The following is a 57,671-nucleotide window of genomic DNA, read 5'->3' as shown; positions in this document are numbered from 1 at the left end:
ATTCACTAATAATTATGCATCCTTCTATGGTAGGTCATGGAAAATTCGTTGCAACTAATGGTATAATAATATACGATAGCACATATATTAACGATTTACCAAATGAGATAAAGAGAATAACACGTAGGGTTATCAACGTGCCAGCAAGTAAACATGCTATCGAAAAATATGGAAATGCTATGGTATCTAATATGATCTTGCTTGGTGCGTTTGTGAAAAGTACCGCTATAGTGGATTTTGAAGTACTTTTTGAAGCAGTCAAAAAAGAAGTTAGTCCAAAATACTTTGACATGAATGTGGAGGCGATCAAATTTGGAGCCTCGCTCACGGATAAAGTTTTTAAGCCGCGAATTTCAAGAAAGAGAAAGAGAACAATTGGGTTCGAGTAATATTGTAGAATCTTTTTCTCACGCAATTGAAGGAATCGTAGAATCCATACTCACGGAAAGAAATCTTAGAATACATTTCTTAATAGGTCTCATCGTTCTTGTTACTACACTCTTCCTCCCTGTAAAAAGGGAGGATTTGTTGTGGATTATTTTTGCTGTATTCTTCGTAATCTGGTCTGAATTAGTGAACACTATAATAGAACATTTAATGAATTTATACAGCAAAGATTTTCACCCTGTTATAAAAATAATCAAGGATGTAAGTGCTGGAGTTGTTCTTTGGGCAACCATATTTTCCGTAACTGTTGGAATAATAGTGTTTGGAGAGCTTTTATTTAATTGGAGCTTGGAAGTTGGAAAAATTTTTGCTATAATATCTTTGATATCCTTTCCGTTACTAAGTTTCAAGGTGGTGAGAAATTGGAGGAGAAAAAGATAAAAGTAATGATAGTTGATGATTCTCCCTTTATGAGAATGATATTAAAAGACATCATCGATCAGCAGACAGACATGCAAGTAGTTGCTACAGCAAGAGATGGAATGGAGGCTGTCGAGCTATGTTTGAAATATAAACCAGATATAGTTACTATGGATGTTGAAATGCCAAAATTAAATGGTATAGAAGCGCTCAAAGAAATAATGAAACGCTCTCCAACAAGGATAATAATGGTAAGTAGTCTTACCGAGGAAGGTGCCGAAATAACACTTCTAGCCCTTGAGCTTGGTGCTGTAGATTTTATTACAAAACCTTCAGGTAGTGTTTCAATGGATTTTAGAAAAATGGGACCTGAACTTGTTCAAAAAATTCGTGATGCTATGAAAATAGAAATAACTCGCGTATTACTTAACAAAAGACCTGCATCTGGATTAAAGATAAGGTCTATAGTTTCAAGTAAAATAGTTGTTATTGGCTCGTCCACAGGTGGCCCAAGATCTCTTGACCTTGTTATACCTCCTCTTCCAAAAGATTTTCCTGTACCAATATTGATTGTTCAGCACATGCCAGCTGGTTTCACAAGATCACTCGCTCAAAGACTTGACAGAATATCAAATCTTTCTGTGAAAGAAGCGGAGGAAGGTGACGAGTTAAAACCAGGGTGGGTATATGTCGCACCAGGTGATTATCACATGGGAATAAAGTATCAAGATAGAAAAAGTATAATATACCTTGATAAAAAGACGCAAAAGATTAACAATGTAAGACCTTCAGTCGATTATACACTCGATAAAGTTGCTGAAGTATACAAGGAGAAAACAGTGGCGGTCATACTAACAGGAATGGGAAGGGATGGTGCAAAAGGGGCCTTTAAAGTCAAATTCTTCAAAGGTACTGTTATCGCTGAAAGTCCGGAAACGTGTGTGGTGTACGGGATGCCTAAAGCTGTTGTTGATGAAGGTTACGCTGATTTTGTGTTACCTGCCGACAAAATCCCTGAAAAACTAATTGAAATTATTTGACGTTAAAGGTACTTCATTAGCCAATTCGCAACTTTTTTATTTTTGTTTACACATCTTTCGTTAAATTTAAGATTTCGACAATAATATGTTCTACATTTTCTTACAGTAATCTAAAAAATTTATCAAAAATCTATCATATCAGAAGACTATCATAGGAGGTGTTCAGATGGTGAGTTTCAAGAAACTTCTTACTTTTGTTTTCGTAACGCTAACTATTGTAAGCGCCTTTTCAAGTACTTACAAAGATGTTCCGGCTAACCATTGGGCTTACGATGCTATTCAGGAATTGACGAGACTTGGAGTTTTAAGTGGCATGCCAGATGGGACATTTCAAGGTAACCAAGCTGTTACAAGGTACCAACTTGCGGTTTCTTTATACAGGCTTCTTTCAGTTTTAAGTGACCGGATTTCGAGCGTTGAGAAAAAAATTCCGACTTCTCCAACTACTCAAAAAACGACAACGCAAGTCCCAACCGATGTGGATTCTCAATTAAAAAATCTATCTGACCAGATACTTTCTGTAGCAAACACAAATAAAACACTCACTTCAAGAATTGATTCCCTAACTCAGAGAATGGATTCAAACGAAAGAAGTTTGGCCACCGTGTCTCAAGACTTGAACAGCGTCAAATCGAGGGTTTCTGATTTGCAATCACTTTACGATGCTTTGGTACAAAAGGTAACAGAACTAAGGGGACTGGTTGCTGTTACTCCCACTGGACAAAGTATAAATGCATTAGCTCAGGATTTGGCCGTGGTAAAACAAGATATTGGAAGCATGAAAAACGACATAAATAGTCTGAGAACTACATCAAAAACTTTATCGGATAACCTTTCAGCATTAACAGCAAGGGCGGATTCGCTGAGCTCGAGACTATCAAATTTTGAAGGAAATATTGCTAATTTGAATTCCAAACTTTCAAGTATGGAAAATACAATGAACGGGCTTTCAAATAACTATATCGTAATCTCCGATCGAATAAAAGCTTTAGAAGATAGGACAAAAAACCTGGCTCCAACACCTGTGGATATTTCATCAATTGATAATAAAATTAAGAATATTGATGAAAACATAACAAAAATAAACGAAAGAATCAATTCATTAACAACTCAGTTAACTAACGCCTCGACAAACATTTCTAACGTTCAAAAGACAACAAGTGAGCTCGAAAAAAATATAAATTCTTTGAAAACTGAAACAAGCAAGAGTATTTCAGAATTATCCACTAGACTATCAAATGTTGAAAAAGGCATAGATTCTTTGAAAGCAGAAACTACGAAGAATATTTCAGAAGCAACCAGCAAAGTATCAAACGTTGAAAAAAGTATGGATGCTTTGAAAACAGAAGTCGGAAAAGGCATTTCAGAAGTATCAGGCAGAATATCAAACGTTGAAAAAACAGTTAGTGAAACACAAAAGGATTTAAATACATTAAAGGTAGAAGTTGACAACAAGGTATCAAATCTAAGCAAAAGTATCTCAGATGTTACAAAAAGTATCTCAGATGTTACAAATAAACTAAATAATCTTGAGAAAAACAGCAACGAGCTTATGAAGAGCGTTGATTCTTTAAAGTTAACAGATTCTGAGCTTGACAAAAAAATATCTGGTTTGAGTAAGAAGATAGATACAATAACCACCGATTATGCAACGAGAGGAGAAATAGAGGCTCTTAAGGGTGATTTGAAAGTTGAGATGATCCAACTGTCACAAAATACCCAGCAAATAAGTCAACAAATTGACTCCAAATTAAAAGACTTAGAAAGTAACATTTCAAAGAAGATAGCTACACTCGATACTTCTAAGGCAAACGTCTCAGATGTTGACAAAATCAACCAAAAAATCTCAGGTTTGAATTCACAAATCTCTCAACAATCTTCTGAAATTTCAACTTTGAAAAATGAAATTGTGAATACAAAAAGTGATCTTGCGCGCGTGTCTGAAAATGTTTCTCAAGCAAACGATAGTGTTCAGAGATTGAAAGAGGAGAATGAAAAATTGAAAAAGGAATTAGAAGCCGTAAAATCAAAGAATACTGATGTATTTGCACTTATATTCAGCTTATTAGGCATTGTGCTTGGCGGAGTAGCTCTATACTTTGTATTTAACAAATAAAATAGTTCATTAAAACCTGTGGGTTAAAGGCTGGTCGTAAGGCCAGCTTTTTTATTTGTACATACAAAAATTGGAGGTGTTTTTAAATGAGTTTTTTTATGCCTACAAAGGTTATCTACAAGGAAGAAGCTGTGTTAAAGCACAGAGAAATATTCCAAGATTTAGATGAACCTATTCTTATTATAACTGGAAAAAGTTCAAAGAAAAACGGTAGTCTTGATGATTTGTTAGATGTGCTTGAAAGAAAGAGAATTTATTTATACGATGACACACCAGAAAATCCATCTTTAGACATCATTAAACCATTAGCGGAAAAGTTTGGAGATGCTGAGGTTGTGATAGGACTTGGCGGAGGAAGTCCTATGGATACAGCCAAAGCTGTGGCGGTATTAATTGAAAATCCGAATTTGGAACCCGAAGATTTGTATTCAAATGAAAAATACAAACGTGCAAAACCAATAATATGTATCCCAACCACGGCTGGAACAGGTAGTGAGGTTACACAATATTCTGTATTGACCTTTAACGGTAGAAAAAAAGGATTTTCCCACGAATGTATTTTTCCAAAATATGCTTTCGTAGATTATCGATACACCTTAACTCTTGGAAAAGAAATCACATTATCTACAGGTCTTGATGCACTTTCACATGCTTTAGAAGGTTTTCTCTCCCTGAAGTCTACACCATTTAGTGACCTGCTTGCTTTAGAGGCAATGAAAATAATAAAAGATTGTTTCCCAAAATTGTTGGACGATCCTGAGAACGTTTTCTATCGTGAAAGAATGATGTTTGCATCAACTGTAGCAGGAATGGTCATATCCCAAACTGGTACCACGATAGCGCATGCACTTGGTTATAACTTAACAACTGAGAAATCAGTCAGACATGGACTTGCTACAGCTGTATTTTTGCCATTTGAATTAAGACAAGCAAGAAAAGTGGCAAAGGAAAAAGTTGAAACTGTGCTCAAGATTTTCGAAGGATCTTTAGAAGATTATTATTGGCTACTTGGAATCAATTTGGACATCAATATCAGTGAAGAAGAAATAGAACGTTGGGTAAAAATAGTATCCATAAGCTCCCACATAAACTCAACTCCAGGAAGTTATTCTTCTGAAAATCTGAAAGAGGCTTACGAGGAGATAAAAGATAAGTATTGCAAAATTCCTTGATAATTCTTAAGAATTCAAAATCTCATTTTAAGAAACTAGTTGTATAATTTCGGTGTAACTCTAAACCTATAAATGGGAGGGAGAGGAAGATGAAAAAGGGACTTGCAACATTATGCGGGCTTTTGCTTGTTTACTCAGCTTTTGCTTTGAACGTTATATTTCTTGTCGGTGATGGGATGTCAACAAACCAGTTGTTTTTAGCAAGCATACTCGAAGGTAGGATACTAAATATTATGACATTACCTTACACAGGCCTTACAACCACCTACAGTGCAGATGCATGGGTTACAGATTCCGCACCAGCTGGAACTGCTTTATTTGCTGGTTTTAAAGCTTTAAACAGAGCTATTGGTGTTCTTCCAAACAACGAAGTTGTTTATTCAGCTTTTGAAATGGCTAAGAGAGCTGGATACAAGATAGGATTAGCAGTTACTTGTCAAGTTACACACGCTACTCCTGCTGCAGTGTATGCCCACGTTGCCAACAGAAATGACGAGGTTACGATAGCCAAGCAACTGATCGACGGGGATGTCGTTGATGTTGTGCTTGGTGGTGGATGGCAGTGGTTTTTACCCGAAAGCAAAGGCGGTGTTAGAAAAGACGGTATTGATCTTATAGAGATTGCAAAATCCAAAGGTTACACTTATATAACAACGCCAAGAGAACTTGAAAATTTAAGCACTGCCAGTAGAAAAGTACTTGGATTATTTGCTAAAAACTACCTTGAACCAGTGTCGGAAAGACCAGCAAGTCAACCAACGCTTGACGTTATGACTAAGAAAGCAATTGAAATTCTTTCCGCAAGTGGTCAACCATTCATGCTTATGATTGAAGGATCACAAATAGACTGGGAATGCCATGCAAATGACTTTTACGGTACGTGGAAAGAGGTTGTGGAGTTTGACAATGCAGTAAAAGTAGCTCTTGATTTTGCGAAAAGAGATGGTAACACACTTGTTATAGTAGTTGGTGATCACGAAACAGGTGGGCTTTCGTTATCTGCTGGTGGATATACCATTAACGTAGAACAGGCAAGAAAAGCAAAAGGTACAACAGCAATGTTCTTAAAGCAATACGATATAAACAACAAGGATGCGTTCATCAAAGGTATAAAAGAATGGTACGATATTACAATGAGTGATGCAGAATATGAAACACTTAGAAAGGTACCAACTAACAATTTGAGAAGAGAACTTGCAAGATATGTCAGTTTCAAAGTAGGTTTCGGTTGGACAACTTACGATCATACAGCACAACCTGTACCAGTTTATGCATTTGGACCTGGGGCTCATTTGTTTACTGGTGTAATGGATAACACAGACATAGCAAAGACTCTTATGAGGATTACAGGTGTCTCCTCGGTAACATTTCCAACTGTCAGTTCAAAGTAAATGATTTCTTATACTTCTTTTTAAATGAGACAAGCCCACACTTAAAAAGTGTGGGCGATTTTTTACCAAAAAGCAGTAAATTTATATGTGAGAGAATTTAGTGAAGTCCCTTAGCTTAACAATTTCAGAATACTTGCGATTGAATATTTACATATGTATAGTTTTTTCTACAATCCCCTCAACTGCACCAAGTAGTGTTTCGCTTAAGGTTGGGTGAGGGTGTATTGAATTTTCCAATTGATGTGCCGTTAATTTATTCTTGACCGCAATAACACCTTCCATTATTAATTCTGTTGCAAAGGGAGAAACTATTGTCATGCCTAAAACTATGTCTGTTTCTTTGTCGGCAATCACTTTAGCAAATCCAATATTCTCAATCATTGTCCTTGCTCTTCCGTTAGCAGACAAGGGAAACTTTGAAATTTTGACTTTTGTTTTATCGGTATCTTTTTCCTTTAAGCCAACTGATGCAATTTCCGGATTTGTAAATACTACGGAAGGAACTGCGGAGTAATCCATATATGCTTCAAATCCTGCAATATTTTTTGCTGCTATTACCCCTTCATACGAAGCAACGTGGGCTAACATTACATGTCCTCTGATATCGCCTATTGCATACACACTATCTAAATTTGTTTTCATTCTACTATCAGTTTTGATACCCTTTTCAATTTCCAATCCCAAGTTTCTTACATCTTCTGGTATATTTGGTTTTCTACCGACTGCCAGTAAAACTTTCTCAATTTCGTAATAAACTTCACTCCCATCAGAAAGTTCAACAGTCACTTTGTAACCGTTGTCATTCTTAGAAAGTGCAATAACTTTACTTTTTTCCCTCATTTCGACTGATCTTCTTGCAAGGGACTTTTTTAATTCCTCTGCTACATCTTCGTCTTCGTACGGTAATATATGTTCTGCAAGCTCAACGATTATTACCTTAGTACCTAAGGAACTAAAAAATGTTGCAAATTCAACCCCAATAACTCCTCCCCCAACTATTAGTATGCTTTTTGGCAATCTATCCATTTTAAAAACATCATTACTCGTCCATATCCCTTCTACTTGATCGAAAGGAGAAAAAACTATGGGAACTGAACCATGTGCAAGTACAAGATTTTTACATTCTATCTGTTGATTTGTCTCTTTAATCTTAATTTTGTTTTTATCAATAATCTCACCGGTTCCCTTGATAACATCGATATTATTTTTTTTCATCAAGTATTCTATACCTTTTCTTGACATCATAACACTTTTTTGAGCATGTGCCATGATTTTTGATAGTTCAAAACCTTCAATGGAGAGTTTCAATCCAAATTTATCACTTTTTTCCTTCACTTCATCGAGCAAATGTGCAACTGTCAATAAAGCTTTTGTTGGTATACAGCCCCAGTTTGTACAGGTTCCACCGAGATTCTCTTTTTCGATGAGAACAACTCTCTTACCATAGTGAGCCAACTTGATTGCACAAACATATCCCCCTGGTCCTCCACCTATAATAGCAGCATCGTACATATAAATTTCACCTCCGTATTTTTTCATACAATTATAGTTTAATACATAAACTTCTCATTGGATAGTTTGTAGTTTTTTCGTTTTTCAACATGATATTTAACTTTCACGTGCTGTATGGTAAAATTTTATGATATCACACAATACTGAATTTTTTGAAAGGAGTATGTATTAATATGCGTGAAGAAATAGACGTACACATTGTTGGCGCGGGGCTTGCGGGTAGTGAAGCAGCCTGGCAAATTGTAAAAAGAGGTTACAAGGTTATCATACACGATATGAAGAAAATTAAAAAATCTCCTGTACACAGCAGTGAAAATTTTGCAGAGCTTGTTTGTAGTAACTCACTCAAGTCTGTTGAGCTAACAAACGCCGAGGGATTATTGAAAGCAGAGATGGAAATATTCGGTAGTTTAATACTTGAATGCGCTAAAAGGAATCGAGTACCTGCCGGAAAGGCTTTGGCAGTTGACAGAGAGAAATTTTCAGAATGTGTCACACAGATGTTAATGTCAACAGAACTCGTTGACATAGTGTGGGAAGAAGTAAAAGAACCATATTCAAATGGTATATGGATTATTGCAACAGGTCCAACTACGGAGGGGAAACTCGCAGAATGGATAATCAATCAAACGGGTGGTTTTTTTAATTTCTTTGACGCAGTCGCTCCGATAGTAAGTGCAGATAGTATAGATATGAACGTATGCTACATTGCAGACAGATATGGTATTGGAACAGGAGACTATATAAATTGCCCAATGAATAAAGAAGAGTATGAAAGATTTTGGAATGAACTGGTGAACGCAGAAGTCATCGAAATGAAAGACTTCGACAGAAAATTATTATTTGAACGGTGCCAACCTATAGAAGAGATAGCCAAAAGTGGTAAAGATGCAATGAGATATGGACCTCTCAGACCTGTTGGACTTACTGATCCTAGGAGTGGTAGAGAGCCTTATGCAGTTGTTCAATTACGTAAGGAAAATGTTGAAGGAACAATGTATAACGTTGTAGGGTTTCAAACACGTTTAAAATGGAAAGAACAAGAACGAATATTGAGACTTGTACCAGGGTTACAGAACGTAGAAATATTGCGCTATGGTGTGATGCACAGAAACAGTTATATTAACTCACCAAAAGTGTTAGATGAATTTCTTAGACTTAAATCAAATCTAGAAATCTTCTTCGCTGGTCAAATCACGGGCGTAGAAGGATACGTGGAATCCGCAATGACTGGTATGTACGTTGGAATAAATATAGCAAGATTATTGAGTGGAAAAGACATGGTGAAATTTCCAGAAAAAACTATGTGCGGCGCACTCTTAAAGTACATTACCAACGCAAGGGAGTTAAAACCAATGTATGCTAACTTTGGACTACTGGAAGGTGCTAAAGATCGTGAAAATAAAGCATTAAGAGCTATTGAAAACATGAAAGTATTCTATCAGGAGGTAATCAATTAAATGCAAAAAAACGCTAGTTTAGATCTTCTACTCGGGGATTATAAGAAAGCTATCGTGAGACTCTCCATACCCAATATGATTTCAATGCTCGTTCAGACAATTTATAATCTTGTAGACGCAATCTGGGTTGCTGGACTTGGAACTGTTGATCTTGCTGCTATGGGTTTCTTTTTCCCGATATTTATGATCGTGATGTCCATAGCTACTGGAATTACAATCGGTACGAGCTCAGCCATATCAAGAAAAATAGGTGCCAAAGATTACAATAGTGCAAGATCAATTGCGGAACACTCACTTTTGTTAGCTTTAATAATTGGCATCTTTACTATGGTTTTTGGTATTCTTTCACTTAAAACAGTACTTATTGGTATTGGTGCAACTGGCCAAGCTTTAGAAAAGGCTTATGAATATGGTTTTATCATTTACATTTTTACTTTACCACTTATGTTTAACAACACAGCCATCGGCATTCTCAGAGGTGAAGGTGATTCAAAGCGCCCAATGTATGCTGTTATATCCAGCTCAATTTTGAATATTGTGCTTGATCCAATATTTATTTACACTTTTAAACTTGGTATATCTGGTGCGGCATGGGCAACAGGTGTATCGATACTGTTTGCTTTTTTCATACTATCATATTTACTCTTTGTTTCAAAAAATACATTTCTGAGAATTTCTTTTAAGAACTTTTCGTACAATTCTCTTTTTATCAAGGACACTTTTTTTGTCGGGTTTCCAACAGCACTTGCTCAAATAACAATGTCTGTTGCGATATATGTTTTGAATATTTTTGTCGCAAAAGTTGGAGGAAATACAGGAATTGCAACTTTTACAGCTGCCTGGCGAATAATAAACCTTGGAACGTTAACGATAATAGGAATTTCTTCAGCGGTTACTTCTGTTACTGGTGTTGCTTATGGAGCAAAGGATATAGCAAGGCTCAAAAATTCATTGACCTACGCAATAAGATTCGGCGAAATATTTGGAATTTCTATAATGGTACTTATTTTTGTCTTCGCAAGGCCGTTGGCTTTCTTATTTTCTTACACAAAATCGTCAACAAGTTTACTTGAAAATATTGCTCAAGCATTAAGAATCTTGTGTTTGTTTTTACCTGGTACACCATTTGGTATGTTGACTTCCGGGATGTTTCAAGGAATTGGACAAGGCTTTAAAAGTCTTGCCACAACTATATTAAGAACCATGGTTTTTCAAATTTTCTGGACGTGGATATTTGTAGATGTTTTCAAAATAGGATTAAGCGGCGTTTGGTGGGGTATAGTCGTTGGTAACGCGACTGCATCCATGGTTACATACAGCTGGGGAAAAATAACGATAGAGAAACTTAAAATAAAATTTGAAAACTCAAAGTCTTAACTTTAAGGTGAGTTATAAATGTTTTACTGCATGGGAACGAATTTTACATAACTTAACTTTTCTATTTTTAACTCATCGTTGATTTTTGTTATTTTAGTAAGTATTTGCACAAATTCATCACCTATTGGAATAATCATAATACCTAAGTTTTTTAATTGTTGAGTAAGTTTTTCAGGAATTCTTTTCGCATAACAAGTAACCGTTATTTTGTCAAACGGAGCATACTCTATTAGACCTTCTTTGCCATCACCCGTAATTACTGTAACGTTTTTAATTTCTAATTTTTTTAATCTCTCCAACGCGCTTTGTGCTAACTGCGGTATTCGTTCTATTGTGTAGATCCATCCAGATTCACCTACAAGCACGCTCATCACTGCGGCATTGTAACCGCTTCCTGTTCCAATTTCAAGAACTTTGTCCCCAACTTTTAACTGAAGATATTCGCACATCATACCAATCATATGGGGGGCAGATATAGTCTGACCATAACCAATTGGCAAAGGTGTATCGATATATGCGCTATCAACGTATTCTTCCGGTACAAATAATTTTCTGTCCACAATATTCATAGCTTCTATAACCTTTTTTGAAACACCGTAATACTCAAGATGCTCATACACAATTGCCACCTCCAAGAAGTGGCTTATTTTCTGTAAATGAGGTAGGCAGTGTAACCTATGTACGTTAAAAACAGAAGTGTACCTTCGACACGGCTAAGTTTCAAGTCTTTCGAAAGCAATACTAACACGCTTGTTATAACTATAAGTAATGTAACATCTATGTTTAATACAGTTGGATAACTTATCGGGTTTATGGTTGCAGAAATTCCAAGTATGAAGAATATATTGAATATATTAGAACCAATAACATTTCCAAGCGCTATCTCATTGTTTCCTTTAGCAACAGCAGCTAAAGATGTAGCAAGTTCGGGAATTGATGTACCTGCAGCAACTATAGTTAATCCTATTAACTTATCAGATACACCAAAAAGTTTTGCTATATCTACGGCACCATTGACTATCCACCTACCACCTAATACCAAACCAGCAAGACCACCTATTACATACAAGGTAGCAGTAAACAAGCTAATTTGCTTTTCCTTTGTTTTTTCAAGTTCTTCAAACATCTCTCTGTCTTTTTTTGCCATTTCGAATATGTAAGACATAAATATTGCAAAAAACAATAACAATACCACACCATCCCCACGGGTAATTATAGATGGTTGTTTGTTACCAAGAGCGAGTACTGATATTGCTGCTATCAAACTTAAAGGTATTTCTTTTCTTAAAGTTGAGTACTGAACTGTTATACTTTTAACCACAGCTGAAAGTCCTGTGACTACCAGTATATTAAAGATATTGCTACCTATTATATTCCCAAGACTTATATCTGAATTTCCTTTAATTGAAGATACTATGTTTACAGCTAATTCTGGTGACGAAGTACCAAACGATACAATAGTTAACCCTATAACAAGATCTGACACTTTCAGCTTTTTAGCTATTGCTGCTGAACCTTCCACTACCTTGTCTGAACCTAAGGTAACAAACAAAAAACCAACTACAAGCAGCAAGATCGATAGGACCAATTCCTTTCACCTCTTTTACTCAAAATATCATTTAAGTGGCAACAGGATTTATTATACCACCAAAACAAGTCTGGTTCCAGTAGTCGATGATTGCACGTTGTTGATTAATATTTGCTTTTGTGGTAAAATATCAATAAAGAAAGTTTGTAATCATTTCGAGGAGATTTTATGCTATTTTATGCTAACCGTTGCTCATAAATATTTCAAAATTTTAACCAACTTTTCGTAGCAAATGTAATATTTATATTGTACAATTTTTCACGAGGAAAGTAAAAGGGATTGAAAAGTTTTATCAGCACACAACATTAAAGGAGGGAGTAAGATGAAGATAGCGATTAACGGTTTTGGAAGGATAGGAAGGCTTGTTTTGAGAGAACTCATTCGCCGTAACAGTAACATTGAGGTTGTAGCCATTAATGATTTAGACAAAGCAGAAACATTAGCTCATCTTTTCAAGTACGATTCTGTTCACAGAGTATTTGATGGTGAAGTGAGGGTAACAGAAAGTTCAATAATTGTCAATGGTAAGGAAATCAAAGTTTTTGCCGAAAAGGATCCCGCAAATCTTCCTTGGAAAGATCTTGGTGTTGATGTAGTTGTAGAATCTACAGGTAAATTTACAGAGAAAGATGGAGCAATGAAACACATTCAAGCTGGTGCAAAGAAAGTGATTATAACCGCTCCGGCTAAGGGAGAAGACATTACCGTCGTTATTGGCTGTAACGAAGATCAACTTAAACCTGAACACCAAATAATTTCTTGTGCTTCTTGTACTACAAACTCAATCGCTTCAATTGTCAAAGTACTCAACGATAATTTTGGCATCGTCACTGGTTACCTTGTAACTGTACACAGTTACACAAACGACCAAAGAGTTCTCGACCTTCCACATAAAGACCTCAGAAGAGCAAGAGCTGCAGCCATGAATATCATACCAACAACAACAGGCGCTGCGAAGGCAGTTGCACTGGTTGTGCCAGAAGTCAAAGGTAAGCTTGATGGTATGGCATTGAGGGTCCCAACTCCAGATGGTTCCATTTCTGTTTTAAGCGTCCAAGTCGAAAAAGCAACAACAGCTGAGGAAGTCAACGCAAAGGTTAAAGAAGCAACAGAAGGAAGACTCAAGGGAATTATTAAGTACAATGAAGATCAAATAGTTAGCATGGATATAGTTGGTACAACATACGCTGGAATTTACGACGCAACGCTTACAAAAGTTATGAATGGAACATTTGTAACAGTTTATAGTTGGTACGATAATGAATACGGTTACACATGTAGAGTTGTTGATACAATCGAACTTGTTGAGAAGATGCTTTAATCTTAAGAAACCGAAGGGGGGGATATTTTCCCCCCTTTATTTGAAGTGCGTTACTTCTTTACATATTAAATTATTTGGGAGGTGTAAAAAATGGAAAAGCTTACAATCCGTGATGTTGATCTCAAAGGTAAAAGAGTAATCATGCGTGTTGACTTCAACGTTCCAGTAAAAGACGGTGTTGTTACAGACGATACGAGAATTGTTGAAGCGATTCCAACAATTAAATACGTACTTGATCAAGGTGCAAAAGTAATCCTCCTTTCCCACCTTGGTAGACCTAAAGGTGGTCCAGATCCGAAATACACAGTCAAACCTGCTGCTGAAAGACTTGCTCAATTACTTGGTAAGGAAGTAAAATTTGTTCCAGCATTGTATGGAGAAGAAGTCGAGAAGGCTGTATCAGAATTAAAAGAAGGCGAAGTTCTTATGCTTGAAAACACAAGATTTGATCCAGGGGAAGAAAAAAATGATCTTGAACTTGCCAAAAAATGGGCAGCACTCGCGGATATTCACGTGAACGATGCATTCGGTACTGCTCACAGAGCACATTCAAGTAATGTTGGTATTGCTCAATATATACCAAGTGTAGCAGGCTTTTTGATGGAAAAGGAAATCAAGTTTCTTGCAAAAGCGACCCTTAACCCCGATAAACCTTATGTTGTTGTACTCGGCGGAGCAAAGGTTTCTGATAAGATTGGAGTTATAACTAACTTACTCAACAAGGCAGATAGAATAATCATCGGTGGAGCTATGATGTTTACGTTCTGGAAAGCCCTTGGGAAGCAAACAGGAAATTCTCTTGTTGAAGAAGACAAAATAGAGCTGGCAAGACAGCTCTTAGAACAAGCAAAAGAAAAAGGAGTGGAACTAGTTATACCAACGGACGCTGTTTGCGCACAAAAGATGGAAGCAGGTGTTGAGAAAAAGGTCTTTACTTGTGAAGAGGGAATACCAGAAGGTTGGGCTGGTTACGACATAGGTCCTGCAAGTACAGAACTTATTAAATCAAAACTTGCTGACGCTAAGACTGTTGTTTGGAATGGACCACTTGGAGTTTTCGAAATTGAGGATTTCGCTGTGGGAACAAAGGCAGTTGCTGAATTCATCGGTTCATTAACGGATAAAGGTGTTACAACGGTTGTTGGTGGTGGAGACAGTGCAGCAGCAGTAAGTCAATTTGGGCTTGAAAAGAAGTTCAGTCATGTTTCAACAGGTGGTGGAGCTTCTCTTGAATTCCTTGAAGGAAAAGAACTACCCGGTATTGCATCGATAGCAGATAAAAAAAAATAATTGGTAGGAGATACATCTTAGCTGGAAATTGGAAGATGAACAAAACACCATATGAGTCTCAGCAATTTGCAAATATCTTAGTAAACGCACTTGCAGGTATTGGAACTTTTGATATATACATTGCTCCAACATTTACTGCGCTTGATAGAGTTAGGGAAGTAATTAATTCAAGTAACGTAAAACTTGCGGCACAAAATATGTACTACGAAGATAGTGGAGCATACACTGGAGAGATATCTGCTAAGATGCTTAAAGAATTGAATGTATCGGCTGTTATAATTGGACACAGTGAAAGAAGAAAGATATTCGGTGAAACGGATGAGTTGATTAATAAAAAGATAAAAAAGGCAATCTCCGAAGGTTTGACACCGATATTTTGTATAGGAGAAACATTAGAAGAAAGGCAAAAAGGTTTAACTTTCTGTGTTATTGAAAAACAGGTCAAGGAAGGTCTTTATGGGCTAAAAAAGGAAGATGCACTCAAAGTTGTTATTGCATACGAACCTGTGTGGGCAATTGGAACAGGAGTTGTAGCAACACCACAACAAGCACAAGAAGCACATGAATTTGTAAGAAAGTTGCTTGCTCAGATCTACGATACTCAAACTGCTGAAAACATCACAATACTCTATGGAGGTAGTGTAACACCAGAAAATTGGTTTGGATTGTTTGTGAAAAAAGACATCGACGGCGCACTTGTAGGTGGGGCAAGTTTGAAAGAAAGTTTTATCGAATTGGCAATGATTATGAAAAGAGTAATACAATAAGGATCAAAAAGCCCTGGTATTCGCCGGGGCTTTTTAGCTTTTTATTTGAGAATGTAATCTGTAAACTCTTTTTCTTTTCTCTCATTCCAAGTAAACTCGTCAATGTGTTCTTCAATGTTCTCTATCAATGCATGATAATTGGCATATGCTTCTAAGATTCTGTGAACAGAATCTTGAACATCCGAAGGTTTTATGATAACCCCAACTTTACATCTTTCAACAATCTTTCTCATCGAAACAAAATCATATCGAACTACAACAGGTGTTCTTGCCGCCAAAGAATCGTAAAATTTATGAGGAAGTGAGTACAAGTCGTTTCTATAATCATTTGTCCCAATCGTTGAGTACGAAACTAAGGAAAAAGTGGCTCTTGATAATTCTTTTATCATCTCCTTATATGGTAGAAACTTAGTTGCTTTGTGAGGTAAATCTTCAAAAAGCTTATCATCCATACCTATAACGTGAAAAGAAAAACCATTATCTTTCAGCTTTGTAAGTATACTTTTTTCTTCCTGTAGTTTCCTTGCAACTTTTCCGACAAATACAATTTCTTTACTCTCAATCTTAGCTTTTAGATCAATTTGCAAGTCTATTCTCTCGGCATAATTTGGTATGACAAGAAAATCTTTGGTTATACCCAAGTCTTCTGGGATCTCCTTGCTAACAAAGATTAATTTATCAGCCAGCTGCATCTGCTCTTTAAAGATATTAACCATAAGCTGTTCCTTTACCTTCCCAAAAAATCCTCCAAGGTTACTCAAAAAATTTTGTGGATGATACTCGTGAACATCAAACACAACTTTTTTTCCACGCGATTTTGCCCATTTGAAAGGTAACAAAGGTTTACTCGGCAAAAAATGATGTAGATAAAGTATATCGAAATTTGTTGAAAAAATAAGCTTAATTATTTGATCATCTAACTTTCGTCTTTGGAAAAACTTCTTAACCTGACTTATTCCAGTTTGTTCTTTCCACCTTATAGGATAGTAGAAAACGTTATCAATTTCACTCGGTTTTTCATAATCTTCCGTAATATATTGATACACTACCTTTGTGTACTTTGAAAGTGCTTGGACAGTTCTAAAAACCCTCTTGTCATATTTTGAGTGCATATAACCAACGATTAATACTGTTTTCATAACCTTTTTACTCCTTTGCTATTGATTATCTTTTTAACATTCTTTATAATGTACAACACCTCTATCTTGTAAATCATTACCAAAACAGATATAATGACCAGATTGAAACAAAATAACAATAGGCTTTTGGAGAGGAAAGTATTGATAATTGCCGATAAATAAAGCAAGACTATTCCAAAGAAAACTTTGAGCTTATCGTAAAGAACATAAAAGAGTTTTTGTGAAACAGTGAACTCAACTAAGAATATGAGAAAATACGAAACACCGGAGGCGATAGCAGCACCTCTTGCTCCAAGAACTGGAATCAGTAATATATTTAATATAACATTTGAAACTGCACCGAATGTATCACTTACTATAAACCAATATGTTTTATTTTTAAAATCTATTCCTCTTGCCACAACAATTGCCATAGACATAATAGCTGGGTATGTCAATAAAAAAGGTGATATGCTTGCAGCGTTACGGTACTGCTTTGCAAATAGCAAAAAAATCACATCTTTGAACGACATTAACAACACAGACAACGATACTACCAAGAATGATACATAATTAAATATCCTTGAAATCCTCTCTCTGATACCTTCTCCTTCCTTTTCGTATTTTTCATACACATAGGGATACCACATAGTATTAAAACCGGATGTAAAAATTCCCATTGCAGCCACCAATTTGTTCGCTGCAGCATAGAGTCCAAGTTGTGAGAAATCTTTATAAAATCTTATCATTATCTTGTCTGTTCCAGAGACAATCCACCAAACAATAGCAGTGAATAAAAAGGGATATCCGTACATAAACACTTTCTTTGTAATTTCTAAATCTATCTTTATTTTTTTAAGTAAATCCTTAAGCAGAAATATACCTACTACAGAAACTGTGATGTAAGAGATCAATTGAGAGATAACAAGTGCATAAAAACTCTTGTTGATAAACAGAGAATAAATTATCGCTACTGCCAAATTTACGATCTGCGTCAAAATACTCAAAAAAGAGTACAAAACTCCTTTCTGCTGAACTCTAAGAAGGGTTAAAGTATATTGCTGAATTATACTGAATAAAAGTGAAAATAACATAGCTAAAACAAAAGTAACCGGATAACCGGTTTGAAAAACGCTACCAATTTTTTCCTTCAAAGCAAACAATACCGGAGTAACGACGAGAATCCCAAAAAATGGTATTAGAATTGAGCTGTAAAAAAGTGTGCTCTTTTCATCATATTTGTAATAGAAACGCATCAACGAATTCAAAGTGCCACACTGTACGATGAGTGAGACAAGAGAATAAATTGTATAAAATAGTGAAGCTTTTCCAAATTCCCCTGGTGGTATCAAATAAGAGGTAATCGGTGTTGAGAAAAAGCTGATAACCAAACTAACCCAAGTACCAACGGAAAAAGCAAGGTAATTCTTAAACACCCCATTTTTCATAGCTTCACTCCGTATCTTAGCCCGCTCTTATATCGAAGTTTATGTTTAAAAACCTTCTTATTGAGTTAAGCTTCCGTTCAAACCTTTTATCCACACACACTGTAAATTTGCCGTGAGTAGCTTTCTCAATCAAATTTTCGTATAACTTAAACTTTTCCCTTAGCTTAGTAAAAAACAACCGGGCATCTTTTCCTAAGAGAATTGGTATTGACTTGACCTCCTCAGGATCTAAATTTACCAACTCATTGCTTTTGAATCTGTAAGAATTCAAAACTGCATTAAAGTAAGGATCCTGTTTCTTAATTGAGTATTTCTTTAATAGAGATTTGAGCAAGGCATATACTTGAAATTCTTTAAGTGATCTATTGGTAAAAGGCAGTTTATAAAGTTGCACAGGTAGCTTTTTTTGATATGGCAGAGGAATAACGTTGTAATAATTTGAAAGTGTTACTATTGTCCTTGCAACACCGTTGAAAATCTCTAATTTACCAATTTCACTGTGGACATAGTTCTCAGAATGTACCCTGTATTTATACCAAGGCTCAGGATTATACTTTAAATTCAATATCTTTAGTTGATTCTTGTTTTTGTAAAACCAATAAGGCATGTTCCAAATCACATAATTTGTTAAAACGCTTTTATAAAAAGCAAATCGGGTTACAAAAAAGTGGTCCCCTATAAAATTCGACCCCTTAAGAAGTAGCAGTTTTAACGTATCTTGTGTTTTTAATCTTTTTGGTACTTCCAGTAAACCCTTCTCATTCCCTGTTTCGTCAATTTTCACGTAATCTCCATAGCAGCCATCAAGGTTATTCGACAGTATGAAATCTACATTCTTCACAAACGAGTTCTTGTTTACAATCAAATCATCTGAATGAAAAAGACAAACAAAATCTCCTGTTAGGTACCTAGAAGCAGTAAACAGTGCATTTAGTTGCCCTTTGTTTTCTTGTTTAACGTATATTATTTTCCTACTTTTAAACCTCTTGATTACTTCATCTGTGTTGTCAGTTGAACCATCGTTAACTACCACAACCTCAACATCGATACCTTCTTGAACCAATACACTTTCTATAGCTTCTCCAAGATATTTCTCATCGTTGTACGTTGGCATAAGAACAGATACTTTCATTTCTTATTCACCCTTTGATATATCTCATAAACTTTCTTTGCATGCTCAATGTAAGAATGGTTTTTTACAACGTAATTTCTTGCATTTCTTCGAAGAGTTTCCAAACTAGCATAATTTTCTTTAACAAATATTATTGACTCAATTATTGACTTAGGACTTGCCTGCTCAATCAAAAGACCATTTTCAGAGTGTTTTACAACTTCTTTCATTCCACCTATGCTACTACAAATTGTTACCTTTCCACAAGCCATACCTTCAAGCATACTCAAAGACGTCGCCTCTTCAACACCGTCAGAAGATACACTCGGTATCAATACTACATCGCTTGCCTTGTAATATTCATGTATAGTTTCATTAGGTATACTATCTAATATTAGTTTATTTTTATTATTTTCAAGCAGCTTCTCAAGTTCTTTTTTTAGATGTCCCCCTCCAGCAAAGACGAAGAAGAAATCATGACTTTTAATTTTGCTAAAGGCCTCCGCAGCATATAAAACTCCATTTTTCTTAACGTATCTTCTTGGAACAAGTACAATAAACGCATCTACTGGAATTTTCAATTTTTGTCGAAGTTTTATCTTTTCTTGCTCATCTACAGGTGTAAACAGGTCTGTGTCTATAGCGTTGTACAAGACGGTCACGTTTTCAGCTGAATAATTTAACTCATCAATTACGTAAGACTTTATACGGCTATCAACAACAATTATGTGTTTTGCCTTTCGCATTGCACTTTTTTCTACATCAGCCAAGAAATCGTGTACCTCTTTTTTTACCTTTTGAGAATACTTATCCCCCATGTAATTTACAGCCTCTTTTGCAAGATATCCATGCAAAGTGAGAATGATATTTTCATGGTTAACACCTTGCACTGCTATCACATCATGGCAGTGCACCAAATCAAACATGGAAAGCTGTAAATTTGAAAAAAATCTTAGCAACCTGTTTGTATTAGCTATTACCCTTTTTTTCTTGGAAAAAATTGATAAAGGATCGGTTTTCAGTAACTTCTTGAAAAAATCAAATTTCGATAGTATAACTTCTGGATAGAAAGTTTCAACACTCACGCCAATGTGCCTTAAACCTCTCTCCAACAAATCTTGATGTATGTGCTTACCTCCACGACGTACAATTTTAGAATTGTCCGAAGACACCATTGCTACTCTCATGTTTGAATTCCTCCAAAGTTGATGATATAATAAAATTTATAAAAACAATAGACTGATTTCTTAGACAGTCGCAGAGGTGATCTCGTGAAAATCTTGATACTTACAAACTTTTTTCCTTATAAAAACAATCCTGTAAGAGGTATCTTTGTTTCGAAAAGAATCGAACAATATAAGAATTTTAACTTAGAATTCAAAGTTCTAGGAATATCTTACAAAGAAACAAAACTGTTAAGATTTACAAAAGAGCTTTTAAAAATTCCTTTGTTGGAACCATTAGAATATTTTGACAATTTAAAATATGAATATATAACCGTTAAAAGAGGAATCATATCTGTTATCTTTCATAGATTGAATAATATCGATTTAATGGTAAATCAGTGTAAGAAAATAGCTGATCTTTTACTTTTTGAAACACACAATTTAATCCATGCGCATGGTATGTCTTTGCCTATTCCGGCTGGTCTCGTGGCGCGCGAGTTATCAAAAAAATTGAATGTTCCCTACCTAATTACACTTCACGGCAGTGAAGTGAATTACCAAATGAAACGTGAAAAAGTGAAAAAACTATACATTTCTGTTCTTGAAGAAGCCTCAAAAGTTATTTTCGTGAGCAACCGTCTCCTTGAAACAGCAAAGTCTTACGGATATTCAGGTAAAAATTCGGTCATTATTCCTAACGGCTTTGACTCAGACATTTTTTTTCCAAGAAACAAAGATGAAGTGAGGCAAGAATTAAATATATTTATTCCAAAAACTAAATACGTCGGTTACGTGGGCGGATTGAAATATGTCAAACGTGCTGACAAGCTCCCTGAAATATTTTACCAGATTGCGACAAAAATACCAGAGACAAAATTCATAATTGTCGGAGATGGTGAACTTCGAAAGCTTGTTCAAAAGAAAATTTCTAAACTTGGTTTAAATGTTTTATTTACCGGTAGAATACCTCAAACGGAAGTTGCAAAATATATGAGCGCAATGGATGTGATGATACTTCCAAGCAGAAATGAAGGATTTGGTACAGTATGTCTTGAAGCTCAAGCGTGCGGAACTTGTGTTATAGGTAGCAGTAACGGCGGTATTCCAGAAGCAATAGGATTTGATGAATTTGTAGTAATCGATGGCAAAAATTTCGAAAAGCGCTTTGCCGAAAAAGTTGTAGAAGTCTTGCTTCATGAATATGATAGTAATTTGTTTGTTAATAGAGCAAAGTTCTATAATTGGGAAAACTTAATCAGGAAAGAAATACAAATATATCGAGATGTAACTCAAGATACTTGAATTTTTCTTGTAGCTATGGTATAATCCATAGCGGTTTAGTTAGTTTGCTTCTCAGGCGTTGTGGAGAGGTGGCCGAGTGGTCTAAGGCACACGCCTGGAGAGCGTGCGGTGGCCACAAACCACCCGTGGGTTCAAATCCCACCCTCTCCGCCAGAAAAATTATTCATAGCCGGGACATACGTCCCGGTTTTTCGATTATTAAAATAAGGAGAGATATTTATGAGTTTGAATCCAAAGGAAATAGTTGAAAAAGTTACTGCGATTGCTAAACCGATAGTTTCTTCGCTGGGACTTGAATTGTTTGATGTAAAGTATAAATCGCAAAGTGGCAAATGGATATTAACCATATTTATAGACAAACCAAACGATTATGTGAGCACAAAAGATTGTGAACTTGTCTCGTACAGTATTGAAAAGGAACTTGACTCACAAGACATAATACCTGGAAGATACTATCTTGAAGTTTCTTCACCTGGCTTGGATAGACCTCTTAGAAGTATAAAAGATTTTGAACGATTCAAAGGAAAACTTGCAAAGGTTAAAGCAAAGAAAACATACAAAGGTTACATAAAGGATGTGGATACTAAAACAGGTGAGATTATATTGGAAGTTGATGAACAGTTGGTGGCTATAAACTTTTCTGATATAAAGACTGCAAATTTGGAAATTGAATTTTAATTCTGCAGGGAGGGAAATTTATATATGAACAGTCCCATGTTACTTGAAGCACTTAGGGAATTAGAAAGAGAAAAGGGTATTTCGATTGATGAATCTATACAAATTTTAGAAAAGGCTTTGATGAGCGCTTACAAAAACAAGACAGGTGAGAGAAATGTGGAAATAGTTATAAACAAACTTTCTGGAGAAATAGAAGCATATCAACTTCTTGAGGTCGTAGATAAGGTAGAAAATGAAAACTTGCAAATATCACTCGATGAAGCTTTGAAGATAAAACCAGATGCTGTGATAGGCGATATTGTAAAAAGAAAAATGAATATAAAGAAATTAGGTAGATTTGCTGTTCAAGTGGCGAAACAAGTCTTAATCCAAAAGATAAGAGAAATAGAAAAAGAAAAGCAGTACGAGAGATATTCAGATCTTGTTGGAAGAGTTGTAACTGCTGAGGTATTGAAAGTTACACCAGAATGGCTTGATATTAGAATCGGTAAGCTTGAGACACATCTTCCCAAAAAGGAATGGATTCCTGGCGAAGAATTCGAACAATCAGACCTGATAAAGGTGTATGTACGAGAAGTCAAAAAGGACAAAAAGGGTCCAAAGATAATCGTTTCAAGAACAGATCCTGAGTTTATCATTGGTTTACTGAAATTGGAGGTACCAGAAATAGAGAACGGGCTTATTGAGATTGTTAAAGTTGTTAGAGAACCTGGTATCAGAACAAAGGTAGCAGTTTCGTCTCGTGATCCAAAGGTTGATCCAGTTGGTTCATGCATTGGACCTGAGGGCTCGAGAATATTACCAATTCTGCGCGAGTTAAAGGTCGAAAAAATAGACGTAATTAAATGGTCAAACGACCCGAAAGAGTTAATTGCCTATGCACTCCTTCCTGCAACAGTGATAGATGTGGAGATATTGGATTACGAGTCAAAGGCATCAAGGGTACTCGTTTCTCCAAATCAACTCTCGCTCGCAATAGGAAAATCAGGTCAAAATGCCAGACTCGCTGCAAAACTGACAGGTTGGAAGATTGATATTAAACCTGTTATGAACGTTTAGCATGAACAAATTATAAATTAGGGGAGAGGTAAAATGCACGTGGATAGTTTAAAAAAAGAACTAAAAAATAGAAAGTGGAGAATGACTCCTCAACGAGAGCAGGTACTAAAGGTTTTTATTGAAACAAACAGTGAACACCTTGGCGCGGAAGAGGTTTACAGGTATTTAATAAGTAAGAGAACTAATGTGAGCAAAGCGACTGTTTACAGGACCATAGACTTGCTTGTTGAACTTGGATTTTTGAGAAGACTCCAGTTTGATGAAGGAGTTTATCGCTATGAATTGGTCGACAAAGAAAGTAAACACTCTCATTTTATCTGCAACTCTTGTGGAAAGATATACGAGTTGAAAGGTGAACTTTCACCTGAAAATGTTATGAAGGAATACGTTAATTTATTAGTAGAATCTGGTTATGTTGTTGAAGAATTTGATTTGAAATTCAGAGGTACATGCCCTAAATGTTCTAAGAAAAAAAGTAAAAAACTTGGGAACTAAATTAGTAAGTTAAGAAAAATTCTACTTCATGTTTAAGAATTGTGCATTAGCTTTTTACTTTGATATTCTTGCATAATTGCCAAGTAGATTATAAACGTTATTGAAAAGGCAATTGAGACTATAATATGTTGTGGTATGAGTGGAAATTTCGAAAATGTGTTGGCTATTAATTTTACAAACTGTGCAAACGGTAGAATCGAGTAAAGCAAAAACATGCTTAAAATGTGCAGTTTCATAACGTAAAGTACATAAGCAATAGATAAACAAAACATGATTATTTGAACTGGTACTGAAACAAGAATTGTTGCTATTATTGAAAATACATTTGTAGAAGAAATCAGAGATACGTACGGCGCGCTACCGAGGAAACCCCCTATGTTGGCAAAGAAATTATTTGTGGCAGATAGTACACCTATTGTTGAGAAAAATGTCATATAAAAGGATAAAGAAAGTACAATTTCTGGATTAACCAGGACAAGAAAGAGTCCCACAAGTGAGACCGTGTTTATCGGTCTCACTTTGTAATCAAATATATTAAATATCGACGAAAGCATTAACATCCAAAGAGCTCTTTGTGACGGCAAATTCATTCCAGAGCCTATTACAAAGATCGTTGGGAAAATTAAGGAAAGTATTATCTTGATGATTTTTTGATAGGTGATAAGAGAAGCTAAATAGTAGCTGAACAAATAAAGCAAACTCACATGCATTCCAGAAACGCAAAATATATGGTACAAACCGCTCTTTACGAAATTTTCATCTCTTGTCTGGTTGCCAAATAGATTTTGATAGAATGGATCAACTTTGGCTATGAAGCTTCTAAATGATTCAAATGATTCATAAATTAAAGATGTCGGGGTGTAATTAGTAGCTGTTGCATAAAACGTAGTTTTTGCATAGTATTTTGGATATGAGTTTGTTTTTATAAGCTCTCCGATGAAGTAAACTATCGTACCAACCTTCTCTTTTTTGTAAAGTTTTACGTCAAACCACAAACGTCTCCATCTTATACCATCGTAAAATCTTAAAGAAGCTATAGAAGAATCGGCCTGCACATTTTTAATCGTGCCAACAAACTGAACATTTTTCATTTTTACTTCACTTACTATTGACAAGTTTGAAATTATGAAAAGCGCGATGAAAAGTGACAAGCGTGGCTTTTTGGTAAGTACAAGCACAAAAATAGGCAAGAAGATAAATAAAAGTGGGAACTTTACGTAAGTTCCCACTATCGCACCTAGTACAGCACTTCCAAAGTAAAAAAACGAAAGGTAATTTTTAAAACCCACCCTTGAGTACACCCCCGTACTATCCGCATCATCTATAAAGTATGGATAATTGCAAGTTTACAAAAATAAAACCATGCATTGCGATTTTATGCTCCGAACTTTTCTAACCTTCCAGAGTAAGCTAAGATAAGATTCATAACATCTGTTGCGTGTATAGTGCCAAGTGTCCCTCTTGCACATTCAAATTCGTTGAATGCCTTTGAAAGCCCTTTCCTTGTGTGCTTGGCACAGAACATGATCGGTATTGGATGGAATGAGTGAGATTTCATTGCACAAGGTGTTGAATGATCACCGGTCACAACAAGCACATCGGGATTAAGTGAAAGTATTTCAGGAATGACTTTATCAACGTTTTCAATTACGTGTACCTTTTCGTCAAATTTACCATCTTCACCGTACGAATCTGTTTTCTTTATGTGTACAAAGAAGAAATCATAATTGTTCCATTCCTTTTTCAGAGTTTCTATCTCGTCTTCTATTGTTTGACCAGTTGGTATTATTGTCATTCCAACTAACTTTGCAAGACCCTTATACATTGGATAAACCGCAATTGCACCTGCTTTTAATTTATAAACCTCAGGGAATTGTGGAAGTTGCGGATACTTTGAAAAACCCCTTACAAGTGCAAAATTCATCTTCGGTTGATCTACAAGAACCTCTTTTATTCTGTCAAGCAATTTGTTAATTACTCTGGCAGTCTTTTCTGCTTCCGGTTCAAGGGCTGTTGTGTATTTTATTGGTTTACCCTCTTTCTGTGGGTCTGCGTCCTCAATTTTATCGGACAAGCCTTCTGCTGTGAGTTTCAAAACAAACCTATGTTCTTTCCCTGGGTAAAATGTTATTCTAACATCTTCAATTTCCTTTATGTTGTTATTCAAAATTTCAACTACCTTTGCACTCTCTTCCGTTGTAGGTCTTCCAGCCCTTCTGTCCACTACAATCTCACCACTAATCGTTGCAAAATTACCTCTTGCAACAACATCAAGCTCACCAACCTCTATATCTTCACCAAGTGCTTCAAGAATTCCACGGCCTATTTGATATTTTATAGGATCATAACCAAATAAACCAAGATGTCCAGGCCCACTACCAGGAGTTATACCAGGTAAGACAGGTACAGTTTGACCAAGATCACTAAGCATTGCTACTTTGTCAAGGTTAGGGGTATTTGCTTTCATAAGTGGGGTAACCCCTTCTTCATTAGGAAGATCACCTATACCATCCATAACAAGTAAAACAATCTTACTGTTGTTTGGCGCAATTAACTCACGTACAAATTCTTGTTTATCAACGCTCACAGTCCATCCCTCCATTTAATTAATTTAGCCAATTAATTACAATCTTATCATCAAGTGAAGTTTTTCACCAATTAATTATACCATAAAGTTTCATATTTTCCACACGCCATTTTCTATTAAAAGTGTTTCTTTTCCATCTTTAACTCCGTAGACATTCATTTCGCTGTTTCCAATCATAAAATCAACATGGGTCAAACTCATGTTTATTCCAGATTTTTCAGTGTCTCCATCGAAATCTTCAACACATGTTGGATAAGCTCTTCCAAGTGCAAAGTGTGAGGCGGCATTTTCATCGTATAGTGTGTTATAGAATATTTTCTTCAGCTTATAGATAGGCGAGTTGATATCAACAAGTGCAACTTCTCCAAGATAGCTTGCACCTTCGTCGGTCTCGATTAATTCTTTAAGTACGTCCTTTCCTCTTTTGGCATCAAAGTTTATAACTTTTCCATTTTTAAATTCTAACCAAAATTCATCTATTACGTTTCCTTGGTAAACAAGAGGCATACTGCTGTAAACGACACCGTTGGTCCCATATTTAAATGGTGCAGTGAAGACTTCCTCAGTTGGGATATTTGGCAAAAATGGAATACCGTTGGCATCATGTTCTATTCCACTAAGCCAAATATGCTTTGGAGCCAATTCTACTAAAACGTTGGTCTTTGAACTTTCGTATCTTAAAGCATCAAAATGCATTTGATTCAAGTAATCTTTTCTCTTCTTCAAATTTTCAAGATGCTCAACTAACTTTTCATATCCATTTTCATCTATTCTTGCCATGTAAAGTATATCTTTCCAAAGCTGTTCAACGTCACAGGTCCCGTAAATTTTTTGTGCCCATTCTGGGTTTGGTACACCAGCCACACACCATCTATTCTTGTTCATCATTGTGCGTTCCATAACATCTTTGAAGGCAATTTGACGAGCCTTCACATTCATTCCAAGCCTATTTGATGGAACCTCGGAAAGTAAATCTGCGTAAGAACCTACAAGAGAAATCGAAGCTGCACCTTGATCAAGAAAGCTCATTGCCATATCTACTTCCCATTTGTAAACGTTTTTCAATACCTCTTCAGGGGCTTTTAACAATTTTTGTTTTGTAACATATGTATCATTCCAAACAACAAGCACTTCATCTGCACCAAGATCATAAGCTTGCTCTACAAAAAGACGAACGAAGTCTTTATGATCCACCGATGCACTAACTATTAATTTTTGACCATCTTGGAGATTAACTCCTATCTTTAGGATTGCCTGCGCATAGCTTTTTAAAAGTGTCGTATCAACCATAAGTTATCTCCTTTCCAATCTCCAAAGTGTTAGTCTACTTGTAATAGTGTTAAGATAAGACCTACAATCAAAGAAAAAAAACCTATGTCAGAGGCATACGGAGTAAGGGATATGAGAAAACCTATCAAGGAAAGTGTATAAAACTTTATTAAATTCCCAAACATTTTTCCAAGATTCTTCTCGAGAACAAACTTTGAATACTCCAAGCGACTTGCGCCAAGTGCAAGTATGAGTAATCTAAAACGTTTGTCAGATGAATAAACACTTACGAAAAGCTTATAAAGTTGGTACATTATAGAGAGTAAAGCAAGGAGTGTGAAGACGAACACAATGTTTTCTATGTAAAACCAAAGTAAAATTAGTCCTCCAATGGTCATAATTTCGTTGAACAGATAAAGAGGCTGGTATGTGAACCTTGCTCTTTTTGCAACTATTTCGTAAGCAATGAGCACAGAAAAAAGGCTCCCGACCAGCGTACTGATCAGGGAACCAAATACTATATGTTGAAATATCTCGGCCATTACTTACGCTTTTCCTCCGACTGAGAATTCTTATCTTTAAATAGTTCTGCCATTGCGCCAACAGAAGCAAGTACAGAAGAGGTTTCGAGTGGTAAGAATATCTTCGTAGCTTGACCATTTGCAACTTCTCTTAGTGTTTCAAGATACTTTATAGCAATTAAATCATTTGTTGGATTCCCTTCGTGAATAGCTTTGAAAACATTGGTAATAGCAAGTGCCTGACCTTCTGCTTCGGCAATGAGTTTGTATTTATTAGCTTCAGCCACTCTCTTTATAGCTTCTGCTTCACCCTCAGCTTTTAATATTGCTGCTTGCTTTTCACCTTCAGCTTTTAAGATTTCTGACTGTCTAATACCTTCTGCTTCAAGAATGGCCGCACGTTTAGTTCTTTCAGCTTTCATTTGTTTACTCATGGCTTCCATAATATCTTTTGGTGGATCTATCTTTTTGATTTCAACTCTTGTTATCCTTATTCCCCATTTGTCCGTTGCCTCATCGAGTACCGTTCTCAGCTTTGCGTTTATACTCTCTCTCGAAGTGAGAGTCTGGTCAAGTTCAAGTTCGCCTATCACATTTCTCAAGTTTGTTTGAGCAAGTTTGATTGTCGCAAATTCGAAATTGTTGACATTATAGACAGATTTAAAAGCATCTGTAACTTCGTAGTATATAACTGCATCAACTACAACTACAACGTTATCTTTTGTTATAACTTCTTGTGGTGGAACATCTATAACATGTTCTCTCATGTCAACTTTTATCATCTTATCAAAGAAAGGGACAATGAAATGTAAACCAGCTCTCACTTCTTTTTTAAACTTACCAAGTCTCTCGATAAGACCTCTTTCATACGGTCTTACTATCCTAATACCGGTAGCAGCGATTATTAATAACAAAAAGGCAAGTGCAAGTAAAACTACGTACATAAATCTCCCTCCCATTAACTAAATTTGAGAAACTATTCAATTTTTGGTTTCCTCAACTTGCTTTTCGATTTTCGGTTTTACAACAACATGGGCACCTTCCACTTTTTCGATTACAACAAATTCTCCCTGTTCGAACGTTACCTTGTCATCAAAAGAGACCGCACGCCACATATCTCCACCAACTTTGACTACACCTTTACTTAATTTGTTATCTATTTTTTCTATTACAACAGCTTCTTTTCCAACAATTTCATCCACGTTTATACTCCTGATTTCTTCACCAGAAATCTTCTTCGCAAGTTTGCGGGTTGAAAGAACCAAAATGCCGGATACTATTACAAATGTAAGAAGTTCAAAGAGAGTATTTTCGTAAAAATACGCCACAACTGCCGCAGCAAGGCTACCAAGTCCAAACCAGAATATGAAAAATGTGGGAGTAAATATTTCTATTACCATTAATATAACCCCGAATATTATCCAAAAAGCAACAGGTGTGAACATTACATACCCCCCTTTGTAATTTAATTTATCGTGTTTCAATTATTTCACAATTCAATTTTTTGTATTGTCTTCATAAATTCGATAAACTTTTCTGCAAGTTCTGGATCAAAATATGTCCCTTCCATTCTACGAATTTCCTCCAAAGCCTGTTTTGGTGTTTTTAGTTCAGAATCCCAATCAGCTGATACAAAGTTGGTTACTTCATCGTAGTAATCTATAATAGCGATTATTCGTGCACACAATGGAATTTCTTCACCTTTTAAACCATCCGGAAATCCTCTTCCATCCCAGCGTTCATGATGATGTCGCACAGTTGGTATGTATTTCCACAAATTTTCGTTAATTGAAAGATAGATTGTTCCCATTACTGGATGATCTTCATAATGTGTCTCGATCGTTCGTAAACGCGTGGGAGAATACAGCATTAACTGTTCAATGGCTATTTTACCAACATCATGTAATATACCATGATGCATCATCTCGTTTGCCTTTTCCTCACTCCAACCCAAATATCTGGCGAATTCCTCAGATAACTTCGCTACGCGTTGCGAATGAGAAAAACCATCTTTGTCCTCAACTTCCGTTAAAACAATTATGTTCGCAAACAGAGAACGTAAAAGTTCTTCTATTTGTTTGTTAGGTGGATTGATTAACCCAGCCTTTTTGGCAAAATACTGTAATATCAATCCATAGTCACCTTCTTCATCGATGAATTCTGCTATTTTTTTCCCCTCTTTTTTAATTATGATCTTATCGCCTTCCTTATATATACAAGTATCTTTTTTCTCGAATCCGCACTCAGGTTCCTTACCAAACGCCTCTTTGAACAATTTTATAAATGATTCAGTTAACAAGATATCACCACCTTTTGTAAGATAACCGATAATTTTTTATAATCTAGTGATTTTAAACTATCGAAATTTCGTTCGCTCTTTTTGCAATTTCATCTTTTATTCTTTCGACAAAGTTTTCAAGATTTACATCATGTACATCTTTTCCTTGCCTTGTTCTAAGAGTAATGCTGTTGTTTTCTTTTTCCTTATCACCCAATATAATCATATAAGGAACTTTTTTCAGTTGGTTTTCTCGTATCCTGTAACCAAGAGTTTCATTTCGATCGTCAATTTCAACACGTATTTCATTCTGACTAAGTACATTTGCCACTTGCTGTGCATAGTCAATATGCTTTTCGGAAACTGGTAGTACAACGCATTGTACAGGAGCAAGCCAGGTTGGGAAAGCACCTGCATAATGTTCGATAAGTATACCAAAAAATCTTTCAATCGAACCATAGAGCGCCCTATGTATCATAACAGGTCTCTTCTCACTACCATCTGAAGTTTTGTAAGTTAGTTCAAATCTTTCTGGCATTTGAAAATCCATTTGGATAGTTGCACATTGCCACTCTCTTCCTATAACATCTTTCACATGAAAATCAATTTTCGGGCCATAAAATGCCCCTTCTCCTTCAGCTACTTCGTAAGGTACGTTCATATTTTCTAAGGCATTTTTTAATCCTTCGGTTGCCCTTTCCCACGTTGCCTCATCTCCCATATGATCTTCAGGCATTGTGCTAAGAGTTGCTCTGTAAGAAAATCCAAATATCCCGTATAGTTCGTTTATGAATCTTACTACATTTGTAACTTCATCAACTATTTGATCCTCTCTACAGAATATATGCGCATCATCTTGGGTGAATGTTCTAACTCTCAACAATCCGTGTAAAACTCCACCACGTTCATACCTGTGTACTCTACCAAATTCGAACAACCTTATTGGCAAGTCTTTATAAGAAACAGGTTTATTTTTGTAAATCAGTATGTGCCCTGGACAGTTCATAGGTTTAACAGCATAGATAACTTCTTCTTTTTCTGTAAAATACATGTTATTTTTGTAATGATCCCAGTGACCACTCTGTCGCCAGAGTTTTTCATGCATTATCAAGGGAGTACCAACCTCTACGTAACCATATTTTTTGTGGAGGATCCTCGACAAATTCATTAATTCTTTAAGCACAGTCATACCGTACGGAAGAAATATAGGCATGCCAGCTGCTACATCTGTATTTATAAAGAATAATTCAAGTTGTGGACCAAGTTTTCTATGGTCTCTTTTCTTTGCTTCTTCAAGCATTTTTAAATATTCATCAAGTTCTTCCTTTTTGGAAAATGCTGTACCATAAATACGTTGAAGCATGGGATTTTTTTCATTACCACGCCAATATGCACCTGATACGGAAAGTAATTTGAAATGCTTTATCTTACCCGTACTTGGCAAATGCGGACCTCTACAAAGGTCAATAAATTCACCCTGTTTATAGAAACTCACCTTTTCATCAGGAATCTCTCTGATTAGCTCGATCTTGTAAATTTGTCCCTTTTCTTCCATAAGTCTTATTGCGTCATCTTTTGTGAGTTCAAATCTTTCGATTTTTATATCTTCTTTTATTATTTTCTTCATTTCTTCCTCAATCTTTGGGAGATCTTCTTCTGTTATTTTTCCATTTGCGATATCGAAATCGTAATAAAATCCATTCTCTATAGTCGGTCCTATACCAAGCTTTACATTTTCCTGACCGTAAATTCTCATCACTGCTTGTGCCATGATGTGAGACATTGTGTGTCTATATATATCCTTTGCTTGTGGATCATCAATTTTTATTATTTTCAACTCACAATCAAAATCAACGGGCTTTTCTAAATCCCATAGCTGTCCATTTACCATTGCACCAACTGCGTTTCTCCACAAACCTTCGGAAATTTCCTTAGCAATTTGAGCAGGTGTTACAGCTTCAGAGTATTCTTTAATGCTTCCATCCGGCAATTTGATCTTCATAATTGTCAAGCACCTCCAAGATCTAATTTTCTGTAAACGTAGGCAAAGAGTAAACAATCAACAACAAATCCATAGACAAAGGAAAGCGGGACATTTAAATAATAAGGCAAAACAAAGATAAGAGACTGCAGCAAAGATGCACTCCAAGAATAATAAAATGCATCTCTATACAATTCTATCATAATTACCGAAAAAGTTATAATAAACCACAAAAAGTTTAACTCCTGATATGAAAAGCTTTGGTACAACAATGAAAAAAGAAATATCCTGGCAATCTTCCATTGTAACTTTTCGTTGTACACTGATTCCAAAAGAAAATATAAAGGTGTAAGTGTGAAATACTCTCTGAACACGTTGTCCAAAAGCAACGATGAAAAGGCACTTATCCAAACAATAAAACCCACATATTTCACCTCAAATATTACAATCCTATATCTTTCGCTATTTCTTTCATAGCCTCTAGTGACAAAGAATAAAATTCCTCAAGCGAAAGTCCTATATTTTCACATGACATCATTTGTTGCCTATTTGCGCCCTTCGCAAATCCCTTTTCTTTAAACCTATTTTTGAGAAATTCCACATCAATAAACTCAAGTTTCTTTTCAGGTCTTATGAGCGCTGCCGCTACAATAAAACCACTTGTTGGATCAACTGCATAAAGCGCTTTTTCCATCAAGGTTTCCGGTATTTTTTTCTCGCAATGTGCTAAAATAGCATTCTTGATATCCTCTGTTACCAGATCTCCAAGTATTTCGACAGTCTTGTAACCGTGTTCTTCGGGCTTATCTTTTGTGTAATCATAATCGAGATCATGTAACAATCCAGTAAGCCCCCATGTTTCCTCGTCTTCTCCAAAATGTTTTGCAAGTCTTCTCATAATTGCCTCGCAGGCAAGGCAATGGTTTACGAGATTTTTGTTTGAGACATGTTTTTTCAAAAGCTCGAGTGCTTCTTCTCGTTTCAAATTTACCACCTCCATACATATAAATTTTAAACGTTCATTATTTAGTTTTTAATATTTTACCATGAAATCATTAATAATGCAAAAAGTACGTAGCTAACCTTATGAACAAGCGAATTTAAGTTAATGGATCTTGGTTATGGTATAATAGTTTTAGAACTTTGGTAATATCGGTAAGACAAGATTGCTGAACAATAGAGTGAGGAGGTATATTGTAAGTGTTAGTAGACCTACATACACACACTACAAGCTCGGATGGTACGTTAACTCCAGAATCACTTGTAAGAAAAGCAAAGCTGATAGGTCTTGAAGTATTGGCTATAACAGATCACGATACTATTAGTGCCTTTTACGAACTTGGTAATATATTTGAAGATGATCTTGGTATAAAACTTTTGCGTGGGGTTGAGATAAGTGTCGAATACCCAACAGACTCACTGCATATAATTGGTTACAATTTCAAAGATATAGATGCTATTGGCAAGGTTTTGAATGAGCTTTTGGAATACAGAAACAAAAGGAACGAAATTATAATCCAGAAAATGAACGAAATGGGTTTCAGCGCAACTTTAGAAGAAATAAAACAAATAGCCAAAGGAGAGGCTATAGGTCGACCTCACTTTGCTCGTTTAATGGCAAACAAAGGGTATGTCAGAAGTATAGACGAAGCATTTGAAAAATACCTAAGAGATGGTGGTTTATTGTTTGTTGAAAAAAGAAGATTAAAACCAAAAGAAGCAATAGACTTGATTAAAAATGCCGGTGGAATAGCTATTTTAGCACACCCATTTGAGATATTAAGGGCAAAAAATACAAATGAAGATGATCTCAGCTACATTGAAAGACTTATCTTGAAGCTCGTAGATTACGGACTTGATGGCATCGAAGTTTTTTATTCAACACACACGCCTTCCCAAACTAACGATTTATTAAAAATTGCAAGAAAATACGATTTAATGATAACTGCTGGTAGCGATTTTCATGGCGATAACAGGCCTTCAGTGAAGCTTGGAATGGATATACCTTATAAACTATTGAGCAAGTTCCTGTGTGCTGTAAGCTGAAAACGTGGATCGTCAGCTAATTTTATAATAGCTGAGGTTAAGGTGATTGTTCATGGATAACCAAGAGCTCAGAGAATATAGATTACAAAGAGAAAAAAACAGGGAAGACTTTATTGATGGAGTCCTCCGAGAGCTTGACGAAGAACAAAAAGAAGCCGTCATAAAATCGCATGGAAAATGCGTAGTCATCGCTGGTCCTGGAAGTGGCAAAACAAAGGTGATAACTTACAAAATTGCGTATTTATTACTTAATAATATCAAACCCTCTGAAATTATGCTTGTAACGTTCACAAGGGCTGCTGCACGCGAAATGATAGAAAGAGCACAGCGGGTAACTAAGAGAGATTTGTCAGAAATGATGGCTGGAACCTTTCATCATGTGTGTAACTTATTGTTGAGAAAGTATGGAAGTGCTATAGGTTTAAAGCCTAATTTTACTATTTTAGATGAAAGCGATAGTAAAGATTTGATGAAAATATCAAGAAATAGATACGTAACATCAAAACAGATGAACAAAGCATTACCAACACACAACGAACTTTATTCAATTTATTCTTACTCAAACAATACGATGCTTACCCCTTACGAAACTGTTGTTAGAAAAGCCAAAAGGTGGATACAAGTTATAGACGTAATAGAAAAGATATTCCAAGAATACGAACTCGAAAAAGAAAAGCAAAATGTTGTAGATTACGATGATTTGTTAGTCAAAACATTACGGATGTTGGAAAACAATCCCCAAATAAGAGAACATATCTCATCGAAGTTTAAGTGGATACTGGTCGATGAATTTCAAGATACAAACATACTTCAATTAAAAATTGTTGAATATCTATCGGAAGTTCATGGAAATTTGTTTGTCGTTGCTGATGATGCACAAAGTATATATTCCTTTAGAGGGGCACGGTTTGAAAATGTTAGAGAAATCATGAAAGATGCAAATATTTTCAAATTGCAGACAAACTATAGAAGCACAGACAAGATAGTAGAATTAGTAAACCACATGATACCAAAAAACTCAGTTCCAAAAAAATTAAAGGCTGTCCGAACAAGCCCTCAAAAACCTGTTGTAGTGAATACTTATGATCATTTCGATGAGGCATCTTTTGTTGGGCAAAGAATAATCGAATTGATAAACGAAGGCTTTGGATACGAAGATATCGGTATTTTATACAGAGCACATTCTCACTCGCTTGAGTTGCAAGTAGAGCTCTCGAAAAGAAACATTCCATTCAGAATACTATCTGGGATAAGGTTTACAGAAACAGCCCACGTTAAAGATGTGATTGCTTTTCTAAAGATAATACTAAACCCTTATGATACAATTTCATGGACACGTATATTAAAGTTACTCGAAAATGTGGGTGATGCAACGGCCGAAAAAATAATTGCTCACATTATTGGAGAACATGCTGAAAAAACACCGATAGATATTTTCTTAGAAACTAAAATAAGAAGTTCAAACATCGACGAACTCAAAAAAGTGATGATGGATTCAATTAATAGACCTCCACAAGTACAAATAGAAAATTTCTACAAAGGGTTTTACGCAAATGTAATCGAAAGAGAGTATATTGATTTTAGAGATAGAGAGGAAGATATAGAAAGACTTATCGAAATGGCAGGGTTTTACGATTCTACAGAGGATTTTCTAAATGAGATACTCATCTCCGAAGATGTAAAAGGTGCTAATGAGGTGGAAACAGAAGGGAAAGTAACCCTGACGACTGTTCATCAAGCAAAAGGACTGGAATGGAAGATTGTGTTTGTAATAGGTGTCAATCCGGGTGATTTTCCACATTTCTTGGCCGCAAAAGATAATTGTTTAGATGAAGAGGAAAGACTTTTTTACGTTGCCATTACAAGGGCAAAGGACATATTGTACATAACACATTCTGTACTTTCAAGAAACAATTACAATTCATACAATCTTTACACAACAAAATCTTTAGAGAGAGATTTTGTTGAAGAAATCCCACCCCATCTTGTTGAATTTTGGAGGGTCAGATAATTTGGATAGCCAGTGACGTTAAATGGTATATAGGTACCAGTGGTTTTTCTTTTGATGATTGGGTAGGAACCGTTTACCCGGAATACATAAGAAAAACAGAAATGTTTACTTACTACTGGCAACATTATGGTTTCAACAGTGTTGAACTTAATTTTACATTTTATCAAATACCCACGCAAAAAGTTATATTAAACTTACTGAGAAGAGCACCTGCTGGCTTCAAATTCGCTGTGAAATTACACAATTCCATAACTCACGGAGGAAGTGCCGAGAATATTGAAAGTTTTTTGAAAGCCTGCAATATTTTAATCGAAGAGGAAAAGATGATAGGTTATCTTGCACAGTTTCCATATAACTTCAGAAAAAACGAAGAAAGTCTGAATTATGTTAGAAAAATCATACGAATTCTTGGACCGGCAAATATTTTTCTTGAATTCAGACACAAAAGTTGGGTAAACTGCCCTGAGCTTACGCAATGTCACAATAATGTTTATTTAGTAATACCTGATCTTCCCAAAATAATCGGATTGTTTCCATTGATAAAAGCCAAGAGCGAAACTGTTTATCTCAGGTTACACGGTAGAAATCCAAATTGGTTTACTTCAGACGAAAAAACACGTTACAATTACAATTATACTGAGAAAGAACTAAAAGATATAATTGAAACAGTACTTCCTGAAAAAATACAAAATGCATATGTGTTTTTTAACAACTGTTACAGAGGACAAGCGCTCAAGAATGCCTTGATGTTTAGAGATATCGTGGGGGGCGAAAAAATTGGAATTTTCTAACAGCAGGAATGAACGTAGTGAAGAGAATCAAGGTCAAAATACTTGGAAGGATGAAAGTTTGTTTATTAAGGCTCTATCAAAAGGCGACGAGGAAGCTTATAGGTACCTGTACAAGACTTACGCACCAAAGATAGGTGCACTTGTTAAAAGTTATCTCGGAACTGATGATATAGATGATGTTATTCAGGAAGTATTTTTGAGAATTTACAAAAATATCAAAAAATTCAGAGGGGAGTCTAAATTATCAACCTGGATTTATCGTATAACAGTTAATGTTTGTAACAATGTTTATAAAAAACTAAAAAGCAAAGGAATAATTATGGATATTACTGAATCAAACGAGAGCGATGAATACACGTATCAATTTCCGACAGAAGAAGACGTGAAGAAGAATGTGGCAGATGAAATTTTATATGAAAAGCTGAGAAAAACTTTAGATACACTAAATCCTGAAGACAGAGCACTTTTGTTTATGAAAGAAATAGACGGTTTAACCTATGAAGAAATAGGAAACATACTTAAAAAGCCGGAAGGTACAGTCAAAAGCAGATTACATTACATAAAGGAAAAGATAAGAAAAGCACTTGAGGAGGTTACGAGAGATGAATGAGGAGAAAGATAAAAGGTTTTCACAAATTCTTAAAACTGTCTCCGTAAGTTTTAGCTATAAACCAGGCCCTTTGATGGAAGAAAAGATAGTAAAGTGCATTAGAAAGCAAAAGCGCTTGGTAATTTTTTATAGATTGAGTGTTGTAGTCTTTATATTGCTCATTGCAGTGTTCTTAGGCCCGCACCAAGCCATAGTAAAAGAATTTGGTAAAGTTTTCTCGCTTTCCGAAAATTTTGAGAATCAGCTTGTCCAAAATGAAAATAAAACAAGCTTTAATTTGAAAACAAACATCCCAGCAAAAACATTTGACCTGAGTTTCAGTGAGAAGAACATCGAAAGTGATGAAAATGCTGCATTTAACGAGGAAGTTGATAAAGTATTTAAAATTATAAGATACGTCTCAATAGCAAATGACAATGGTTGGTAGTATTTATTATAATTACCAAGTTAAAAAGATCATCAAAAAACGGGTGAGCAAAATCATGGAAAGATTTAAAAAAATGATTGGAAAGAAAGTTTTAGCTTTAAATTTCGTTTTAATTGCAGTTCATCTTTTCGCAGATAGCTATTGTGTTAGAATGATTTATGAATCCAGCAGGTCAGGAACTTTTATGCGTTCGGAGGAAGTTTACGAAACAGCGGATGTAAAGGTCGTTATTGTCAGCATGCCTCAAAATTTCACATGGGTAAGGATAAAAGATAGATGGTATATTGGTGACAAAAACACATTGGTGAGAACGTTTCCAATAAAGGACTTGGTTGACGTTGCCTATGAATATATAAAAGAGAAAAAATTGGACATATCAAGAGATGGTGTTTACAAGTTCAACGAAGATTTCTTTTCCATAGAAATTTTTGTTGTCGACAAGGAAATAGTAAGAGTTACAAGAAAAGTTGGTGATGTCACTACAACTATGTACATAAATAAATTTCCAAAGCAGTTTGATATGAAAAACATACTTTCAAAATACAAGTTTGTAGAAGAAAGCCCTATTCCAGAAGTATTTTTCAATGTTTTCAAACTTTTTCTGTGGTCGAATGTTTCAGAAGTAAAGGATACATTAAGAATAAGCGGTTATGATAAAGACGGTAAACCTCTTGAATTAGAAATAAGTAAAGTTTCTGGTGATTTTAAAGTAGGAAATTACTACTTAAAAGTTCTCAAAGCCTCGGAATCCACAATGAAGGAGATTAAAAATGCGATGCGTGATAATTGATGGTTATGTGGACGAACCAGCAGTGCTTGGTGTACCTCCGTACGTAAGTACCTACGTAAGGTATACAGCTGGCTTGTTCATAATGAAAGGCTTTGAAGTGGATTACTATACGATAGATCAAGTGCGTGCCAACGATATGTGGCACGCATTTTCTGGTTACGATATAATTACAATAATTGGTGGTGTTACGGTACCTGGTAGATATGTTGGAGGTACTCCCATCACACCAGATGAGGTTAAGAAACTGCTTATTCTAAACAAAAAAGCTTACCGCATACTTATCGGTGCCATTGGCAGAGCTTACGCAGGAAAAGGCGCAAGTAGGGCAAAGTACACTGCAAAAGAGTTTGACGTGGATGAGATAGTTGTAAATTTTACCGAGTGGATCTCACAAGAATTAGAACTTAAATATACAGATGCAGTCAAAAAAGCATCTCTATCAGGTGCAGAGATTGTGAGATTACATCCAAGATATCCTGACATAATATGTGAGATAGAAATTTCGCTTGGTTGTGAGCGACGTACGTATTGTACATTCTGCACCGAACCAATACTTTATCCAAAATTTTTTTCAAGGCCTGTAAACGATATTTTAGATGAGATAGAGAAACTATACAAAAATGGTGTAAAATCATTTAGACTTGGCAGAAGTGCAAACATAGTAGCTTATGGAAGTGATTTTAACAACGGTTCCATAAACCCAACAATAGTGCATGAGCTGTATTCTGGTATAAGAGATAGATGCAAAGACATTCGTGTTTTGCATACCGACAATGCCAATCCAACTTATATTTCAAAAAACTTACCACAATCATCAAAAATAATTGAAGTTATAGCAAAATACAACACATCGGGAGATATACTTTCATTTGGTGTCGAATCTTTCGACCCAATTGTCAGAAAAAAGAACAATATTGAAGGAAGTGTTGAAGATATAGATAAAGCTGTAGAAATTGTTAACACTATAGGCGGATTTAGAGATAACGATGGTATCCCAAAGTTACTCCCAGGAATAAATCTTATATTTGGTTTATTTGGTGAATCCAAGCAAACCTATCGAATAAATTATGAAAAACTGAAGGAATATTTGGACAGCGATTTATTACTTAGAAGGATAAACCTCAGACAGATTATGATCTTTCCGGAAACACCGCTTTATTATTTATCTCAGCGGAAAACAATAAAACCCAACAAAAAGTTGTTCGAGCATTACAAATATCTCATACGCACAAATGTTGATAATCCAATGTTGAAAAAAGTTTTTCCTACCGGTAGTATAATACGTTACGTTATACCTGAATTTAAAGAGGGAAACGTCACATTTGGGAGACCTCTTGGAACATATCCTATACTCATCGGTATACCCGGCGTTCATGAGAGACCTATTGATGTTGTTATAGTAGGGCATGGGCAACGTTCTTTAACGGGAATTAGATTAACAAATGTAAATAATTTAACTATACAAGAACTCGAAAACATACCCGGGGTAGGTAGGAAAAATGCTGAGCGTATTAAGAATAAGGATTTCTCAACACTTGATATTAAAACCCACGAATTCATAAGAAGATATTTTTCAGTATAATGAATTAGAGGTGTTCTGGTATAATAGAGTATGAATAAAAAAATTCGCAGGGGGGAGCAACATGAAAAAAGCGCTTATAATTATTTGTGTTGGTTTAATTCTGGTATTTACTTCAAACTCATCTTATGCTGATACTTACAAAGACGTGCCACAATCTCATTGGGCATACGAAGCTGTAGAATTCTTAACAAGGCTTGGCATAGTAAGTGGATTTCCAGATGGTACTTACAGAGGTAACGAAGCAACAACAAGATTTCAAGTTGCACTTTTAATGTACAGACTTTACTACTCCTTTGACATCAAAGTAAACGAGCTAAAAAGCAAAATAGAAAGTCTCGAAGCAAAAATGGCTGGCCAACTTTCTTCAAAATTACCATCCCAAACACCCTCTACTACTTTCGATTCTCAGATTAAAGAGCTTTCTTCGGAAATTAATTCTTTAAAAGCTTATATTGAATCACTCTCAAAAGATGTTAAAAAACTTACTAACGATATAAATAATTTAAGCAGTAGAACTGACAAAATTGCTGGAGATGTAAACGAAGGAAAGAAGAACTATGACAGCCTTAAATCTCTCGTAGAAAGCTTGAACTCAAAGTATTCATCACTAATGAACAAAGTTAAAGAGATAGAGAACAACTACCAACAGTCTTCGTTACTTTTCACAAACATTGAGGCAAAGGTAAAAGGCGTCGAAGAGGCGTTGAACAGGAATGTATTGTTACTGAAAAGCGAAATACAATCATTGATAAGTACTGATGAAGAACTTAGAAAAAAGATGAAACTATTGGAAGATAAATACCAGGAAATTTTAAATTCTATACAGACCAGCAATTTGGCAGGTTTTCCTACCAACGTTGTTGAAGAAAAGGCTATTGCTCTGAGTTATAACGAAGAGATAAAATCAATAAACGCAAAGATTGATAGTTTAACAGATCAACTTAGATATGTGAAAACTCTTCAAGAACAATTGAATGAAATAAAAAGCGAAGTGAACAAACTTAAAGGGGAAATTGATAACCTTAAAAAAATAAGTCTAAGTTCGTACGAAGATAGTGGTTTAGCAGAAATGGAGAAAAAAATCAGCAGCGTTTTCAGTATCTTAGATAACCTAAGAATTGAACTTAAGAATCTTTACAATGTTACTACCATAACAAATGAACACGCAGATAAAATAAAGAAAATCGAATCGGATTTAGAACGTGTACGAACCCTAAGCAGCACTTTGATAGACAAAGATAGTGACTTGGAAATAAAGATTGAAGAGCTTAAAGTAAAATTAGACAAACTCCTTTCCGAAAGTCGAAAAAACGAACCCGAGAAATCATACGACGACAAGTCTAAGAATCAAACAGTGATTTTAGATATAGAGAAATTGGTTGAACAAGTGAGAGAAAAAATATACTCATCTGCTGAGTTTTTGATGGTATTAGAATCTGTCGAGCAAATAAGCCAACTGGAAAAAGAAATCGAGAGTATAAACTCAAAACTTAGGAACTTAGAAACGATGGTCGCAAATATTAATGAAACTTCCACAAAAAATGATATACAACAGATAAGAAAAGAATTCGAAGCCTTGAAAGAAGTACTTAGTCAGTTAAAATTTGCTCAAATTGATGAATCTTATATAAGCGAGTTGATTAAAAACGTGGAAGATAAGAACAAACAGATATCCGAACTATCGCAATACACCCAAAATCTTTCAAAGAAGATAGATTCAATTAATGAAAAGTTGAATAACCTGATCAATGAGACATCAAAAATATCACAGAGCACAGCTTTGACTCTTTTAGAAGCAGATGTAACGGATTTAAAAGGCAAAGTAAAAAAACTTGAAGAAGAAGTTCAAAAAAGAGTTACAACATCTCAGCTTAATTCTACAAACCAAAATGTTCAAAAAATACTTTCAATGTTGTTAGACTTGGAAAAGATGGTAAAGGAAGCTGGAAATTTACAGACTGATAACTCTATAAAATACGAAAAGGTAATAAATGATTTACAAAATAAACAAAACGAGCTTCTCCGCGACTTAGAAAATATCAAGATATCTATGAAGTCTTTGAAAGATAAGTCTGATAATTTAGAAAACAAACTTTCAACAATTGAAAAAGAAAACTTGAAAATTAAACTCGAAGAAATTAATGCAAAAATTGAAGGTATTAGTAATAAAAGTTACGCCTTAAATGAAGATCTCATGAAAAATATAGATAGCTTAAAAAGTGAAGTCAAGTTCATCGCAGAAAGACTTGACAGTTTGGCCAAAACCTATCAGACTTCCGAAGAAACACTCAGCTCGCTTCCTTTAGAAAAAGAGATTAGGAATAAGTTGAACCAACTTGAAATCCGTAACTCTGAATTGGAAAATAGGCTTTACACTTTAGAGAAAAAAACTAATGAATTTTCGTATCCAAACAAGGATCTGGAGCAATTAAGAAATATCCTAACACAGCTTATGGAAAAGACAATTTTTCTCGAATCGGAAATAACTAAGGTAAAGGAACTTCAAACCTCTTACTTTTCTGAAAAAATTCCGAATGAAATCCAGAGACTTGAAAAAATTCTTACCATGAAAGTTGACGAAATTGAGAGTGAAAACGCAAGATACCTACAGCAACTAAACGATTTACAGCAACATTCAGGAACACAGTTTGATTCGCTTAACGAAAAATTGTCCATATTGAAGAAAGATTTGGAAAATTCAATCCAGCAACTTTTGAACCTACAAGACAACAATTCAAAAATTATAGAAACACTTGAACAAAAAACAAATGTTTTAACTACCAGTTTCAAAGAGCAGGACATCAACCTAAAAAACTTAGCAATCACTTACAAAGAAGATTTATCTGCCATTCTAAACAAAATCAGAGCTCTCGAAGAAAAAGTTGAAAATTCAGAAAAGCAAATAGAAAAATCAAATGACACATTATCCTCTTACAAAGCAGAAGTGCTGAGTATTTTAAATCGTATTCAGGCGCTTGAAGATAAAACCAAAAACTTGGAAGAACAAATACGAAAATCGAACAACAATTTAGTTTCGTACAAAGAAGAGGTATCAAACATTTTGAATCGCATTAAGACACTTGAAGACAGTTTTGAAAATAGAACCCAAAACTTAGAGCAACAGGTAGAAAAAACAAACAATACCTTAGTTTCATACAGAGGAGAATTATCGAGTGCCACAGATCGTATCAAGACACTCGAGGAAAAAACCCAAAACTTGGAACAACAAATAGAAAAATCGAATAACACTATAAATCTGCACATAGTATCCTACAAAGATGAAGCTTCTACAACTGCTAATAGAATCAAAATGCTTGAAGAGAAAACAAAGTATTTGGAACAAGAACTTGAAAAATCAAGCCAAGAACGTGCAAGAATGCAAAGTACACAAAATATTTTGATACTAATAAGTATTATAGCAATTATAATTGCTCTTGTTGGAATCTTTAAATGAGATAACTTATCTGAAAGGAGTCGATGAATATTGTTTTATTCATTTCTTGTCATGAATTTTAGAAACAAGTTTACATTAGTTCTCAATCTGATTCTTCCGATTGTTTTTATGCTTTTATTTGGGTCTATTTTTGGAACGGAGGGTAGCGGTTCAAAAGTGTTATATTATTCAGATAGAGAACTTTACATGGAGAATAAATCATGGACTAAGCTCAGCCAAGAGCCATATGGTTTGCAAGACATAAAAAAAATGAAAGCAGATATTGTTGTTATTGCGAAAAATGGCAAGATAGATATTTATTATTTGAACACAATCTCACAATCTGAACCAGAGTTATTTTTATTTAGAAACAAATACTTAAGTGCAAAATCTACAAGTAGCGTGTTTGATATAACGGACAGGTCTGTGAAATTTCGTAGAGAGCTGAATGAACTTGAATACATAATGATAGGAGTAATGGCAATATCTTTGCTTTCTATTGGTATGAACGCAGGTGTAAGTATATTTTCCAATTACGTCAGATATGGACTTTTTAAGCGTTTTGCAACCACACCTGTCAATTCATTGGTTCTCTTACTAAGCTGCTCGGGTGCGCAAATTTTAACTGGGCTTATTTCATCTATATTGATTCTCTTTCTTTCAAAAATTGTCTACAAGGTAGATTTATTTGTTAAATTCGATCATCTACCTTTGTTTTTAATGGTTGTAATATCTGCTGTCATGCTTAATTTATCTATCGGAGTACTATTGAGTTTGTTATTTGCAAAGTCAGCTCAAAGTATATCTTCACTTCTTTATACAATTTTCATATTTTTCTCAGGTGTGTATTTTCCAATCTCGTTCTTGCCTACGTCTCTTAGAATTCTTTCTTACCTCATGCCACCAAGATACGTTCACATACTCTTCCAGAAAGTTTACGGGATAGAATCGATAAGCAACATTAATTTTTTCTCACTTAATGTGCTTTTTATAGTTTCTGGTCTACTACTCGGTGCGTATGCAACGAAAAAATTTTTAAAACCTTCTGTCTGATTTTTTACTACTAAAATGTAAACTTTAATTTATTTTAAAAAACTGTGAGGTGGCATCTTTGAAGAGTGAATCTCAATTAGTTCCCGTGTTACAGGTAACAAATTTGAAAAAATACTATTCTTCAGTTAAAGCTGTAGATGGTATCTCTTTCGAACTCTTTCCAGGACAAATTATCTCAATACTTGGACCAAACGGTGCTGGCAAGACAACCACTATTGAAATTATCGAGGGACTTAGACAAAAAGATGATGGAGAAATAACATACTTTGGAAAGTTCGATACTTTAAACAAACACGTAAAAGATAGAATAGGAGTATGTTTTCAAGAGAACTTTCTTTTTGAAGATTTGACCGTAATTGAAACTTTGAAATTGTTTACTTCCCTCTACTCTAGAAAATTACCGATTCAAGAGGTTCTCGATTTATTCGAGTTGTCAGACAAAAAGAAAGCACTTGTTAAACAACTTTCGGGTGGACAAAGACAAAGGCTTGCCGTTGCTCTGGCTTTTGTAAATGACCCAGACATAATTTTTCTTGATGAGCCAACAGTTGGTTTAGATCCACATGCACGTAGACACTTGTGGGACATTATCTTGCGGTTTAAAGATCTTGGAAAATCTATAGTATTGACCACACATTATATGGACGAAGCCCACCAACTTTCAGACAAAGTTTACATAATGGACCATGGTAAAATTATAGCAAGTGGCTCACCGTATGAGCTTATTGTCTCCTCGGGTTTAAACTCTATAATTGAATTTCCAAAAGAATATGCTGCTATTTTTGAGAATAATTATGAATTTGAACAAGAAGTCATAATCGCAGGTGAATACGCTTATGTGTACGTTTCGGATTCTGTAAAAACGATAGAATTGCTGCTTAAAAATGGGGTATACAATTTTGTTGTTCGTCATCCAACACTTGAAGATGTTTTCCTAAAGCTAACCGGAAGAAAAATTGAATAAGAATCGGGGGATTGAAGTGAATAAAATTTTTGCGTTATTTGATCCGCTTTTCAAGGTACTTTTTATCAGATCGAAGGAATCTGTTTTTTGGTTGACCATATTTCCTGTTATCCTATTTCTCATACTTACAACAATATTTGGTAATATTGAAGAAAACGTGGAGATGAAAATAAACATCATAGGTTATAGCAATACGTTACATAAAGTGTTTGAAAAAATTAAACAGTTCAAAGTCGAGTTTGTGAACATTCAAAATGAAACCAATCAATTGGAAAACTATGTAAAGAAACTTGAGAAAGGTGACATAGATTTGGTTATTAAACTACCAGAAAGTTTTGATTCCCGTTATACTACTGCCTTATTACTAAAACGTACAAAATTACTGAAAAAAATACCGATTGAGATTTATTACGTTCCGCAAAGAGATAGCTCAAAGCTTGCTAAAAATATAGTTAAAGGCATATTTGAATCCTTAGATGTTCTTGAGAGTGTTCAACTTGAAGAACACATTTTAGCCGATAACAAATACGATTATAATAATTTTATATATCCTGGTGTTATTGGTATGGCTATACTTTCGACATTTCTTTTTGGTTTTATGAATGAGCTTGAATATTTTCATCGAGGAAAACTAATTAGGAGATTTTTGGTAACACCCGTCAACATTGTTTGGGTTTACGTTCTAAGTGCCATCGTTAATGTGATAGAACTTTTCATTGGTGTTTTTATTCTTTCAATAGTTGCATACCTTAAAGGTGTCGATGTTATTGGTTATTTGCCAAGTGTTATATTTAATTTATTTTTATCTTCGGCTGTTATGATATCATTTGTACTTGCACTGATGACATTTATAAAAAAAGCATCGAATCTTTTTGCTTTTCAACAGGTGTTTTTCCAGGTTCAAATGTTTATCGGAGGATTTTATATACCGTTAAGATTCACACATCCAATTATACAAAATCTTGCAAGACTCATGCCTATTACTTACACTGTAGACAGTATGAGAGGTGTAAGAATGCTTAATTCTTTTGAATCCGGCCATATTTTGATACCATTAATTTATATCTTAGTTTCTTGTTTAATAATTGCCTCTAGAGCAAAAAAGCTTCAGAAAGAATGAAAAAACATATACCTTAGGGTGAACACTTGTGGATCTTTTTAATCTTCTTAAACCTAAAAAAACTCTATTTTTAATATTCTTGGTGCTTTCATCGTTTATCTGTATATCAACAATACAAGCTACAGCTGTTTACTTCACAGAACACGGTCCAGTAACAAAAGAGGTTTTGAAATTCATAAGAAGTTCTGTTCAATATCTTTTTGTCTCCGCCCTTGATGTAAGCCACCCAGAAATTACCAACGAGCTATTAAAACTGAAAAAACAAGGTGTCGACGTGAGAGTAATTTCAGAAAAACCAGTTTTTAACCTCCCCTCAAAAACTGACTTCTCAAAGGGGTTACATCATGTAAAGTTTATGGTAAATGAACATGGTGTTATATTTGGCTCTGCAAATTTTAGTATGAGTGGACTTGAAACAGGTTTGAACGATCTGGTGTTCTTTCCACAATCTTATTCAGCCAGGTTTAGAGACTTTTTTCTTAACCTTTGGAATAATGGTACTGTTATTAAAGTTAACGATTTTCTGGTGTCTCCAATAGACAAAGTTGAGGAAAATGTAGTAAAATTATTGTTGAAGGCAAGAAGGAGAATTTGGGTTTGTGTTTACGCCTTTTCGGATATAAACATTCTAGCAGTGCTGAAATACAAAGCAAGTAACGGAGTAGACGTGAGAATTATAACCGATAAATGGTTCAATACAAGTAGATTAAGTAATGTTCCATTGGAAAGTGCAAAAATTGTGAGTAGCAAAATGTTGCACCATAAGTTTATATTGGTGGATAATATTCTTTTAACAGGTTCAACAAACTACACCGAAAGTGGATTTCATAGAAACGTTGAAATGATCTGGATTACGAAAGACAGAAATATTGTTTCAAATTACGAAGCTATATTTAAAATGCTATATTATGGGAAGTGGTGATGATGCAACGGATTATTGATACTGTCGTTATAAAATTGGATGACGTATACGAATCGGATATAAACTATGCTTGTGACGTACTCTGTTCTGGAGGACTTGTTGCCTTCCCAACTGAAACTGTTTATGGACTTGGTGCTATTGCGACAAATCCTGTAGCCGTCAAGAAAATTTTTGAAGTCAAAGGTAGACCCTCAGATAATCCTCTGATAGTGCACCTTCCAGATGTTGATGAAATCGTTAATTTTGCTTACATAGACGATAAGTATTTGGAAATTGTAAAAAAGATAACACCAGGTCCAATAACTTTTGTATTGAGAAAAAAGCCTATCATTCCATTAGAAGTTACAGCAGGTCTTGATAGTGTAGGAATCAGAATTCCAGCACACCCCGTTGCTCAAAGATTAATAAAATGTGCCGGCCCAATTGCAGCACCAAGTGCTAATCGTTCAGGCAAACCAAGTCCTACCGATGCTAAAGCAGTTATCGAAGACCTGTATGGATTGATTGAATGTATAATAGACGCTGGTGAATGTTCATTTGGCATAGAGTCAACTATTTTGGATTTGACAAGAGATATTCCACTTGTACTCAGACCAGGTCCGATAACGCTTGAAGAGCTAAGCGAACTCTTTGGTAAAATAGAATATTATCAACCTAAAAACAATGAAAGACCATTGGCACCTGGAATGAAATATAGACATTACGCACCCGAGAAACGTCTTGAAATAACAAATGCAGAGAACTTAGTTGGTTACAAAAACAGTGACGTTTTGATATTGTGCACAAAAGAAACCAAAGAAAGGTACCTGCTGGATACAGATAATGTGTACGTTATAGGTGAATTACAAAAACCATACACCATAGCACAGAATCTTTATCGCTCTTTTAGAGAACTGGATAAAAGTATATATTTACGTGGGGTTATTGAAAAACTACCAGAATATGGTATATTCTTCTCGATAATGAACAGAATAAAAAAGGCTGTCTCTGGAAATTAAAATTGAAATTGTGAGGTGAATTAAATTGGATAATTACGTGATTAACTACACATCAAACAAAGAAAGTAAATGGCATTCAACAACCGTTTTAGCGGTGAAGAAAGATGGAAAAGTGGTTATGGCTGCAGATGGTCAAGTAACGTACGGTGCTACGGTAATGAAGGGTAACGCAAGAAAAGTAAGAAAAATTGGGGATGGGCAGGTTTTAGCTGGGTTTGCTGGTGCCGTTGCTGATGCTATGACACTACTTGAAAGATTCGAGAACAAATACAGAGAGTGGAACGGCAATCTCTTAAAGGCTGCTATCGAATTAGCTAAGGATTGGAGACTTGATAGAGCACTTAGACGATTAGAAGCTATGTTAATTGTTGCCAATAAAGAACATCTGCTCATCTTATCAGGTACAGGAGAAGTAATCCAACCAGACGAGGATATAGCGGCAATAGGTTCTGGTGGTCCATATGCATTGGCGGCAGCTCGCGCCCTTTTAAGAAACACTGACTTTGATGCAAAGAAAATAGTCCAAGAAGCAATGAAAATAGCTGGAGAAATTTGCATATACACTAACGATAATATTTTAATCGAAGAACTATGACAAAGTGCTTGAAATTCATTTAACAAAGGTGGAAAGTTTACCATGGTAGTTGGATATGCTAACATATTGATTAGACTTTTTGGAATTAATTCTTTGAAAGAAAAAAGAAGTTTGGTTCGCACCCTTATAAACGAGCTCAAAAATAAATTCGAAATATCGGTAATAGAATCCGGAAGACATGATTCAAAAGACTACATGATGTTGGGTATTGCCTTTGCAACCCTATCTGAAAGTGATTGTGAAGCAAAAATGGACAGTATTGAAAGTTTCATAGAAAAAATTCATACAATTGAAGAATTTACTTACGACTTACATCATTTCTAAAACAAACTCTGTAATGGAGGCTTTCATGAAAGTACCAGATTATGAGTTGGTTTCAAAACAACTTGAAATTTTAGTAAAATTACTTGTAAATTCTGAACGCTTTGAACACATTTACGGTGTTGTAGATTTTTGTGAGCGGCTCGCAAAAAGATATAGCATGGATATGGATAAGTTGAAAGTTATGGCACTTGCACACGATCTATTCCGAGATATTGATGGTAGTAAACTGAAAAAAATGGCAAAGTGCTACGGTATAAATTTAACCACACTATTAGATAAAAAACCGATACTCTTGCATGGATTAGTAAGCGCTGAATACTTGAGAAAAAGATTCGGTGTTCAGGATACAGATATATTGTTGGGGGTTGCATATCACACCTCTGGTCATCCAGAATTTGGTATTTATTCAAAGGCACTGGTCCTTGCCGATTCACTTGAATTTACAAGATTATACGATAAGGTTAATCAACTTAGAGAACTGGCATTTTTTGATATTGATTTAGCTTTTAAGGAAGTAATAAAAAACAAAATTACATACGCTTTAAGTTTTAACCTTTATGTATTACCTGACACACTTGAAACATGGAATAAATTGGTGGAGGAGGAAGAAAAGTGAGGGTTAAGAAAAGAGTTGGTAAAAGATCTTACTTAGGTGGCAAAAAAGACGCAAACTATATAAAACCGGTTATAATCGTTCTATCCGTTTTGATATTTATTGTAGTACTTTACTTTATCATGCGTATTTTATCAATCAGAAATTCAGAAGAATTCAGTATGGACAATTTGTCAATTTATTATCTGAGTTATGAAGCTTCGTTACAACAGCAAAACACAGATAATAAAAGCAATAATCTTGGAAGATTAAATAAACTAATTATTGTCGAAGGTAAAAGAAAAATAGTCCATATTGTAAATGTTCCGATAAATCTTTTCATTTTTTCAAAAAATGTTAGTGCTCAAAGTGCAAATTCGCAGGAATTTACTACGTTATTCGCCGAACTGCTTGGTATAAAGTCAACTTACACATATAACATTACACTAAAAAAAGACTACTTAAAAAAATTAGGTGTCAAGAATGCTGAAGAAGTTGTAGAGTACCTTGGTAAGCGTGGCCTCAAATTCACAGATTACTTCTTTTTAGCAAGTCAGGTTAAATCTTTAAGACCGGAGTCAGTTATTACTGAAGCTTCCTTAGCAAAATTATACGAAAGCTTGGGCAAGTTCAGCATTAGATACTACGAGGTCCCAACATTGACAAAATTTCCAATAAAAATTAAAGTTGGAGGTAAAACATATATACGTATTTATGCAGATGAAGAAAAACTTAATGATTTAAAGAATGAATTAGTAAAGTAAGATATCTTTTCTCTAAAGGAGGGATATGCGTGACAAAAAAGCTAAGGTGGATAGTTCCTGTTCTTCTTTTTGTGAGTGTAGTTTCGTTTTGCTCTGAAATAAACGGTGGTTTTATGTACTCTTTTTCAAACAAGCTACTGTATTCTTTTGAATTTAACAGCTTATCATTAGCCAAGAATGCTCCAAACACAACAAGTGGTTTTTCTATGTTATTTCTTTCAGATCTTGAAAAACACTATATTTCCTTAGGTGGTATTGCCAAATACGATATTAAAGTTGATATTGGTACTATTTCACTTTATGGTATGGGTGGAATGCTTGTGCCGATTGTAGACTTCGGGTTTGATAAAATCACAAGCATAGTTAGAATAGGTGCAAAATATTACTTAGGTTCCGTGTTTGTAAACTCTGGACTTTTTAGCTTCTATCTTATAGACAGCACAAAAGTTGAGGGTATAGAATTCTCCGTTGGTTACACTTTTTAGTGTTCTTGTGTTTATCTGGTTTGTTCCCTTGCATTTTGGAAAAAATTTTTTAGAACTTTTCCGTATGCTTCATTATACGAACGTATGCTGTTGTATTCTGCAGTTGAAAATTTCTTCTAGGAAATGTATATTCTTTGTGTCTCGCAAAATCAAAATAAGGAGGAACAAAACATGGGTGTAAATATGAAAGGTCGCTCACTTCTTTCTCTTATGGATAACACACCCGAAGAAATTAGGTATCTTCTTGACATTGCAAAGCAAGTGAAAGCGGAAAGTAGGGCTGGTATAAGGCATCAAAGGTTTGTTGGCAAAACCCTCGCGCTGATTTTCGAAAAAAGATCAACAAGGACGAGACTTGCATTTGAAACGGCCTTTGCTGAAGAAGGCGGCCATCCAATATTCTTGTCAATTCAAGACATACAGCTTGGTGCCAAGGAGTCCGTTGAAGATACCGCAAGAGTACTTGGTAGAATGGTGGACGCTATTGAGTTTAGAGGATTTAAGCAGGAAACTGTAGAGCTCTTAGCAAAATACTCAGGCGTACCTGTTTATAATGGCTTAACAGATCTTTTCCACCCCACACAAGTATTGGCTGACTTACAGACTATAGAAGAAGAATTTGGAAAACTCAAAGGTATAAAAATGGTATTTATGGGTGATGGAAGAAACAATATGGCAAACTCACTCATGGTTGGTGCAGCAAAGATGGGAATGCACTATGTAATCTGCTCACCGGAAACACTAAGACCAGAGAAATGGTTAGTGGATGAATGCATGAAATTTGCAGCTGAGAGCGGGGCAAAAATAGAATTTACAGACAATCCAGAGGAAGCCGTTAAAGATGCTGATGTCATTTACACAGATGTGTGGGCATCAATGGGAGAAGAAGATAAAGCAGCCGAAAGAAGAAAATTACTACAGCCATATCAAGTAAACGAAGCATTGATGAAGAAAACAGGAAAACCAGAAACAATATTCATGCACTGCTTGCCAGCCGTTAAAGGCGAAGAAGTAACATTTGAAGTAATCGAAGGAAAACAATCAAGAGTTTGGGATGAAGCGGAAAATAGAAAACATACGATTAAGGCAGTTTTAATAGCTACGCTTTTGTAAAACGAATAAAAAAATACTGCGGAAAAATATTCCGCAGTATTTTTTTATTCATACGATATGCTAAAAAATGATAATGTCGATTATTATTATTATTAAATCGCCAAATTTCATTTATCTGTCCAAATACTTCTTTCTCGCTTTTTTCTGCCTTTCGCTCTATTATGTAAATCACTTCACTGTTCTCTATCATTATCTTTATTATCCCCCCTGCTACCTTTTTTATCTTCAAGGTCGTTTTTGATTGAGTTATTATTGTCACACCATTTTTATCGGGAGACAAAACATCTGCAACAACACAGCCAACAGATGTATTGTAATTTGGCATTTGACTTACAATACACTCAAGAAGTCTTTATGACTTCTCCAAAATGTAAAGATGTAAGGACAAGAATTGTGAATGAGATAAGTACTATGCTTGGACCTGGAGGTATGTTGAGGTAATATGATACAATAAAACCTACGATAGAACAAGTCATGTTAAACAACAATCCTTTATAAACAGCATGTATGAGGGATTTTGCGTTTTTCTTTGCAAAGACACCTGGAAGTACAAGAAATGCACCCATAACAACCACACCAGCTATTTTAAGTGCAGCAACTACAGCAAATGAGATGTTAATAAGTGTTAGTAGCTTTATTTTTTTCGTGTTTATTCCGTAAAATTCTGCCATTGATTCATCACTTATCCAGTAAGATATTTCGTATGTTTTGCTTGTTATAAATATTATTGTAAATATGGTTATTGCAATTAAAAAGTACAAATCGTTGACTGAAATCATCAATAGATTTCCAAAAAGATATGAAAGTAAATCGGATGTGTACTTGTTTGCTTTTGAAAATAGTACGGTACCTATGGACATAAAGACAGGTAATAGAATTCCTATAATTGTACTTTCGGATAATTTGTACGATTGGCTTATTTTGTAAGTCAGAAACGCGAATACAATTGTTGCCAATATTGCTCCAAAGAAGATGTTAAATTGAAATATTACAGCAAATGCAACACCCGCAAATATTGCATGAGCAAGTCCATCACCGATGAATTCCATTTTCTTGTAAACAATTATCGGTGAAATGAAAGAAGTGATTGCAGAAGTAAGTATGGTAGATACAAGCGAAACGCGTAGAAATTCGTACTGAATGATATCTTTTATGAATTCCATGCTATCACTCTTTCTCGATTTGTTTGCGTTCGATTTCAAAGTGATTTTCTGACCTAATCCATATATCAAACTCGCCGAAAATTTTTTTCACTTGCAAAGGTTCTATTTCCTTAGTTGGTCCATGACAATGAAGTGTTTTGTTAAGACACATGATGTTAGTACATTTTTCGAATATCATTCCTATATCATGACTTACCATGAGTATTGTTATACCTTTTTCGACTCTAAGTTCATTGAGAAGATCGTAAAATCTCGCTTTTCCCATTTCGTCTATTCCAGATTCAGGTTCGTCCAGTATCAAAACATCAGGTTTGTTGATTAGTGCCCTTGCAAGCGAGATACGCTGGTACTCACCACCGGATAGTTTACCCACAAGTTTTTCACCAAAACCTTCTAACCCAACTTTTCGAAGTAAAATATCTACTTGTTGCCGCCAGTTTTTCTCCTTCATTATTGGAAGTTTCACAAATTCGTACACAGAAAGTGGAAATTCCCTGTTAAAGGTTGAAAGCTGGGGTACATAACCAATTTTCCCGTTTATCTTTACCTCACCAGTAAATGGGATCTGCTTTAGTAAAGCTTTAATTAACGTAGTTTTACCGGCACCATTGGGACCTATAATACCAGTGAATTCACCTTTTTTAACTTCAAAAGATACGTTATTTAATACGTTTGTCTCACCCAATTTGACACTCAAGTTTTTGACTCGTATCACCCAATCCATGTTATCGTCTCACTTTCTTTGAATGGCTTCTTTAAGTACAAGATATATATTTTCGAAAAACTCTGTTATACTTTTTACTTTTGTTGAAAAACCAAGTGAATCTAATCTTTTTGGTTTTATATTCAGCTCTTTGATTATCATAGAGATTGTGGATGTATCGAATTGTGGATCGACAAAAACTCCAAGCAACCTATTTTTCTTGGCAGTTTCAATGATATCTTTTATATGTTTTATTGATGGTTGTTTTCCGTGTCCCTCTTCAATCGAAAGTGTCATTATACCATACCGTTTGAAAAGATACGCGAACGTGGGATGGTCAACAACCACAACTGTTCCATCACAACCTTTTAACAAACTATCAAACTTTCTGGAGACCTCTCTTAGTGAAGAGATAAGTTTTCGTGCGTTATTTTCATAAAATTCCTTATTGGATGAGTCAACTTTAGATACGCTCTCGGTTATTGTTGGTACAATGTATTTTATCAAAAAGTCCAACGATAACCATACGTGTGGATTGTATTTACCTTCACTGGCTTTACCTTCAAAAAGCTCTGTAACCGGGATTTGCTCACCTAAGTAAATCACGCGTTTGTGGTTTTTCAAATACCTGTTATCAAGTTCTAATCCGTTTGCTAATATCAACGATGCATTTGATAAAATTTTAACATCATTAACTGTCGGGCTATAGTCATGAGGGTCAACTGCCGACTTAATAAGCAAGATAACATTTAGTTTGTCTTGTACAAGTTCTTTTGTTATTAGATAATATGGATTTAACGTTGTAACAATGTCCTTTGGAAATACAAGAATACATCCAAATAACAAAAATGCCAGAAAAATACTTTTCATTTTTGCTCCTCCCTTTGGCAATTTTTGCAGATGCCTGAAAAAAAGACAAGATGTTCAGTTATTTTGAACCCCATGTTGTCTTCTATGTACTGCTCGTAAGGCTGTATAAAGCAGGCGTTTAGCGTAAAAAGCTTCTTGCATTTAATACATTGAAAAAAGTGTTGATGCACTTCGGTTGAGTAATAGTACTTGAAATCATTGATAACGATATATTTTATTCGACCTTCTTTTTGAAGGTAGTCTAATGCTCTGTAAACCGTTGTTAAACTAATATTTTTTAACAAGCTTGATATATCGTAAGCACTAAGCGGGACTTTAGAGTTAAAAATAGTCTCGTAAATTCGCTGTCTGTTTTTTGTTAGCTTCACAATTTTGTTTCACTCCTTATATAGAAATTTGCAAACGATTTTCATTTGCAAATATATCATGTGCAGCAGGAAAAGTCAATAGAGTAAAAAATAAATAAAAAAGGTAGGTTGGCACCTACCTTTTGTTTCTTTATACAATTGTGTATTTTGAAACCGAAGTTTATGTTTTTCTGTTTAGTACATTACAATTTATTGCGTGTTTTGTCTTTTATGAAGTTTTGGACCGATCTATCCCATGTACGCTCGCCTTCCTTTGAAAAGAAACAGCCAGGAATTTCCCCATGACTCCGGTGGTACGCTACGCATTCACAACATTTTCCTCTCTTGTCGCAGGACATGTAGGTACACGTACAACTTTGAATGTTTCTTTGAATAGATGGACAAGTCACCATGTTTATACCTCCTTTCTTAGCTTTAAGAGCTCGGATTCTGGTAATATTTTACACTATTTTCTAGTTTTTCGCAATTTTCTACCTTACAGCAAGTAGATTTCAACCAAAAGAACTTAAAGGATCTTCTAACATAGCATAAATAGTAGAAGTTTGGCGATTGTGATATAATTGTTTCGGATCTGAAAATCAGTTTGAACCGAGGTGTTAGTAGTGAAAACATTGCCTATAGGGATAAGTGATTTTGGGAAGATAAAAGAAAAAGGGTGCATATATGTAGACAAGACAAGGTATGTGTATGAAATGATAAGAAACAGTGAATATGTATTCCTGTCTCGTCCGAGGAGGTTTGGGAAGAGTTTACTTGTGAGCGTACTTGAATGTTTGTTTAAAGGAGAGAAAGAACTATTTATTGACACATGGATATATGAGAAATGGAACTGGGAAAGCTTTCCTGTGGTTAGATTGGATATGAACAGACTGAACACAGAAGATACTGATTTATTTAAACAATCGCTTGATGATGAAATTTGTTTCCTTGCACAGAAATATAATATCAGTTTGAAAAGAAATACATATGATGGAAGATTTTCAGAGTTGATTGAAGAGTTGTATTATAAATACAACAAACAAGTGGTATTATTGATAGACGAATACGAAAAGCCAATACTTGATCACATATCAGACAAAGATAAAGCCAAACA

General features: G+C 35.1%; 58 protein-coding genes and 1 tRNA gene (1 of these 59 running past the window's edge). 36 read left to right on the top strand and 23 right to left on the bottom strand.

Annotated elements, in window-relative coordinates:
* The 6 genes from N2Z58_06065 to N2Z58_06040 form a co-directional block, all read left to right on the top strand.
* A protein-coding gene (locus N2Z58_06065) for a 2-oxoacid:acceptor oxidoreductase family protein (GenBank protein MCX7654222.1) crosses the window boundary here: on the top strand, positions 1-389 show its 3' portion. 208 nt of this gene lie to the left of the window's left edge; 389 of the gene's 597 nt are visible here — the last part of the coding sequence; its start codon lies off the left edge, out of view; its stop codon occupies positions 387-389.
* The gene (locus N2Z58_06060) at positions 376-828 is read left to right on the top strand and encodes a diacylglycerol kinase family protein (GenBank protein MCX7654221.1); all 453 of its coding nucleotides are present in this window, start codon (positions 376-378) and stop codon (positions 826-828) included. Before N2Z58_06065 ends, N2Z58_06060 begins: the two co-directional genes overlap by 14 nt.
* The gene (locus tag N2Z58_06055; GenBank protein MCX7654220.1) at positions 810-1,847 is read left to right on the top strand and encodes a chemotaxis response regulator protein-glutamate methylesterase; all 1,038 of its coding nucleotides are present in this window, start codon (positions 810-812) and stop codon (positions 1,845-1,847) included. Before N2Z58_06060 ends, N2Z58_06055 begins: the two co-directional genes overlap by 19 nt.
* Positions 1,848-2,013: 166 nt before the next feature.
* Positions 2,014-3,963, top strand: a complete 1,950-nt coding sequence (locus N2Z58_06050) for an S-layer homology domain-containing protein (GenBank protein ID MCX7654219.1) — start codon at positions 2,014-2,016, stop codon at positions 3,961-3,963.
* Positions 3,964-4,049: 86 nt separating this feature from the next.
* Positions 4,050-5,135, top strand: a complete 1,086-nt coding sequence (locus N2Z58_06045) for an iron-containing alcohol dehydrogenase family protein (GenBank protein ID MCX7654218.1) — start codon at positions 4,050-4,052, stop codon at positions 5,133-5,135.
* Between the two features lie 89 nt (positions 5,136-5,224).
* On the top strand, positions 5,225-6,526 hold the full coding sequence (locus N2Z58_06040; protein MCX7654217.1) for an alkaline phosphatase: 1,302 nt from the start codon (positions 5,225-5,227) through the stop codon (positions 6,524-6,526).
* A gap of 147 nt (positions 6,527-6,673) precedes the next feature.
* On the opposite strand, the gene lpdA is transcribed toward N2Z58_06040, so the two are convergent.
* The gene (gene lpdA / locus N2Z58_06035) at positions 6,674-8,038 is read right to left on the bottom strand and encodes a dihydrolipoyl dehydrogenase (protein MCX7654216.1); all 1,365 of its coding nucleotides are present in this window, start codon (positions 8,036-8,038) and stop codon (positions 6,674-6,676) included.
* A gap of 185 nt (positions 8,039-8,223) precedes the next feature.
* On the opposite strand from lpdA, the gene trmFO reads away from it, so the two are divergent.
* Together trmFO and N2Z58_06025 are read left to right on the top strand one after the other, a co-directional pair.
* Positions 8,224-9,498: a methylenetetrahydrofolate--tRNA-(uracil(54)-C(5))-methyltransferase (FADH(2)-oxidizing) TrmFO gene (gene trmFO, locus N2Z58_06030; protein MCX7654215.1), complete on the top strand. Its 1,275-nt coding sequence runs from the start codon at positions 8,224-8,226 to the stop codon at positions 9,496-9,498.
* Positions 9,499-10,875 (top strand): MATE family efflux transporter, encoded by a 1,377-nt coding sequence (locus tag N2Z58_06025; GenBank protein ID MCX7654214.1) that lies wholly within the window; start codon positions 9,499-9,501, stop codon positions 10,873-10,875. It begins immediately after the preceding gene.
* Between the two features lie 23 nt (positions 10,876-10,898).
* Here N2Z58_06025 and pcm read toward each other — a convergent pair whose 3' ends face one another.
* Positions 10,899-11,495, bottom strand: coding sequence for a protein-L-isoaspartate O-methyltransferase (gene pcm, locus N2Z58_06020; GenBank protein MCX7654213.1), 597 nt, complete (start codon positions 11,493-11,495; stop codon positions 10,899-10,901).
* Positions 11,496-11,518: 23 nt separating this feature from the next.
* The gene (locus tag N2Z58_06015) at positions 11,519-12,463 is read right to left on the bottom strand and encodes a calcium/sodium antiporter (GenBank protein MCX7654212.1); all 945 of its coding nucleotides are present in this window, start codon (positions 12,461-12,463) and stop codon (positions 11,519-11,521) included.
* Between the two features lie 322 nt (positions 12,464-12,785).
* Between N2Z58_06015 and gap the strand changes: the two genes are divergently transcribed.
* The 3 genes from gap (at position 12,786) to tpiA (ending at position 15,841) form a co-directional block, all read left to right on the top strand.
* Positions 12,786-13,784, top strand: coding sequence for a type I glyceraldehyde-3-phosphate dehydrogenase (gap, locus tag N2Z58_06010; GenBank protein ID MCX7654211.1), 999 nt, complete (start codon positions 12,786-12,788; stop codon positions 13,782-13,784).
* A gap of 90 nt (positions 13,785-13,874) precedes the next feature.
* A complete protein-coding gene (gene pgk, locus N2Z58_06005) occupies positions 13,875-15,074 on the top strand; it encodes a phosphoglycerate kinase (GenBank protein ID MCX7654210.1) in 1,200 nt (399 codons plus the stop codon).
* Between the two features lie 35 nt (positions 15,075-15,109).
* Positions 15,110-15,841: a triose-phosphate isomerase gene (gene tpiA, locus N2Z58_06000; GenBank protein ID MCX7654209.1), complete on the top strand. Its 732-nt coding sequence runs from the start codon at positions 15,110-15,112 to the stop codon at positions 15,839-15,841.
* Positions 15,842-15,882: 41 nt separating this feature from the next.
* Here the strand turns inward: tpiA and N2Z58_05995 are convergent, their stop codons facing one another.
* Genes N2Z58_05995 through N2Z58_05980 form a run of 4 tightly spaced genes read right to left on the bottom strand, consistent with a single transcriptional unit; the run spans position 15,883 to position 20,705 of the window.
* Positions 15,883-16,980 carry a glycosyl transferase family 1 gene (locus tag N2Z58_05995; protein ID MCX7654208.1) on the bottom strand — a complete coding sequence of 366 codons (1,098 nt, stop codon included), beginning with the start codon at positions 16,978-16,980 and terminating at the stop codon, positions 15,883-15,885.
* A complete protein-coding gene (locus N2Z58_05990) occupies positions 16,977-18,407 on the bottom strand; it encodes an oligosaccharide flippase family protein (GenBank protein ID MCX7654207.1) in 1,431 nt (476 codons plus the stop codon). The genes N2Z58_05995 and N2Z58_05990 overlap by 4 nt, the downstream gene beginning before the upstream one ends.
* A gap of 16 nt (positions 18,408-18,423) precedes the next feature.
* The gene (locus N2Z58_05985) at positions 18,424-19,539 is read right to left on the bottom strand and encodes a glycosyltransferase (protein MCX7654206.1); all 1,116 of its coding nucleotides are present in this window, start codon (positions 19,537-19,539) and stop codon (positions 18,424-18,426) included.
* Positions 19,536-20,705 carry a glycosyltransferase family 4 protein gene (locus tag N2Z58_05980; GenBank protein ID MCX7654205.1) on the bottom strand — a complete coding sequence of 390 codons (1,170 nt, stop codon included), beginning with the start codon at positions 20,703-20,705 and terminating at the stop codon, positions 19,536-19,538. Before N2Z58_05980 ends, N2Z58_05985 begins: the two co-directional genes overlap by 4 nt.
* 84 nt (positions 20,706-20,789) lie before the next feature.
* Between N2Z58_05980 and N2Z58_05975 the strand changes: the two genes are divergently transcribed.
* The 5 genes from N2Z58_05975 to N2Z58_05955 all read left to right on the top strand — a co-directional run bounded on the left by N2Z58_05975 (position 20,790) and on the right by N2Z58_05955 (position 24,218).
* Positions 20,790-21,986, top strand: coding sequence for a glycosyltransferase (locus N2Z58_05975; GenBank protein ID MCX7654204.1), 1,197 nt, complete (start codon positions 20,790-20,792; stop codon positions 21,984-21,986).
* Between the two features lie 62 nt (positions 21,987-22,048).
* Positions 22,049-22,139: transfer RNA gene (locus tag N2Z58_05970), tRNA-Ser, on the top strand.
* A gap of 72 nt (positions 22,140-22,211) precedes the next feature.
* Positions 22,212-22,664 carry a ribosome maturation factor RimP gene (locus tag N2Z58_05965; protein MCX7654203.1) on the top strand — a complete coding sequence of 151 codons (453 nt, stop codon included), beginning with the start codon at positions 22,212-22,214 and terminating at the stop codon, positions 22,662-22,664.
* Between the two features lie 24 nt (positions 22,665-22,688).
* Positions 22,689-23,723, top strand: a complete 1,035-nt coding sequence (nusA, locus tag N2Z58_05960; protein ID MCX7654202.1) for a transcription termination factor NusA — start codon at positions 22,689-22,691, stop codon at positions 23,721-23,723.
* Between the two features lie 33 nt (positions 23,724-23,756).
* Entirely contained in the window at positions 23,757-24,218 is a 462-nt protein-coding gene (locus N2Z58_05955) for a transcriptional repressor (GenBank protein MCX7654201.1), read from the top strand.
* Between the two features lie 32 nt (positions 24,219-24,250).
* On the opposite strand, the gene N2Z58_05950 is transcribed toward N2Z58_05955, so the two are convergent.
* From N2Z58_05950 to N2Z58_05905, 10 genes are all read right to left on the bottom strand, one after another.
* On the bottom strand, positions 24,251-25,507 hold the full coding sequence (locus tag N2Z58_05950) for a ComEC/Rec2 family competence protein (GenBank protein ID MCX7654200.1): 1,257 nt from the start codon (positions 25,505-25,507) through the stop codon (positions 24,251-24,253).
* 86 nt (positions 25,508-25,593) lie between these two features.
* On the bottom strand, positions 25,594-26,820 hold the full coding sequence (locus tag N2Z58_05945) for a 2,3-bisphosphoglycerate-independent phosphoglycerate mutase (GenBank protein ID MCX7654199.1): 1,227 nt from the start codon (positions 26,818-26,820) through the stop codon (positions 25,594-25,596).
* A gap of 75 nt (positions 26,821-26,895) precedes the next feature.
* Positions 26,896-28,095, bottom strand: a complete 1,200-nt coding sequence (locus tag N2Z58_05940; protein MCX7654198.1) for an aminopeptidase — start codon at positions 28,093-28,095, stop codon at positions 26,896-26,898.
* A 29-nt stretch (positions 28,096-28,124) separates the two neighbouring features.
* A complete protein-coding gene (locus N2Z58_05935; GenBank protein MCX7654197.1) occupies positions 28,125-28,616 on the bottom strand; it encodes a hypothetical protein in 492 nt (163 codons plus the stop codon).
* The gene (locus tag N2Z58_05930) at positions 28,616-29,539 is read right to left on the bottom strand and encodes an SPFH/Band 7/PHB domain protein (protein MCX7654196.1); all 924 of its coding nucleotides are present in this window, start codon (positions 29,537-29,539) and stop codon (positions 28,616-28,618) included. The genes N2Z58_05935 and N2Z58_05930 overlap by 1 nt, the downstream gene beginning before the upstream one ends.
* A 36-nt stretch (positions 29,540-29,575) precedes the next feature.
* A complete protein-coding gene (locus N2Z58_05925; protein MCX7654195.1) occupies positions 29,576-30,040 on the bottom strand; it encodes an NfeD family protein in 465 nt (154 codons plus the stop codon).
* A 44-nt stretch (positions 30,041-30,084) separates the two neighbouring features.
* Entirely contained in the window at positions 30,085-30,894 is an 810-nt protein-coding gene (locus N2Z58_05920) for an HD domain-containing protein (protein MCX7654194.1), read from the bottom strand.
* A gap of 52 nt (positions 30,895-30,946) precedes the next feature.
* Entirely contained in the window at positions 30,947-32,875 is a 1,929-nt protein-coding gene (thrS, locus tag N2Z58_05915) for a threonine--tRNA ligase (protein MCX7654193.1), read from the bottom strand.
* Between the two features lie 5 nt (positions 32,876-32,880).
* Positions 32,881-33,279: a hypothetical protein gene (locus N2Z58_05910; protein ID MCX7654192.1), complete on the bottom strand. Its 399-nt coding sequence runs from the start codon at positions 33,277-33,279 to the stop codon at positions 32,881-32,883.
* Positions 33,280-33,296: 17 nt separating this feature from the next.
* On the bottom strand, positions 33,297-33,854 hold the full coding sequence (locus N2Z58_05905) for an HD domain-containing protein (protein MCX7654191.1): 558 nt from the start codon (positions 33,852-33,854) through the stop codon (positions 33,297-33,299).
* Positions 33,855-34,054: 200 nt separating this feature from the next.
* Here N2Z58_05905 and N2Z58_05900 point away from each other — a divergent pair, with 200 nt between their 5' ends.
* From N2Z58_05900 to argF, 19 genes are all read left to right on the top strand, one after another.
* Positions 34,055-34,900 carry a PHP domain-containing protein gene (locus N2Z58_05900; GenBank protein ID MCX7654190.1) on the top strand — a complete coding sequence of 282 codons (846 nt, stop codon included), beginning with the start codon at positions 34,055-34,057 and terminating at the stop codon, positions 34,898-34,900.
* Positions 34,901-34,952: 52 nt separating this feature from the next.
* The gene (locus N2Z58_05895; GenBank protein ID MCX7654189.1) at positions 34,953-36,911 is read left to right on the top strand and encodes an ATP-dependent helicase; all 1,959 of its coding nucleotides are present in this window, start codon (positions 34,953-34,955) and stop codon (positions 36,909-36,911) included.
* Positions 36,896-37,702, top strand: coding sequence for a DUF72 domain-containing protein (locus N2Z58_05890; protein MCX7654188.1), 807 nt, complete (start codon positions 36,896-36,898; stop codon positions 37,700-37,702). Before N2Z58_05895 ends, N2Z58_05890 begins: the two co-directional genes overlap by 16 nt.
* Positions 37,689-38,312, top strand: a complete 624-nt coding sequence (locus N2Z58_05885; GenBank protein ID MCX7654187.1) for an RNA polymerase sigma factor — start codon at positions 37,689-37,691, stop codon at positions 38,310-38,312. Before N2Z58_05890 ends, N2Z58_05885 begins: the two co-directional genes overlap by 14 nt.
* The gene (locus N2Z58_05880; GenBank protein MCX7654186.1) at positions 38,305-38,739 is read left to right on the top strand and encodes a hypothetical protein; all 435 of its coding nucleotides are present in this window, start codon (positions 38,305-38,307) and stop codon (positions 38,737-38,739) included. The genes N2Z58_05885 and N2Z58_05880 overlap by 8 nt, the downstream gene beginning before the upstream one ends.
* A 55-nt stretch (positions 38,740-38,794) precedes the next feature.
* Positions 38,795-39,529 carry a hypothetical protein gene (locus N2Z58_05875; GenBank protein ID MCX7654185.1) on the top strand — a complete coding sequence of 245 codons (735 nt, stop codon included), beginning with the start codon at positions 38,795-38,797 and terminating at the stop codon, positions 39,527-39,529.
* Complete coding sequence (locus N2Z58_05870; GenBank protein MCX7654184.1) at positions 39,510-41,111, top strand: radical SAM protein; 1,602 nt, start codon at positions 39,510-39,512, stop codon at positions 41,109-41,111. The genes N2Z58_05875 and N2Z58_05870 overlap by 20 nt, the downstream gene beginning before the upstream one ends.
* A gap of 61 nt (positions 41,112-41,172) precedes the next feature.
* Complete coding sequence (locus N2Z58_05865) at positions 41,173-44,565, top strand: S-layer homology domain-containing protein (GenBank protein ID MCX7654183.1); 3,393 nt, start codon at positions 41,173-41,175, stop codon at positions 44,563-44,565.
* A gap of 51 nt (positions 44,566-44,616) precedes the next feature.
* Positions 44,617-45,597 carry an ABC transporter permease gene (locus N2Z58_05860; protein MCX7654182.1) on the top strand — a complete coding sequence of 327 codons (981 nt, stop codon included), beginning with the start codon at positions 44,617-44,619 and terminating at the stop codon, positions 45,595-45,597.
* A 58-nt stretch (positions 45,598-45,655) separates the two neighbouring features.
* Entirely contained in the window at positions 45,656-46,561 is a 906-nt protein-coding gene (locus N2Z58_05855) for an ABC transporter ATP-binding protein (protein ID MCX7654181.1), read from the top strand.
* A gap of 16 nt (positions 46,562-46,577) precedes the next feature.
* The gene (locus N2Z58_05850) at positions 46,578-47,681 is read left to right on the top strand and encodes an ABC transporter permease (protein ID MCX7654180.1); all 1,104 of its coding nucleotides are present in this window, start codon (positions 46,578-46,580) and stop codon (positions 47,679-47,681) included.
* 28 nt (positions 47,682-47,709) lie between these two features.
* Positions 47,710-48,603, top strand: coding sequence for a phospholipase D-like domain-containing protein (locus tag N2Z58_05845; protein MCX7654179.1), 894 nt, complete (start codon positions 47,710-47,712; stop codon positions 48,601-48,603).
* A 2-nt stretch (positions 48,604-48,605) separates the two neighbouring features.
* Positions 48,606-49,601 (top strand): L-threonylcarbamoyladenylate synthase, encoded by a 996-nt coding sequence (locus tag N2Z58_05840; protein ID MCX7654178.1) that lies wholly within the window; start codon positions 48,606-48,608, stop codon positions 49,599-49,601.
* 40 nt (positions 49,602-49,641) lie between these two features.
* Positions 49,642-50,196, top strand: a complete 555-nt coding sequence (gene hslV / locus N2Z58_05835; GenBank protein MCX7654177.1) for an ATP-dependent protease subunit HslV — start codon at positions 49,642-49,644, stop codon at positions 50,194-50,196.
* A 42-nt stretch (positions 50,197-50,238) separates the two neighbouring features.
* The gene (locus N2Z58_05830; GenBank protein ID MCX7654176.1) at positions 50,239-50,520 is read left to right on the top strand and encodes a DUF503 domain-containing protein; all 282 of its coding nucleotides are present in this window, start codon (positions 50,239-50,241) and stop codon (positions 50,518-50,520) included.
* Positions 50,521-50,545: 25 nt separating this feature from the next.
* Positions 50,546-51,136 carry a bis(5'-nucleosyl)-tetraphosphatase (symmetrical) YqeK gene (gene yqeK / locus N2Z58_05825; GenBank protein MCX7654175.1) on the top strand — a complete coding sequence of 197 codons (591 nt, stop codon included), beginning with the start codon at positions 50,546-50,548 and terminating at the stop codon, positions 51,134-51,136.
* Positions 51,133-51,876, top strand: a complete 744-nt coding sequence (locus N2Z58_05820; GenBank protein MCX7654174.1) for a hypothetical protein — start codon at positions 51,133-51,135, stop codon at positions 51,874-51,876. The genes yqeK and N2Z58_05820 overlap by 4 nt, the downstream gene beginning before the upstream one ends.
* 29 nt (positions 51,877-51,905) lie before the next feature.
* Complete coding sequence (locus N2Z58_05815) at positions 51,906-52,361, top strand: hypothetical protein (GenBank protein MCX7654173.1); 456 nt, start codon at positions 51,906-51,908, stop codon at positions 52,359-52,361.
* A 171-nt stretch (positions 52,362-52,532) separates the two neighbouring features.
* Positions 52,533-53,474 carry an ornithine carbamoyltransferase gene (gene argF / locus N2Z58_05810; protein ID MCX7654172.1) on the top strand — a complete coding sequence of 314 codons (942 nt, stop codon included), beginning with the start codon at positions 52,533-52,535 and terminating at the stop codon, positions 53,472-53,474.
* On the opposite strand, the gene N2Z58_05805 is transcribed toward argF, so the two are convergent.
* The 6 genes from N2Z58_05805 to N2Z58_05780 form a co-directional block, all read right to left on the bottom strand.
* On the bottom strand, positions 53,461-53,799 hold the full coding sequence (locus tag N2Z58_05805) for a hypothetical protein (protein MCX7654171.1): 339 nt from the start codon (positions 53,797-53,799) through the stop codon (positions 53,461-53,463). The genes argF and N2Z58_05805 overlap by 14 nt on opposite strands.
* A gap of 16 nt (positions 53,800-53,815) precedes the next feature.
* Entirely contained in the window at positions 53,816-54,637 is an 822-nt protein-coding gene (locus tag N2Z58_05800; protein ID MCX7654170.1) for a metal ABC transporter permease, read from the bottom strand.
* A gap of 4 nt (positions 54,638-54,641) precedes the next feature.
* Positions 54,642-55,361, bottom strand: coding sequence for a metal ABC transporter ATP-binding protein (locus tag N2Z58_05795; GenBank protein MCX7654169.1), 720 nt, complete (start codon positions 55,359-55,361; stop codon positions 54,642-54,644).
* Between the two features lie 9 nt (positions 55,362-55,370).
* Positions 55,371-56,210, bottom strand: a complete 840-nt coding sequence (locus N2Z58_05790; GenBank protein MCX7654168.1) for a metal ABC transporter substrate-binding protein — start codon at positions 56,208-56,210, stop codon at positions 55,371-55,373.
* A complete protein-coding gene (locus tag N2Z58_05785) occupies positions 56,207-56,578 on the bottom strand; it encodes a transcriptional repressor (GenBank protein MCX7654167.1) in 372 nt (123 codons plus the stop codon). The genes N2Z58_05790 and N2Z58_05785 overlap by 4 nt, the downstream gene beginning before the upstream one ends.
* A gap of 182 nt (positions 56,579-56,760) precedes the next feature.
* The gene (locus N2Z58_05780; GenBank protein MCX7654166.1) at positions 56,761-56,970 is read right to left on the bottom strand and encodes a DUF6485 family protein; all 210 of its coding nucleotides are present in this window, start codon (positions 56,968-56,970) and stop codon (positions 56,761-56,763) included.
* A 210-nt stretch (positions 56,971-57,180) separates the two neighbouring features.
* Between N2Z58_05780 and N2Z58_05775 the strand changes: the two genes are divergently transcribed.
* On the top strand, positions 57,181-57,671 hold a 491-nt coding region (locus N2Z58_05775), incomplete at its 3' end, for an AAA family ATPase (GenBank protein MCX7654165.1).

This window comes from Fervidobacterium sp. (assembly GCA_026419195.1).
Classification (GTDB): domain Bacteria; phylum Thermotogota; class Thermotogae; order Thermotogales; family Fervidobacteriaceae; genus Fervidobacterium.
Note: the sequence above shows the minus strand (reverse complement) of the source record. Positions and strands in the feature narration are given on the sequence as shown.

Excerpts from the sequence above, each read along its gene's own strand:
- N2Z58_05790 (MCX7654168.1), bottom strand. The coding sequence starts at position 56,210 with ATGAAAAGTATTTTTCTGGCATTTTTGTTATTTGGATGTATTCTTGTA.
- N2Z58_05840 (MCX7654178.1), top strand. The coding sequence starts at position 48,606 with ATGCAACGGATTATTGATACTGTCGTTATAAAATTGGATGACGTATAC.
- N2Z58_05865 (MCX7654183.1), top strand. The coding sequence starts at position 41,173 with ATGAAAAAAGCGCTTATAATTATTTGTGTTGGTTTAATTCTGGTATTT.
- N2Z58_05980 (MCX7654205.1), bottom strand. The coding sequence starts at position 20,705 with ATGAGAGTAGCAATGGTGTCTTCGGACAATTCTAAAATTGTACGTCGT.
- N2Z58_05945 (MCX7654199.1), bottom strand. The coding sequence starts at position 26,820 with ATGGAGGGATGGACTGTGAGCGTTGATAAACAAGAATTTGTACGTGAG.
- N2Z58_05830 (MCX7654176.1), top strand. The coding sequence starts at position 50,239 with ATGGTAGTTGGATATGCTAACATATTGATTAGACTTTTTGGAATTAAT.
- N2Z58_05880 (MCX7654186.1), top strand. The coding sequence starts at position 38,305 with ATGAATGAGGAGAAAGATAAAAGGTTTTCACAAATTCTTAAAACTGTC.
- N2Z58_05925 (MCX7654195.1), bottom strand. The coding sequence starts at position 30,040 with ATGTTCACACCTGTTGCTTTTTGGATAATATTCGGGGTTATATTAATG.
- N2Z58_05935 (MCX7654197.1), bottom strand. The coding sequence starts at position 28,616 with ATGGCCGAGATATTTCAACATATAGTATTTGGTTCCCTGATCAGTACG.
- gap (MCX7654211.1), top strand. The coding sequence starts at position 12,786 with ATGAAGATAGCGATTAACGGTTTTGGAAGGATAGGAAGGCTTGTTTTG.
- pgk (MCX7654210.1), top strand. The coding sequence starts at position 13,875 with ATGGAAAAGCTTACAATCCGTGATGTTGATCTCAAAGGTAAAAGAGTA.
- N2Z58_05805 (MCX7654171.1), bottom strand. The coding sequence starts at position 53,799 with ATGCCAAATTACAATACATCTGTTGGCTGTGTTGTTGCAGATGTTTTG.
- N2Z58_05800 (MCX7654170.1), bottom strand. The coding sequence starts at position 54,637 with ATGGAATTCATAAAAGATATCATTCAGTACGAATTTCTACGCGTTTCG.
- N2Z58_05870 (MCX7654184.1), top strand. The coding sequence starts at position 39,510 with ATGCGATGCGTGATAATTGATGGTTATGTGGACGAACCAGCAGTGCTT.
- N2Z58_05940 (MCX7654198.1), bottom strand. The coding sequence starts at position 28,095 with ATGGTTGATACGACACTTTTAAAAAGCTATGCGCAGGCAATCCTAAAG.
- N2Z58_05995 (MCX7654208.1), bottom strand. The coding sequence starts at position 16,980 with ATGAAAACAGTATTAATCGTTGGTTATATGCACTCAAAATATGACAAG.
- lpdA (MCX7654216.1), bottom strand. The coding sequence starts at position 8,038 with ATGTACGATGCTGCTATTATAGGTGGAGGACCAGGGGGATATGTTTGT.
- N2Z58_06050 (MCX7654219.1), top strand. The coding sequence starts at position 2,014 with ATGGTGAGTTTCAAGAAACTTCTTACTTTTGTTTTCGTAACGCTAACT.
- N2Z58_06025 (MCX7654214.1), top strand. The coding sequence starts at position 9,499 with ATGCAAAAAAACGCTAGTTTAGATCTTCTACTCGGGGATTATAAGAAA.
- N2Z58_05955 (MCX7654201.1), top strand. The coding sequence starts at position 23,757 with ATGCACGTGGATAGTTTAAAAAAAGAACTAAAAAATAGAAAGTGGAGA.
- N2Z58_05985 (MCX7654206.1), bottom strand. The coding sequence starts at position 19,539 with ATGAAAGTATCTGTTCTTATGCCAACGTACAACGATGAGAAATATCTT.
- N2Z58_05990 (MCX7654207.1), bottom strand. The coding sequence starts at position 18,407 with ATGAAAAATGGGGTGTTTAAGAATTACCTTGCTTTTTCCGTTGGTACT.
- thrS (MCX7654193.1), bottom strand. The coding sequence starts at position 32,875 with ATGAAGATCAAATTGCCGGATGGAAGCATTAAAGAATACTCTGAAGCT.
- N2Z58_05895 (MCX7654189.1), top strand. The coding sequence starts at position 34,953 with ATGGATAACCAAGAGCTCAGAGAATATAGATTACAAAGAGAAAAAAAC.
- N2Z58_06040 (MCX7654217.1), top strand. The coding sequence starts at position 5,225 with ATGAAAAAGGGACTTGCAACATTATGCGGGCTTTTGCTTGTTTACTCA.
- N2Z58_05905 (MCX7654191.1), bottom strand. The coding sequence starts at position 33,854 with ATGGAGGTGGTAAATTTGAAACGAGAAGAAGCACTCGAGCTTTTGAAA.
- N2Z58_05860 (MCX7654182.1), top strand. The coding sequence starts at position 44,617 with ATGAATTTTAGAAACAAGTTTACATTAGTTCTCAATCTGATTCTTCCG.
- N2Z58_05875 (MCX7654185.1), top strand. The coding sequence starts at position 38,795 with ATGGAAAGATTTAAAAAAATGATTGGAAAGAAAGTTTTAGCTTTAAAT.
- N2Z58_05795 (MCX7654169.1), bottom strand. The coding sequence starts at position 55,361 with ATGGATTGGGTGATACGAGTCAAAAACTTGAGTGTCAAATTGGGTGAG.
- argF (MCX7654172.1), top strand. The coding sequence starts at position 52,533 with ATGGGTGTAAATATGAAAGGTCGCTCACTTCTTTCTCTTATGGATAAC.
- tpiA (MCX7654209.1), top strand. The coding sequence starts at position 15,110 with ATGAACAAAACACCATATGAGTCTCAGCAATTTGCAAATATCTTAGTA.
- N2Z58_05780 (MCX7654166.1), bottom strand. The coding sequence starts at position 56,970 with ATGGTGACTTGTCCATCTATTCAAAGAAACATTCAAAGTTGTACGTGT.
- N2Z58_05930 (MCX7654196.1), bottom strand. The coding sequence starts at position 29,539 with ATGTACGTAGTTTTACTTGCACTTGCCTTTTTGTTATTAATAATCGCT.
- yqeK (MCX7654175.1), top strand. The coding sequence starts at position 50,546 with ATGAAAGTACCAGATTATGAGTTGGTTTCAAAACAACTTGAAATTTTA.
- nusA (MCX7654202.1), top strand. The coding sequence starts at position 22,689 with ATGAACAGTCCCATGTTACTTGAAGCACTTAGGGAATTAGAAAGAGAA.
- N2Z58_06045 (MCX7654218.1), top strand. The coding sequence starts at position 4,050 with ATGAGTTTTTTTATGCCTACAAAGGTTATCTACAAGGAAGAAGCTGTG.